The organism is Candidatus Competibacter phosphatis (assembly GCF_012939995.1).
Lineage (GTDB): Bacteria > Pseudomonadota > Gammaproteobacteria > Competibacterales > Competibacteraceae > Competibacter > Competibacter phosphatis.
The window spans coordinates 1-55,691 of record NZ_SPMZ01000011.1 but is presented as its reverse complement, the minus strand read 5'-3'; the positions used below and the strand labels follow the sequence as shown (position 1 = coordinate 55,691).

54 protein-coding genes, 1 tRNA gene and 5 pseudogenes (1 of these 60 running past the window's edge) are annotated in these 55,691 nt (G+C 60.3%); 21 read left to right on the top strand and 39 right to left on the bottom strand.

Annotation, left to right across the window (positions count from 1 at the left end; translation table 11 throughout):
• The 9 genes from E4P82_RS21730 to E4P82_RS03540 all read right to left on the bottom strand — a co-directional run.
• A protein-coding gene (locus E4P82_RS21730) for a putative bifunctional lysylphosphatidylglycerol flippase/synthetase (protein ID WP_246327342.1) crosses the window boundary here: on the bottom strand, positions 1-901 show its 5' portion. Its footprint begins 593 nt before the window's first position; the window shows 901 of its 1,494 coding nt (coding positions 1-901); its start codon is at positions 899-901; its stop codon lies beyond the left edge, outside the window.
• Positions 850-1,200 carry a hypothetical protein gene (locus tag E4P82_RS21725; RefSeq protein ID WP_246327341.1) on the bottom strand — a complete coding sequence of 117 codons (351 nt, stop codon included), beginning with the start codon at positions 1,198-1,200 and terminating at the stop codon, positions 850-852. The genes E4P82_RS21730 and E4P82_RS21725 overlap by 52 nt, the downstream gene beginning before the upstream one ends.
• Complete coding sequence (gene nudB / locus E4P82_RS03570; protein WP_246327340.1) at positions 1,197-1,670, bottom strand: dihydroneopterin triphosphate diphosphatase; 474 nt, start codon at positions 1,668-1,670, stop codon at positions 1,197-1,199. Before nudB ends, E4P82_RS21725 begins: the two co-directional genes overlap by 4 nt.
• Positions 1,667-3,436: an aspartate--tRNA ligase gene (aspS, locus tag E4P82_RS03565; RefSeq protein ID WP_169247610.1), complete on the bottom strand. Its 1,770-nt coding sequence runs from the start codon at positions 3,434-3,436 to the stop codon at positions 1,667-1,669. Before aspS ends, nudB begins: the two co-directional genes overlap by 4 nt.
• A 423-nt stretch (positions 3,437-3,859) precedes the next feature.
• The gene (locus tag E4P82_RS03560; RefSeq protein WP_169247609.1) at positions 3,860-4,402 is read right to left on the bottom strand and encodes a DUF8082 domain-containing protein; all 543 of its coding nucleotides are present in this window, start codon (positions 4,400-4,402) and stop codon (positions 3,860-3,862) included.
• A gap of 45 nt (positions 4,403-4,447) precedes the next feature.
• Entirely contained in the window at positions 4,448-5,038 is a 591-nt protein-coding gene (locus tag E4P82_RS22730) for a c-type heme family protein (RefSeq protein WP_169247608.1), read from the bottom strand.
• Positions 5,005-5,430, bottom strand: a complete 426-nt coding sequence (locus E4P82_RS03550) for a c-type heme family protein (protein WP_169247607.1) — start codon at positions 5,428-5,430, stop codon at positions 5,005-5,007. Before E4P82_RS03550 ends, E4P82_RS22730 begins: the two co-directional genes overlap by 34 nt.
• Before the next feature lie 842 nt (positions 5,431-6,272).
• A complete protein-coding gene (locus E4P82_RS03545) occupies positions 6,273-6,512 on the bottom strand; it encodes a hypothetical protein (RefSeq protein ID WP_169247606.1) in 240 nt (79 codons plus the stop codon).
• Positions 6,509-7,045, bottom strand: a complete 537-nt coding sequence (locus tag E4P82_RS03540) for a tlde1 domain-containing protein (RefSeq protein WP_169247605.1) — start codon at positions 7,043-7,045, stop codon at positions 6,509-6,511. The genes E4P82_RS03545 and E4P82_RS03540 overlap by 4 nt, the downstream gene beginning before the upstream one ends.
• Before the next feature lie 198 nt (positions 7,046-7,243).
• Between E4P82_RS03540 and hemF the strand changes: the two genes are divergently transcribed.
• Positions 7,244-8,182: an oxygen-dependent coproporphyrinogen oxidase gene (gene hemF, locus E4P82_RS03535; protein ID WP_169247604.1), complete on the top strand. Its 939-nt coding sequence runs from the start codon at positions 7,244-7,246 to the stop codon at positions 8,180-8,182.
• A gap of 22 nt (positions 8,183-8,204) precedes the next feature.
• Here the strand turns inward: hemF and E4P82_RS03530 are convergent, their stop codons facing one another.
• Positions 8,205-8,453, bottom strand: coding sequence for a DUF2789 family protein (locus tag E4P82_RS03530; protein ID WP_169247603.1), 249 nt, complete (start codon positions 8,451-8,453; stop codon positions 8,205-8,207).
• Between the two features lie 593 nt (positions 8,454-9,046).
• Here E4P82_RS03530 and E4P82_RS03525 point away from each other — a divergent pair.
• Complete coding sequence (locus tag E4P82_RS03525) at positions 9,047-10,405, top strand: hypothetical protein (protein ID WP_169247602.1); 1,359 nt, start codon at positions 9,047-9,049, stop codon at positions 10,403-10,405.
• Positions 10,406-10,518: 113 nt separating this feature from the next.
• Positions 10,519-11,091, top strand: a complete 573-nt coding sequence (locus E4P82_RS03520) for a hypothetical protein (protein ID WP_169247601.1) — start codon at positions 10,519-10,521, stop codon at positions 11,089-11,091.
• A 45-nt stretch (positions 11,092-11,136) separates the two neighbouring features.
• Here the strand turns inward: E4P82_RS03520 and E4P82_RS03515 are convergent, their stop codons facing one another.
• The 5 genes and pseudogenes from E4P82_RS03515 to E4P82_RS03500 all read right to left on the bottom strand — a co-directional run bounded on the left by E4P82_RS03515 (position 11,137) and on the right by E4P82_RS03500 (position 13,949).
• Positions 11,137-11,793, bottom strand: a complete 657-nt coding sequence (locus tag E4P82_RS03515; protein ID WP_169247600.1) for a response regulator — start codon at positions 11,791-11,793, stop codon at positions 11,137-11,139.
• Complete coding sequence (locus tag E4P82_RS23375) at positions 11,762-12,886, bottom strand: hybrid sensor histidine kinase/response regulator (protein ID WP_338140963.1); 1,125 nt, start codon at positions 12,884-12,886, stop codon at positions 11,762-11,764. The genes E4P82_RS03515 and E4P82_RS23375 overlap by 32 nt, the downstream gene beginning before the upstream one ends.
• 48 nt (positions 12,887-12,934) lie before the next feature.
• Positions 12,935-13,036 (bottom strand): annotated as a pseudogene (locus E4P82_RS23370) (PAS domain S-box protein); the annotation flags it as partial.
• Between the two features lie 141 nt (positions 13,037-13,177).
• Positions 13,178-13,522: a hypothetical protein gene (locus tag E4P82_RS03505; RefSeq protein WP_169247598.1), complete on the bottom strand. Its 345-nt coding sequence runs from the start codon at positions 13,520-13,522 to the stop codon at positions 13,178-13,180.
• A 76-nt stretch (positions 13,523-13,598) separates the two neighbouring features.
• Positions 13,599-13,949 carry a hypothetical protein gene (locus E4P82_RS03500; RefSeq protein ID WP_169247597.1) on the bottom strand — a complete coding sequence of 117 codons (351 nt, stop codon included), beginning with the start codon at positions 13,947-13,949 and terminating at the stop codon, positions 13,599-13,601.
• 259 nt (positions 13,950-14,208) lie between these two features.
• Between E4P82_RS03500 and E4P82_RS03495 the strand changes: the two genes are divergently transcribed.
• Complete coding sequence (locus tag E4P82_RS03495; RefSeq protein WP_169247596.1) at positions 14,209-14,394, top strand: hypothetical protein; 186 nt, start codon at positions 14,209-14,211, stop codon at positions 14,392-14,394.
• Between the two features lie 17 nt (positions 14,395-14,411).
• On the opposite strand, the gene E4P82_RS03490 is transcribed toward E4P82_RS03495, so the two are convergent.
• The 3 genes from E4P82_RS03490 to E4P82_RS03480 all read right to left on the bottom strand — a co-directional run bounded on the left by E4P82_RS03490 (position 14,412) and on the right by E4P82_RS03480 (position 16,832).
• Entirely contained in the window at positions 14,412-14,555 is a 144-nt protein-coding gene (locus E4P82_RS03490; protein ID WP_169247595.1) for a hypothetical protein, read from the bottom strand.
• A 130-nt stretch (positions 14,556-14,685) separates the two neighbouring features.
• Positions 14,686-16,122: an ATP-binding protein gene (locus E4P82_RS03485; protein ID WP_246327339.1), complete on the bottom strand. Its 1,437-nt coding sequence runs from the start codon at positions 16,120-16,122 to the stop codon at positions 14,686-14,688.
• Positions 16,122-16,832 carry a response regulator gene (locus E4P82_RS03480; protein ID WP_169247673.1) on the bottom strand — a complete coding sequence of 237 codons (711 nt, stop codon included), beginning with the start codon at positions 16,830-16,832 and terminating at the stop codon, positions 16,122-16,124. Before E4P82_RS03480 ends, E4P82_RS03485 begins: the two co-directional genes overlap by 1 nt.
• A gap of 137 nt (positions 16,833-16,969) precedes the next feature.
• Here E4P82_RS03480 and E4P82_RS03475 point away from each other — a divergent pair, with 137 nt between their 5' ends.
• Positions 16,970-17,533: a Uma2 family endonuclease gene (locus tag E4P82_RS03475; RefSeq protein ID WP_169247593.1), complete on the top strand. Its 564-nt coding sequence runs from the start codon at positions 16,970-16,972 to the stop codon at positions 17,531-17,533.
• 244 nt (positions 17,534-17,777) lie between these two features.
• Here the strand turns inward: E4P82_RS03475 and E4P82_RS03470 are convergent, their stop codons facing one another.
• Both E4P82_RS03470 and E4P82_RS03465 read right to left on the bottom strand, forming a co-directional pair.
• Positions 17,778-18,170, bottom strand: coding sequence for a DUF2924 domain-containing protein (locus E4P82_RS03470; protein WP_169247592.1), 393 nt, complete (start codon positions 18,168-18,170; stop codon positions 17,778-17,780).
• A gap of 448 nt (positions 18,171-18,618) precedes the next feature.
• Entirely contained in the window at positions 18,619-18,816 is a 198-nt protein-coding gene (locus E4P82_RS03465) for an integrase arm-type DNA-binding domain-containing protein (protein WP_246327349.1), read from the bottom strand.
• Between the two features lie 133 nt (positions 18,817-18,949).
• Here E4P82_RS03465 and E4P82_RS03460 point away from each other — a divergent pair, with 133 nt between their 5' ends.
• The 4 genes and pseudogenes from E4P82_RS03460 to E4P82_RS03450 all read left to right on the top strand — a co-directional run bounded on the left by E4P82_RS03460 (position 18,950) and on the right by E4P82_RS03450 (position 24,078).
• A complete protein-coding gene (locus E4P82_RS03460) occupies positions 18,950-19,561 on the top strand; it encodes a Spy/CpxP family protein refolding chaperone (protein ID WP_169247590.1) in 612 nt (203 codons plus the stop codon).
• A 186-nt stretch (positions 19,562-19,747) separates the two neighbouring features.
• Positions 19,748-20,347 (top strand): annotated as a pseudogene (locus E4P82_RS23500) (GlgB N-terminal domain-containing protein); the annotation flags it as partial.
• Between the two features lie 633 nt (positions 20,348-20,980).
• The gene (gene glgB, locus E4P82_RS23495) at positions 20,981-23,212 is read left to right on the top strand and encodes a 1,4-alpha-glucan branching protein GlgB (protein WP_420887061.1); all 2,232 of its coding nucleotides are present in this window, start codon (positions 20,981-20,983) and stop codon (positions 23,210-23,212) included.
• Between the two features lie 254 nt (positions 23,213-23,466).
• Positions 23,467-24,078 carry a class I SAM-dependent methyltransferase gene (locus tag E4P82_RS03450; RefSeq protein ID WP_169247588.1) on the top strand — a complete coding sequence of 204 codons (612 nt, stop codon included), beginning with the start codon at positions 23,467-23,469 and terminating at the stop codon, positions 24,076-24,078.
• Here the strand turns inward: E4P82_RS03450 and E4P82_RS03445 are convergent.
• The 4 genes from E4P82_RS03445 to E4P82_RS03430 form a co-directional block, all read right to left on the bottom strand.
• Entirely contained in the window at positions 24,075-24,716 is a 642-nt protein-coding gene (locus tag E4P82_RS03445) for a DNA-3-methyladenine glycosylase I (protein ID WP_169247587.1), read from the bottom strand. The two genes, E4P82_RS03450 and E4P82_RS03445, sit on opposite strands and share 4 nt — an antisense overlap.
• Complete coding sequence (locus E4P82_RS03440; RefSeq protein ID WP_169247586.1) at positions 24,716-25,354, bottom strand: hypothetical protein; 639 nt, start codon at positions 25,352-25,354, stop codon at positions 24,716-24,718. Before E4P82_RS03440 ends, E4P82_RS03445 begins: the two co-directional genes overlap by 1 nt.
• Before the next feature lie 132 nt (positions 25,355-25,486).
• A complete protein-coding gene (locus E4P82_RS03435) occupies positions 25,487-25,990 on the bottom strand; it encodes a hotdog family protein (RefSeq protein ID WP_246327338.1) in 504 nt (167 codons plus the stop codon).
• Between the two features lie 250 nt (positions 25,991-26,240).
• Positions 26,241-26,900: a hypothetical protein gene (locus E4P82_RS03430; RefSeq protein ID WP_169247585.1), complete on the bottom strand. Its 660-nt coding sequence runs from the start codon at positions 26,898-26,900 to the stop codon at positions 26,241-26,243.
• 488 nt (positions 26,901-27,388) lie between these two features.
• Here E4P82_RS03430 and E4P82_RS03425 point away from each other — a divergent pair, with 488 nt between their 5' ends.
• From E4P82_RS03425 to E4P82_RS03415, 3 genes are read left to right on the top strand one after another with little or no spacing between them, the layout of a single operon-like run.
• Positions 27,389-29,125 (top strand): 2-oxoacid:acceptor oxidoreductase subunit alpha, encoded by a 1,737-nt coding sequence (locus E4P82_RS03425; protein ID WP_211203012.1) that lies wholly within the window; start codon positions 27,389-27,391, stop codon positions 29,123-29,125.
• Positions 29,122-29,961 carry a 2-oxoacid:ferredoxin oxidoreductase subunit beta gene (locus tag E4P82_RS03420; protein ID WP_169247584.1) on the top strand — a complete coding sequence of 280 codons (840 nt, stop codon included), beginning with the start codon at positions 29,122-29,124 and terminating at the stop codon, positions 29,959-29,961. The genes E4P82_RS03425 and E4P82_RS03420 overlap by 4 nt, the downstream gene beginning before the upstream one ends.
• Entirely contained in the window at positions 29,958-30,470 is a 513-nt protein-coding gene (locus E4P82_RS03415; protein ID WP_169247583.1) for a ferritin-like domain-containing protein, read from the top strand. Before E4P82_RS03420 ends, E4P82_RS03415 begins: the two co-directional genes overlap by 4 nt.
• Positions 30,471-30,811: 341 nt before the next feature.
• Here E4P82_RS03415 and E4P82_RS03410 read toward each other — a convergent pair whose 3' ends face one another.
• The 3 genes from E4P82_RS03410 to ispB all read right to left on the bottom strand — a co-directional run bounded on the left by E4P82_RS03410 (position 30,812) and on the right by ispB (position 32,530).
• Entirely contained in the window at positions 30,812-31,282 is a 471-nt protein-coding gene (locus E4P82_RS03410; RefSeq protein WP_169247582.1) for a hypothetical protein, read from the bottom strand.
• A 188-nt stretch (positions 31,283-31,470) separates the two neighbouring features.
• Positions 31,471-31,547 (bottom strand) — tRNA-Pro (locus E4P82_RS03405).
• Between the two features lie 14 nt (positions 31,548-31,561).
• Positions 31,562-32,530 (bottom strand): octaprenyl diphosphate synthase, encoded by a 969-nt coding sequence (ispB, locus tag E4P82_RS03400; protein ID WP_169247581.1) that lies wholly within the window; start codon positions 32,528-32,530, stop codon positions 31,562-31,564.
• A gap of 172 nt (positions 32,531-32,702) precedes the next feature.
• On the opposite strand from ispB, the gene rplU reads away from it, so the two are divergent.
• From rplU to proB, 4 genes are all read left to right on the top strand, one after another.
• Positions 32,703-33,050: a 50S ribosomal protein L21 gene (gene rplU, locus E4P82_RS03395; RefSeq protein ID WP_169247580.1), complete on the top strand. Its 348-nt coding sequence runs from the start codon at positions 32,703-32,705 to the stop codon at positions 33,048-33,050.
• Positions 33,051-33,054: 4 nt separating this feature from the next.
• The gene (gene rpmA / locus E4P82_RS03390) at positions 33,055-33,315 is read left to right on the top strand and encodes a 50S ribosomal protein L27 (RefSeq protein ID WP_169247579.1); all 261 of its coding nucleotides are present in this window, start codon (positions 33,055-33,057) and stop codon (positions 33,313-33,315) included.
• A gap of 76 nt (positions 33,316-33,391) precedes the next feature.
• Positions 33,392-34,471 (top strand): Obg family GTPase CgtA, encoded by a 1,080-nt coding sequence (gene cgtA, locus E4P82_RS03385; protein WP_169247578.1) that lies wholly within the window; start codon positions 33,392-33,394, stop codon positions 34,469-34,471.
• Entirely contained in the window at positions 34,461-35,591 is a 1,131-nt protein-coding gene (gene proB, locus E4P82_RS03380) for a glutamate 5-kinase (protein WP_169247577.1), read from the top strand. The genes cgtA and proB overlap by 11 nt, the downstream gene beginning before the upstream one ends.
• Before the next feature lie 28 nt (positions 35,592-35,619).
• Here proB and E4P82_RS23060 read toward each other — a convergent pair whose 3' ends face one another.
• Both E4P82_RS23060 and E4P82_RS03370 read right to left on the bottom strand, forming a co-directional pair.
• Entirely contained in the window at positions 35,620-36,957 is a 1,338-nt protein-coding gene (locus E4P82_RS23060; RefSeq protein WP_169247576.1) for a TIGR00266 family protein, read from the bottom strand.
• A 4-nt stretch (positions 36,958-36,961) separates the two neighbouring features.
• Positions 36,962-37,687 (bottom strand): TIGR00266 family protein, encoded by a 726-nt coding sequence (locus E4P82_RS03370; protein WP_169247575.1) that lies wholly within the window; start codon positions 37,685-37,687, stop codon positions 36,962-36,964.
• Positions 37,688-37,830: 143 nt separating this feature from the next.
• Between E4P82_RS03370 and E4P82_RS03365 the strand changes: the two genes are divergently transcribed.
• Positions 37,831-38,292, top strand: a complete 462-nt coding sequence (locus tag E4P82_RS03365) for a DUF1499 domain-containing protein (RefSeq protein WP_246327337.1) — start codon at positions 37,831-37,833, stop codon at positions 38,290-38,292.
• A gap of 106 nt (positions 38,293-38,398) precedes the next feature.
• Here the strand turns inward: E4P82_RS03365 and E4P82_RS03360 are convergent, their stop codons facing one another.
• Together E4P82_RS03360 and rarD are read right to left on the bottom strand one after the other, a co-directional pair.
• Positions 38,399-41,329 carry a bifunctional diguanylate cyclase/phosphodiesterase gene (locus E4P82_RS03360; protein WP_169247574.1) on the bottom strand — a complete coding sequence of 977 codons (2,931 nt, stop codon included), beginning with the start codon at positions 41,327-41,329 and terminating at the stop codon, positions 38,399-38,401.
• Positions 41,326-42,297: an EamA family transporter RarD gene (rarD, locus tag E4P82_RS03355; RefSeq protein ID WP_169247573.1), complete on the bottom strand. Its 972-nt coding sequence runs from the start codon at positions 42,295-42,297 to the stop codon at positions 41,326-41,328. Before rarD ends, E4P82_RS03360 begins: the two co-directional genes overlap by 4 nt.
• Positions 42,298-42,700: 403 nt before the next feature.
• On the opposite strand from rarD, the gene E4P82_RS03350 reads away from it, so the two are divergent.
• Together E4P82_RS03350 and E4P82_RS03345 are read left to right on the top strand one after the other, a co-directional pair.
• Entirely contained in the window at positions 42,701-43,078 is a 378-nt protein-coding gene (locus E4P82_RS03350; protein WP_169247572.1) for a DUF2845 domain-containing protein, read from the top strand.
• 30 nt (positions 43,079-43,108) lie between these two features.
• A pseudogene (locus E4P82_RS03345) lies at positions 43,109-45,334 on the top strand (CHASE2 domain-containing protein).
• A 25-nt stretch (positions 45,335-45,359) separates the two neighbouring features.
• Here E4P82_RS03345 and E4P82_RS21440 read toward each other — a convergent pair.
• The 7 genes and pseudogenes from E4P82_RS21440 to E4P82_RS03305 form a co-directional block, all read right to left on the bottom strand.
• Positions 45,360-46,277 carry a FecR family protein gene (locus E4P82_RS21440; RefSeq protein WP_211203011.1) on the bottom strand — a complete coding sequence of 306 codons (918 nt, stop codon included), beginning with the start codon at positions 46,275-46,277 and terminating at the stop codon, positions 45,360-45,362.
• 217 nt (positions 46,278-46,494) lie between these two features.
• The gene (locus E4P82_RS03330; RefSeq protein WP_169247569.1) at positions 46,495-47,673 is read right to left on the bottom strand and encodes a DUF790 family protein; all 1,179 of its coding nucleotides are present in this window, start codon (positions 47,671-47,673) and stop codon (positions 46,495-46,497) included.
• A gap of 9 nt (positions 47,674-47,682) precedes the next feature.
• Positions 47,683-49,200 (bottom strand): DEAD/DEAH box helicase, encoded by a 1,518-nt coding sequence (locus E4P82_RS03325; protein WP_169247568.1) that lies wholly within the window; start codon positions 49,198-49,200, stop codon positions 47,683-47,685.
• Positions 49,197-50,351, bottom strand: coding sequence for an ATP-binding protein (locus tag E4P82_RS03320; protein ID WP_169247567.1), 1,155 nt, complete (start codon positions 50,349-50,351; stop codon positions 49,197-49,199). Before E4P82_RS03320 ends, E4P82_RS03325 begins: the two co-directional genes overlap by 4 nt.
• 37 nt (positions 50,352-50,388) lie before the next feature.
• The gene (trxA, locus tag E4P82_RS03315; RefSeq protein WP_169247566.1) at positions 50,389-51,252 is read right to left on the bottom strand and encodes a thioredoxin; all 864 of its coding nucleotides are present in this window, start codon (positions 51,250-51,252) and stop codon (positions 50,389-50,391) included.
• Between the two features lie 137 nt (positions 51,253-51,389).
• On the bottom strand, positions 51,390-51,713 hold the full coding sequence (fdxA, locus tag E4P82_RS03310; protein WP_169247565.1) for a ferredoxin FdxA: 324 nt from the start codon (positions 51,711-51,713) through the stop codon (positions 51,390-51,392).
• 95 nt (positions 51,714-51,808) lie between these two features.
• Positions 51,809-52,209: pseudogene (locus E4P82_RS03305) on the bottom strand (YajD family HNH nuclease).
• A 163-nt stretch (positions 52,210-52,372) separates the two neighbouring features.
• Between E4P82_RS03305 and E4P82_RS22715 the strand changes: the two are divergent.
• Together E4P82_RS22715 and E4P82_RS22710 are read left to right on the top strand one after the other, a co-directional pair.
• A pseudogene (locus E4P82_RS22715) lies at positions 52,373-53,287 on the top strand (FimV/HubP family polar landmark protein); the annotation flags it as partial.
• Positions 53,273-55,342 (top strand): HAD-IC family P-type ATPase, encoded by a 2,070-nt coding sequence (locus E4P82_RS22710; protein WP_281383642.1) that lies wholly within the window; start codon positions 53,273-53,275, stop codon positions 55,340-55,342. The pseudogene E4P82_RS22715 and the gene E4P82_RS22710, both read left to right, overlap by 15 nt.
• 135 nt (positions 55,343-55,477) lie before the next feature.
• Here E4P82_RS22710 and E4P82_RS21435 read toward each other — a convergent pair.
• Positions 55,478-55,691, bottom strand: a 214-nt coding sequence (locus tag E4P82_RS21435) for a hypothetical protein (protein ID WP_211203010.1), incomplete at its 5' end; no start/stop codon positions are given.

The following is a 55,691-nucleotide window of genomic DNA, read 5'->3' as shown; positions in this document are numbered from 1 at the left end:
GGAAAGCCACGGCCAGCAGCCAGGCGGCGTCCAGCCGGCGTTGCAGACCCCGCGCCAGCAGCAGCAGACCCATGCCGACCAGGCTGCTGATAAAATGGGAAATTTCCAGAACCGACAGCGGGATTCTATGGTGTAACCACACCAACCGCGCTTCCACCGCCGGAGTCGCGGCCGAGAACAGCAGCACCGCGCCGCTGATCAGCGCCAGCAGGGCGAACACATGCGGCAGCAGCACCGGCGCCCACGGTCCCACCGCGCGCGGTAGCCACAACACCCGTTCCCGGTAGTGCCGCAGCTCATGCAGACCCAGCACGATGGCGGCCAGCGCCAGCGGCAGCAGGTAATAAATCAGGCGGAAGGCGAGCAGCGCGCCGAGCAGATCGGCGGCCGGCAACTCGCGCTGGAGCATGAGCAGCACCAGCGATTCGAACACCCCCAGCCCGCCGGGGATATGGCTGAGCAAACCGGCGATCTGCGCCACCAGGAACACGCCGAGCAGATGGCCGAAACCAAGAGTCTCGGAGGCCGGTAGCAAGGTATACAACACCAGGCTGGCCATGACCCAGTCCAACGCGCCGACCGCCAACTGCGGCAAGGCCAGCCGGGGCCGTGTCATCGGTAGTTGCCAGTGCCCCAATCGCAAGGGTTGGCGACGCAGCACGCCGAGCAACAGGTAAGCCACCGGCGGGATCAGCAGTAGCAAACCCAGCAGCCGGCTGTCCATGTTCAGCCAGGGAATCGCGCTCAGATCCAGCGGAACCAACATCAGCACGCCGCCGCCGACCGTTAGGATGCCCAGCCACAGGGTCAGGGTGGTGAACAGGACGATCCGGGCAATATCCACCGCGCTCAGGCCCCAACTCGAATACAGGCGGAAGCGCAACGAGCTGGAGGTGAGCACCGACAATCCGACCGAGTTGCTGAAGGCATAACTGAGCAGGGCGGCGAAGCGACCTTGGACCAGGGCAGCGGTCGGCGGACGTAGCGCAGCGCCAGCCAGTCGTAGCCGGTGGTGACCAGATAACTCAGCGCCGTGCCCAGCAGGGCGGCGAACAATTGCGAGGACGGTAAGTGCCGAAGATAGGCGACAACATCCTGGTAGCGATATTCCGCCAATGCTTGATGCAATACCCATAGAGCGCCGGCGAACAGCATCAGCCCGATGAGCGGACCCGCGAGGCGGGCGAACAGCACTTTCATGGCAGGCGCAGGATAGCCTCTCGATTGGTGTAAGACGTGACTTGGGTCGCCGCCACCGCGCGGACCAGCCAGCGATATTCGCTGTGTTCGGCGGGATTCAAGGTGATGAGCGGACGTTCGGACAGACGGACCCGGAAGACGTGCTCGACGTTCTCGACGGCATCCGGGGCGTAGCGATGTCGCCAGGGCGGCAAGATCGGAAAGCGGTTGACCGTGCCGCAGGCCACGACTTCCGCGTCGTCGCCCAACCCGGTTTCCTCGCGCAGCTCCCGCCGGGCCGCCACCAGTGGGTCGGTTTCCTCCCAGCGCAGGCTGCCGGTCACCGACTGCCAGAAATCCGCCGGTTGGCGGCGGCGCAGCACCAGCACCTCGTCCATCGCGGTGTAGATCACCACCAGCACCGATTCCGGGCGCTTCAGTCGCCGCTCTTCCGGTGGGAGAGCGGTCGGGGCTGAGAGTGGTTTTTTCAAGGCGTGCGGCGCAGACGGATGTTGAGATCGCGCAACTGCGTCTCGGTGACCGGCGCCGGCGCCTGGGTCAGCAGACAGGCGGCACTCTGGGTCTTGGGAAAAGCCATCACGTCGCGGATGGAAGCAACCCCGGCCATCAGCATCACCAGTCGATCCAGGCCGAAGGCAAGACCGCCATGCGGCGGGCAGCCGAATTTCAACGCGTCCAGCAGAAAACCGAACTTGGCGCGCGCTTCCTCGGCGTCGATGCCGAGCAGTTCGAACACCATGTTCTGCATCTCCTGACGATGAATACGCACCGAACCGCCACCGATTTCACTACCGTTCAGCACCATGTCGTAAGCCCGGGACAGGCAGCGGCCGGGATTGGCTTGGACTTCGGCGGGATCATCGGTGCGCGGCGCGGTGAAGGGATGGTGCAAGGCATTCCAGCGTTGGTCGTGCTCGTCCCACTCGAACATCGGGAAATTGACGACCCACAAAGGCGCCCATTCGCCTTTGACCAGGCCCAGATCGTGGCCGAGCCTGATCCGCAAGGCGCCCAGTGCATCGTTGACCACCTTGGCCGAATCCGCGCCGAAGAACAGCAAATCGCCGTTCTCCGCGCCGGTACGGGTCAGGATCTTGGCCAGCACTTCGTCGGGCAGGAATTTCACGATCGGTGCTTGCAACCCCTCGCGGCCGGCGGCGACATCGTTGACCTTGATGTAGGCCAGTCCCTTCGCGCCATGGCGACCGACGAATTCGGTGTAGACGTCGATCTCGCGACGGGTCAGCTTGCCGCCGTCCGGGACCCGCAACGCCGCCACCCGGCCATTCGGATCGTTAGCGGGGTTGGCGAAAACCTTGAATTCCACACCGGCCATCAGATCCGACAGTTCGGTCAGTTCCAGCGGGATGCGCAAATCCGGCTTGTCGGAACCGTAGCGCTGTATCGCCGTTTCGTAGGGCATGCGCGGGAAAGGATTGGGCAGTTCCACCGCCAGCACTTCCGCGAACATCCGGCGGATCACGTCTTCCATCAGATCGGTGATCCCCTGCTCGTCCAGAAACGAGGTTTCGATATCGAGCTGGGTGAATTCCGGCTGGCGATCGGCGCGCAGATCCTCGTCGCGGAAGCAGCGCACCACCTGATAGTAGCGGTCGAAGCCGGCCATCATCAGCAATTGCTTGAACAACTGCGGCGATTGCGGCAGGGCGAAGAAGCTGCCGGGATGGGTGCGGCTGGGCACCAGGTAATCGCGGGCGCCTTCCGGGGTGGCCTTGGTCAGCATCGGGGTTTCGATGTCCAGGAAACCTCGTTCTTCCAGGAGCCGGCGCAGGGCGCCGATCACTCGGGCGCGCAGCCGCAAGCGCTCCTGCATCGCCGGCCGGCGCAGGTCGAGGTAGCGATAGCGCAGTCGTACTTCCTCGGAAGTATCGTCGTCGTCCAACTGGAACGGCAACGGCTCGGCACGGTTGACGATTTCCAGTTCGCGGGCCAGCACTTCGATCGCGCCGGTGGGCAGATTGGGATTTTCGGTGCCCTCGGGCCGGCGGCGCACCCGCCCGATCACCCGCAGCACGTATTCGTTGCGGACCCGCTCGGCGCTGGCGAAGGCGTCCGGCACGTCGGGATCGATCACCACCTGCACCAGACCCTCGCGATCGCGCAGATCGACGAAGATCACGCCGCCGTGATCGCGGCGGCGGTGCGCCCAACCGCAGAGGGTGACATCCTGATCGAGCAGGGTTTCGGTAACTTGGCCGCAATAGTGGCTGCGCATGGTGTTTGATTTCCGTCGTGCAAGGCAGGGAAGGCGGGATAGCCGCTGACAAGAGCGGAAATGGTACGGATTCAGGGCGATAGCCGCAACTGTGACCACGATGATTAGGTAGGGATTGGCCGGCACCCCGAAACCCTGTGGACCAACACCAGATGACGCTTGTGGCCAATGTCCCGAACGGTTGGCGACGTTACATTTTGTATCCAGCGTGAGCATTCACAACCCCTCTCCCGCTGGTGGGAAAGAGGTTGTGGGACGAGGGACGCGGTTGCAAAGGCTGATCCCCTCATCTTGATTGTTTTTCGTTCTTCACTCTGTGTTCTCTCACTTGGCAGGGGAGAGCGAAACAAGCGATCGGACATTATCGAAAACCCTGGCGATTATCGTCACCTCAGCCATCAAGGGCCTCGATTTTCCATTACCTCAGAAAACTTTTTGTCTGACCTGCTCCTGGAATTTAATGGCCTGTTGCTGGTCGGGAATTTCTCTGGCCAACAAGTCAATTGCCGAGTCCAAGTTCGAGGCTTGTCGTAGAACCTTGTTGCAAATCATGGGTGCCACCGGACCCATAAACTCATTCAGCATTTCTTTCAACACTGTGAGAATCCGCTGGGGAAGTATTTCAAGTAGTGTATTCTTTTCCGGTTCCGATTTTGTGGAAGAAGAAGCGGTACTGGTAAGAAAATTAACGATGTCGGCGGTTGCGGGTAAATTGGAATCGGCGGTAACACTGCTCCCTTTGATAAACTGGAACCAGTTGGGATTGAGTTGTCGGATCAGCGGTAATGCCTCCGCGCCCCGTTTGCTCATACAGAATAGCGCCACGATATTGCCATCCAGAAGACTGATCCGGGCCAATTGACGATTCTCTGTCAAAATATTTATTGTGCCCGAGAGCTTCTCCTGACAAACTCGTTGGAGTTCGGTGACTATAGTGGCTAGAGATATTGGTGATGAATTGTGCATACTCATAAACCTTGCATGAGAATTTGAGCAATTGATGCTGGGCAATCAGTAGTGCTGGTTTATTAACTTGCGGCGACCAAGTGATGCCTCTGTCAATAAACCAGCACTTTGACACGGATTATTATTTTTGATTGCTCCATGGCCCACTTTTAAACTGCGTCTCAATAGCTCGAAAGAGTTTGCTAGTTCACCAATTTCACTACCATCTCGCTCGATATGGATCTCGTGATCCAGATCTCCTTTGCTTAAAACTATCGAAGCCTCGGTAATGTTGTTAATCGGCAATAGAATGCTTTTCTTCACCAAGGCATTAATTATTATAAAGATCAAACCGAAAATCACGGTGATTATTCCCATCGCCACTAACCCGCGCTGCATCACCAAGGCGTTGATATCCACCAAAGGCACGCCCACTCCTATTGTGCCTACGATACTGTTGGGTTTGTAATTGTATCCGCTTGCCGTGCCATATTTACTGGTAACGGGCAAGGGGGCTTTGCCTGGATCGCCATGGCATGACATGCATTCCTGCTTGGCTGCACTGGGACGAGCAGAAAATAGGAATTGACGACCCTTGATCAACCCGGTTTCTGTAATTTCTTTCAGGTTTTCATTATTCCGAAATTTATCCAGCAATTTGACTTCGAGAGGCTCCGGCAGATTTTTTGGGGGTTCAGGGGATTATCGGAGGCTACCTTAATGTAGTAATCGGGTTGCTTTTCTCTGAAATAGCCAGCCATTATACTCGTGGTCAATATGCCAGAAATCGCGGGCGATTCAAACAAATTCGCTTGCAGCAGACCTGGGCGAACATCTTTGGCAATATATTCGCGTAATGATGAAAGAGAATCCTCCAGTAAGGATAGCTCTCTATTTGCTTCCGCATACACTTGGTACCGTGTGGCAAAATAAATAATCGGAACACTGGTTGCGACAGTTGCAATATATAGCCAAATTATCGATTTCCGAAAGCGCTTGATCAGGCTGTTTGTGATAATCGGTTTTGCGGGTTTTAGCTCTTCATTCATGATTATTCTCCAATTTTCTAGTAGTTAGAATTAAATTTCAATATGGGTTCCAGTCAATTTGTTGTTTTTAGTTTATCAGCAGACCAAAAAAAACCCGCGAAATTCCCCAATGGGGCGTAACCAGGAATGCGGGTTTAACTCTATACAGACGGTTTCGTAAACGCTTGGCGTCATTCAACCAGTTCTAGCGGCCAATCATCGTCGGATCGAATTCTCGATCACATCGATTTGAAACCCATTCAGAATCTCCACTTACCCTGCTTGGGGTGCTGGTTTTACCAGTCCACAATCCATATTGAGTCAATATTTCAAGGCGGACTTGATTTAAGCAATAACAGTGCCATATTTGTGGTTTGTTTGCCGATTCTCTTCCAGAGAGATCGCTCTCTAGCCGAAAACAAAAAATAAAATAAAAATAAAAATCAAAATTTTTTATATAAAGTGATATGCATCAAACGCAATGCAATTCAAAGCCTTGCCGGGTCATGCCACTGCGTCGACAAGCGGGCCAAATTGACACGATTAAGTGTCATATATTAAAAAAAATGATTGTAATTCCAATAAAAAATGCTCATGAAATTGACGAGGTGCGCCAACTGCTTCCGACAGTTGGCCTACTTGAAGCGAGTCTTTGGACTGGCGGACTGGAAAATACCCAGATCAGGAGGGCGTTCCCTTGAGTCGTGACAAAACCTCTAGACGATCGCCAACAAAATAAGCTGATGTAATATAACGATATTTTAAGAAGTTACGATGGGTTGGCTGGCTCGGAAGCCGGGAGCATGAGGTTGGGGGCGTGCCGCGTGCGGCGGCCGATCCGCCCCGCGATTCATCCAGCCCGATTAGCGGTGGGATTTGGGGAAAATCCCCCAGCGCAGCAGCGCGAGGAGCATCGCGGCGCCGATGGCATCGACCTTCAGCAATCCTGGCCAGGGACTGCTCCACTTATCCATATTGGTGGTTTGGCCGTAATGGGGCGGGCCGCTGCCGTAGGCTTCCGTCAGCAGCTCGTAGTGCAGCCAGCCAAGAGTGGCGACCAGCAGCACCGCCACGATGATGGAGAGCACACGCCGGAGATTCATACGATGCGGGTGTTGCCCGGTATTGGATAATCGCCCGGCGGTAGCGGATACAGGACTTCGAGATGGATCTGACAGGTTTGCGCCGATGTGCCCACTTCCCGGCGCAAATCCGCCACGAACCGGTCCATGTGGTTGGTCAGATCGATGCAGCCGGCGCTGCCGGGCGTGGTGCCGCCGTGGATGAAAAACCCGCCGCGTCCGAAAGTCTCGGTGGTGGTGAAGGGATGGATTGAAATCCGATACCGGCCCCAAGCATTGGCGAAACTGTCCGAGAGTCGGCAATTCAGCCAGTTGTCATCCAATTCGTCCGGCCGAATCCAGTAAATGCCCTGGGGGATCGGGCCTTCCCCGGAAACTCGTTGCCGCGCCGCGCTGTAATCGAAGCGGCCGTTGACCGGCCTGCCGGACACTGCCAGGTAGCTGTAGGTCTGGCTGCCGCCGCTCATGCGCAGTTGAGAACCTTCGAAGAACAGCCGCAACTGGCCGCAGTGCGGGAACGTCGGGTTGTATCGCTCGCTGCTGTAATCGCCCATGTGTCGTCATGCCCCCTTCGCCGCCAGTTCGGGTTCGCGCCGCGCCCGGTTCGTCGCTGCATCGGTTGGCGGATGTTGCGCATTCCAACCGTGCCGTCATTAAACTATCGTCGCCGTAGTGGCGAAGATCAAGAATCAGCCCGTGGCCTATTTTCAACCCCCTGACGGTGGGAAGCATTGAGATCCCGTGGAACCGCCATGTCCAAACCTTCCGATGTCGACGCCGTACTGAGTTACCTGCGCGAATTGCAGGATCGGCTGACTCGTGCCCTGGAATCGGCCGACGGCACCGCGACGTTCCGGGAAGATGCCTGGGAGCGTCCCACTGGCGGCGGTCTGGCCAGCGGTGGTCTGGCCGGCGGCGGTCGCACCCGCGTGCTGCGAGACGGCGCGTTGTTCGAACAGGCCGGCATCAACTTTTCCCATGTCACCGGCGCCCGCCTGCCGCCGGCGGCCACCGCCCAGCGGCCGGAACTGGCCGGGCGCGGTTTCGAAGCCATGGGCGTGTCGCTGGTGGTCCATCCGCGCAATCCCTACGTGCCCACCTCCCACGCCAACATCCGCTTCTTCACCGCCGCGCGGGACGATGCCGAACCGGTGTGGTGGTTCGGCGGCGGCTTCGATCTCACTCCGTACTACGGGTTCGAGGAAGACTGCGTTCACTGGCACCGCACCGCTCGCGCCGCCTGCGAGCCGTTCGGGCCGGAGGTCCATCCTCGGTTCAAGCGCTGGTGCGACGACTATTTCTTCCTCAAACATCGTAACGAACCGCGCGGCATCGGTGGACTGTTCTTCGACGATCTCAACGACTGGGGATTCGAACGGTGTTTTGCCTTTCTGCGCGGTGTCGGCGATCACTATCTACCGGCTTATCTGCCCATCGTGGCACGGCGGCGGGAGATGCGCTATGGAGAACGGGAGCGGGAGTTCCAGCTTTACCGGCGCGGGCGCTATGTCGAATTCAATCTGGTGTACGACCGAGGCACCTTGTTCGGCCTACAATCGGGCGGGCGCACCGAGTCGATTCTGATGTCGTTGCCGCCACGGGTACGTTGGGAATACGACTGGCGGCCCGAGCCGGATAGCCCGGAAGCGCGGTTGTCCACCTTCTTTCTACAACCGCGCGACTGGCTCTGAGGCATTTTACGGAGGATCGATTTCAGGACGCCTCCGGCGCGGGGCGGAGCAGGGCATCGAGTGCATCGACCTGTTCGGCCCAATCCGAATCCTCCTCGATCGCCTGCCGCAGGAACTCGGACTGGACCGGATGCCACCAGAGGGCTTGATGCAGCGGGACCTTGGGGTCGAGTGGCCGGTGCCAGTGAATGAAAGTCTTGATGGCGTTGGCGTCGGCGGGCAGACCCAGTTGCTCGAACAACGTGCTCAGATTGTGTGCCGTGGTGTCCATGCGGTTCTCCTCACGGGGTTGGGTGTGGACGGGTTCACCTGTACGAGTTAGGCGCGTGGTTCAGGGTGGGAGTTCCAGCCCTGTTTTCAGGCCACTTTGGGAACGGTCATCCAGGATCATGCTGAATCCGACAAGCTGGTGACCGCCTGCTGACGATTCCTGGCAAATGGCTGACGCTCCCTTCCCACCACATGTCGGCCAGTTGGTTTGTTGGCTTGCGCCAGCTTGCATTGTGACATGTTGGATGTGGCAGCCAACTTCTCTGGTTCAGATTATTGTCAACCAATTCAAGCCATTGAATGGGGATTATCGATGCTTTTTGTCTATTTCGTGATGCATGAAATGCTACATGTCTTATAGAGAATATACCTTATTTTCAGAATGGCAGTTTTTTAGCACAATATTATTTTTTAAGGAAGTAATGCTGGGGACCAACCCGGAATTATTTCCTTGAAACCTCTCGCGCCTTGGAATTGGATGGTGCAGGGGAGAGGGAACCATGTGCAACCGGCGAGCTTGGGTTAAGACCCCAGTTCGCCAGCCGGATAGGGTTCAAAGGAACCCCGTCCGGGCAGCAGATGGAGGTGAATATCATGAACGCAAGGAATTTATTTAAGGTGCTGGCTGTTGTACTGACGGCCAGCGTGGTGGCGTCACCGATAGTGTTCGCCAAGGGCAAACCGCCCACACCCGGCGGCGAGACCGGCGCCAACAATCTGTCATTCCCGTTAATCCTGTCGGATAACGCCTCACCGGCCGGCCTTCCACTGGATGGCGCATGGCGGTTCGCGGCGATTGATTCGACGCAGTGCATCGACGAGGAGGGCGTGCAACCCGGTACCCCGGTACCCTCCGAATATGTGTGCTACTACGGGCGCCAGGTCGTGGTCGTATCGGAGACCGGAGAGATCAAGTTCGTGGGTGTGCCAAAGGTCTGGTGGTTGCAGAAACGCACCGAGAATTTCTGGAAAACTCTGAGCGTCGGTCACGATGCCAGTACCCCGCTAGTGGTGAGCGCCGTGGATGTCGGCGATCTGCTGGAATCGAGCCCATCGATCCAGGCGCGGCAGATCCGTGTCGAGTTCAACCTATTGCAGAGTGTGTCAGAGGACGACCCGGAACTGGGTGATTACGTGGTGACCGACTGGACGAATGCGATTCCGACACCCTGCAGCGTGCCCGAAGCGGCCGGTGAAAGCCTCGGCTGCTTCGCGGCCCTGGGGATGAGCGGGGCGGTGCCCGGCACCGAGCAATCCGGCACCGAGATACAGGGTACGGATTTCGGCCCAGGAGAAGAGGAAGCGGCACTAATCACCGGCATGCAGAGCTCAGTTGGCCAATTCGGGGGAGGATTAGGCAACAATGCGAGGGGTAACTCTCCATCAATCAATATCTCTGAAGAGTCCGTACCTGTACCCGGCACGCAGACCCTGCTCGACCCGACCACGATTAGGATGACGACACCAGATGTCGGAGGAATTAACGCACTGGTGTACTCCCACTGCGCACGGCTGGTAATCCAGAAGATTCCAGATTCCGAAAGCCCTGTCTGGGATGAGACCACAGGCTTGTGGTCAGGCCCAAGCGTGGGTGACCCATTGGTCAACGTAGCCACCTACACCGGCGCCTGGACCACGGAAATCACCTCTAGTGGTAGCATCGTGTACGGCTACAACTGGAACGCCAAGACGGCCTCTACTGGTACCTACCGCCTAACCATGGTGCTGGACGGCAACGATGCCGAGGGGCCAGTGTGCAGTTCGACGCTGGCAACCAAATTCGAGACGCCGACCCAATCCACTGCCGGTACGCAGCTTGTGAATATGGGTGAGGCCAATACGTCCACGACCATCATCTATGCGGGTGACTCTGACCTTGGTGATGAGGGTGGGCTCGTTTACATCGATGTGCCACTGACCACTAAGGGCGGTGGCGGTGGTCCACGTCGGTAACCATCTCATAAGAGCCGATTTAAGGGCCTCGGCCCGGATCAGGAGGTTCATCGCCTCCCTCACCGGGCCGGCAAGGCCCTTTTAGCCAAGCTGCAAAGCTGAGGAGAAAGGCGATGAACAATCAGCGAATATTGTTGATGATGGCGATCTTGGTGAGCGCCTGCCTGGTCGGTGATCTGGGTCAGGCCCAAGTGGTTCGGGAAGACGGCGCGGATTCTATTGCCGGCGTGCTCGATACGGCGAAACCACAAGTATCCTGGACCTTCCGGAGCGCGGGGGATGAAATCTTGTTTGCCAGCCTGGACGCGGACATCTACCGAATCCAAAGCACACACGATCACGAACAGGTCGTCACTGCGGAAGAGCCAAGCGGTGGCTGCGGAGGTGAAGACGAGGGTGGACCGGGACTCTTCAAATTGAAAGTCCTCGACCCAACAGGCGCCGAGCTTTGTTCCGCCTCACGACCCGCACCGCCGCCGGGCTGGCAACGCGACCCACGTCTTGCGTGTGTGTTACCGACCTCCAAGGGACAGGTTCAATACACACTGGTCGTCGAACTAGCTAACCTGGATGGTGAGACACCAGCCCCGTACTATCCGTTTCTGTTAAACGTCAGCCTCCGGGGCATTGCCCCATCAGGCAGCAATATCCAGTCAGCCATTGCTCAAAGTGGCAATCACTTCTGAGGGTGACCCTAAAACCGGCCTCGCCCGATCCGGGGCCGGTAGTCCTCAGGGTTCCACCAACCCCTCTCGAATTGCCAGACGCGCCAGTTCCACCCGGTCGTGAATGGCCAGTTTCTCCATCAAATGCGTGCAATGCTGTTCCACCGTTTTCACACTGATGCCTACCGTCCGGGCGATCTCTTTCTTGGAAAGACCACGGGCGATATAGGCCAGCATCTCCAATTCCCGCTCGGTCAACAACCGGGTTCGGCTCTCCGGCGCATGCGCCAGACGGACGCCATCCCCGTTGATCACGATCCGCGCCAGCACCTCATCGGAAAAATAGACGGTTCCGGTCATCACCTGACGGATGGCTTGAATGACCACCTCCGGTGGTTCGTTTTTGGTGAGATAGCCCATCGCTTCCAAGGCCAGGGCCTGATCGATATAGCGATCGTGAAAAAACGCACTGAGAAAAACCAGGCGCGTCCCGGAACATTGACTCTTGATTGACCGCGCGCCCTCAAACGCTGACAGTCCCGGCATATCGATATCCAGCAACACCACATCCGGACTCGTGGCGACACAGCATCGCACTGCGTCCTGGGCATTGCTCTCGCAACTCAGGACCACCATGTCGGTTTCCTGAGTCAGCCGCTGCCGCAGCATGTCGCGCACCAGCGCATGATCGTCAACCAGGACGATCGAGATGGGTTTGATCATCGACGCGAGCCTCTTGATGAAGCAGACTGTAAACCAGTCGTGCCAGCGTGGCCATCTGGAACGGTTTGCGCAACAACAAGGTTTCCATATCGAGCTGGTCGGACAAATCCCGCGAATCGGTGCCCGTAATCAGAATGGCGGGCAGGCGCGCGCCCCGCGCCCGTAGTTGTCGCAGGCCATCGAGCCCGCTGCATCCCGGCAAATCCAGATCCGCGATCAGCAAGCGAAGGTGGTCGCGATGCGCCTGATAGCGGTCCAACAGCGCCAACCCGTCTTCCGCTTGAACCACTTCATAGCCCACATGACGCAAGGTCGCCGCCATGATTTCCCGAACGTAGCGATGATCTTCCGCCAGCAGAATCATTTCGCCGGCGCCGCTTTTCCAATTCCGCGAGGAGATGGCGTCATCTGGAATGGAATCCAGGGTCGCGGGGGGCAACAAGACCGTGAAGGTCGAACCTTGGCCGACCGTCGACCGGACCTCCACGCGCCCACCATGCTGGCTCACGATACTGTGGACCATGGCCAACCCCAGGCCAGTACCGTACTCGTCCGGCTTGGTGGTGAAAAACGGCTCGAAGATATGGGCCTGAACCTCGGGCGGCATCCCGACCCCGGTATCGCTGACCTCGATGCGGACCCAACCGGCCGTATCCGACCCGTCGCCTCGATCCGCCGGTGCCGGAGAGAGCGAGATGCGCAGGGTGCCGCCATCGGGCATGGCATCCCGGGCGTTGATCATCAGGTTCAGCAACACTTGTTGCAACTGAGTGACGTCGGCACTTACCTGGAAATTTTGAACGGAAGCTACATCGATTTCCAGCGTGATGGTGGCCGGCAATATCCGTCGAAACAAATCAGAAGAATTTTCAACAAGTTGGTGTAGTTCCACGGATTGCTGCTCGGTCTCCTGCCTGCGACTGAACGTCAATAATCCCTTGATCAACCCATTGGCCTGACCAATGACCTGGTCGATCCGCTTGAGGGATTCCAAAGCTGGATGGTGTTCGGGCAAAAGATCTTGACCCAACGCGTTATAGCCGGAAATCGCGGTTAAGGCATTCCTGAAATCATGGGCGATGCCATCGGCCACCTGACCGATAGCCTCGATTTTCTGCGAATGCAGTCTTTCTTCCTGAAAGCGCTTGCGTTCGGTAATATCGCGGGCAAAACATTGGTAGACCTCCTTGTCTCCAGCATCGATCAATCTTCCACTGATTTCGACTGGAAAAGGATGACCGTCCTTACGACGATAGAGACACTCGGAAACAGCACTTTTTGCTAGAGATTTTTTAAAATCTGCTCAATAGGGTTTTGATCATCACTAATTATTAAATCATTTAATGTCAATCCAAGTAATTCATTGCGATCATATCCCAATAAATCAGCAGCTTTTTTTGTTGACATCAAGCAGGTGATAGGTCGTTGGGTTGATAATTAGAATTGGGTCGTTGGCATATTCGAACAAATTATAATATTTTCTTTCCAGCTTGTTGGCTATTTCCTCAGCTTTCTGATGTTCGAGAATCTCCAGAGACAGAATGCTACCCCATTTCTGTAAACGATAAATAAGCATAATCCAGAATGATAAAGAGATCAGAAAAATGAAAAACGCCGCCCATAGTGATTGGAGTTCTTTGCTCTTTCCTTCTTGTAGTTGATCGATTAAACGATGCCTGGATTGGTCGATAAAATTATTCATGGCCTTTATAAATACTTGTTCTTGCATCTTATAATCTTCGTCGAACAGGCGTTTTAGCCCAATTATTGGTTGTCCAGATTGCATCTGTTTCAAAGCTGATTGCTCAATAGTTCTTAATATTTTTTTGAGCCGATTTTGCTTCCATCAATGGATCAATATTATTATCCTCAATACCAAACTTCGCGATTTTATTATCAACTAAAAGCGTATCAAGTTCGGCTGCAATTCGATGGTATTTCTCCAGTTGTTCGTTGTCTAAGTTCGGATCAATCACGGCGGCATGTGCGGCTGCGGTAATTTGTCTGGAAAGATCAATTACTTTATGCCAATGATAGTCTTCATTAATATAAATATGCTGTAAGTTATTAATGGTCAAGAAAGAATAATGAACATGCCATCCTAGCAAGGAAAACATTAAAACCGTTAATAAAACCGCTGATATCAACCAGCTCAATGGTGGTTTAATATTTGTTTTTTAAGTGATTGTGTTTTGAGATTTTCATATTGTTGGAAATTGCCGATTTGGAAATTAATTTATTATGCAGTAAGGAAAATACCCTATAGACATTTCTATTCCGTTTTGGGATATTTTCCTAAAAATAGCTTGATTAGGAGATTCATGATGAATAACAACATTATGAGATTTATCAAGATAATTTCAATCGCCATATTCACTCTTATTCTTGGAGTTGGCGTGATGGAAACCATGGTTGATGAAGCGCAGGCTGGTGGGTTCGGTAGGGGAGCAAGTGCTGGCGGTGCCGGTGCTGGCGGTGCCGGTGCTGGCGGTGCCGGTGCTGGCGGTGCCGCTGGTGGTGGTAGTAGCGGTGCCGCTGGTGGTGGTTCGGGCAGTGGTGTGGGTCCAGGCTCATCGGGTTGGGGTGGTTTCGGCACCGTGAGCCCGGGATCGCAAGGACTAACCGACCAGACGAAAGATCGGACTCGCATTCAGGAACCGGATAGGCTCCAGATCCAGGATCAGGATCGCCTGCATGACCCAGATCGAATCCAGGATCAAACCCGGCTGCACGATCAGGATCGCGACCCCGATCCAATTCATGACCAAGATCAGGATCAAGTCCGACTGCGTGACCGTGATGCGATCGTGGGATGGGGTGATAAATCCTGAATCAATAATGATAGGCGGCAAGGCTCCCGGTAGGTGACCGGGGGCTTTATTTATTGTCGGATCAACGTGGGAGTTCCAGCACCGCTTCCAGTCCGCCTTGCGGGTGATTGCGCAGCGTCAGGTCGCCGCCGTGGGCGCGGGCGATGTTGCGGGCGATGCTCAAGCCCAGACCGGCGCCGCCGGTGTCGCGACTGCGCGAGCTTTCCAGCCGGTAGAACGGCTCGAAAACCCGTTCCAGCTCCGTGTCGGGGATACCCGATCCATGATCGCGGATCGTCAACGTCAAGCGCTGTGGCGTGTCTCGTGCCGTGATGTCGGCGCGCTGACCGTATTTCAGGGCATTGTCCAGCAGGTTGGTCAGGCAGCGCTTTAAGGCCAGCGGCCGGCAACGTAAGGGTTGGCGGACCGTGCCGGCGATGCCTACCTCGTCGCCGACATCCTCCGCATCCTCCTGCAACGATTCCAGCAAGGCGTTGAGATCCACCGAGGCGATGGGTTCGCTGTTCTCGCCACCACGCAGGAAATCCAGCGACGCTTGCGCCATGTGCTGCATGTCGTCCAGATCGGCCTGGAATTTTTCCCGCAGCGGCGAATCGTCCAGCAGTTCGGCGCGCAGCCGCAAGCGGGTGATCGGGGTCTTGAGGTCATGGGACATCGCGGCGAGGATGCGATCGCGGTCCTCGATGTAGCGAATCAGCCGATCCTGCATGGTGTTGAAGGCGGCGGCGGCGCGGCGGACTTCCAACGGCCCGGATTCGGCCAGCGGCGGGCGGCGAATGTCGCGACCCAGTTCGGCGGCGGCGTTAGCCAGCACGGTCAGCGGTCGGGTCAAGGCACGTACCGCCAACGCCGCCAGCACCGCGACCGACACCAGCAATACCAGCAGAATCAGCAGCAGGCGTGTCGGCCAGGCGATGACCTCTTCCGGCAGCACTTGCTGGAAGGTGACCACGGTCTCGTCGTGCAAGCGCACCTGCACCACGAAATTGCGCAAACCCAACATCATCGCGTGCTGCCAGCGGCGCGGCGGGCGGTCTGCTTCTTCGGGTGGGGGCGGAGGACGATCGGCCCAGTCGCGCGGCGGCCGGTGCGGGGCACGCCAAGCTGGCCGGTCGGCGATGGGTGGCGGCCAGTCGTCGGCAATCTCGACCTGAAACGGTCGGTCCGGGCCGAGCTGGCGGCGCAGCAAGGCGCGGAACAGCGTGGTGTGGTAGCGCTCGTCGGTCGTCGCCTGCTCGGACCAGGGCAGATCGAGGCTGAGTCGGGTGGGTGGTAGATCCAGCGCCGTTACCAGGCGGCGGCGTTCGGCCTCGTCCAGCGTGTCCAGCAGGCCGACGATGGCGGCGATGCGCTGGGCGATGTGGCCGCCGATGGCGTGAGAGAGCGCCTGTTCGCGGTCTTGCAGCAGAATCCCGGCGCTCAACAGTTGAGCGAGCACTAGACCACCGGTCAGGAACAGCAGCAGCCGACCGAACAGGGATTGCGGCAACAGGCGCATCAAAACTCCCGGCTGACGTGGGCCGCCAGCAGATAGCCTTCGCTGCGAACGGTCTTGATGATGACTGCCTCGCGCGGGTCGTCGCGCAGCCGCCGGCGCAAGCGGCTGACCTGCACGTCGATGCTGCGGTCGAATGGCATGGCCTCGCGGCCCTGGGTCAGGTCCAGCAACTGATCGCGGTTCAGCACTCGCTGCGGATGCTCCAGAAACACTTGCAGCAGCCGGTATTCGCTGGTACCCAGCGGTACTCGCACCTCATCGGGCGCGATCAGTTGCCGGCTGGCCACGTCCAGGCTCCAGCCGGCGAAATGGAAGCGCTTGGGTTCGCCCGGTTCGCCGGGGGTGTTGCGGCTGCGCCGCAGTACGCCCTTGATGCGGGCCAGCAGTTCGCGGGGGTTGAACGGTTTGGACAGGTAATCGTCGGCGCCCATTTCCAGCCCGACGATGCGGTCGGTGTCGTCGCCGCGAGCGGTCAGCATGATGATCGGGATCTGCGAGCGGGCACGCAGATTGCGGCACAGCACCAGTCCGTCGTCGCCGGGCAGCATCAGATCGAGGACGATTAGATCGACCGGCGCCTGCTCCAGTGCCGCCCACAGCCCCCGGCCATCGGCCGCGCCGCTCACTCGGAAGCCGTTGCGGCTCAGGTAGTCGGCGAGCAGTTCGCGCAAGCCGGGATCGTCGTCCACGATGAGAAGGTGATCGCTCATGATATCGGCCGTGGTGGTCAGAGATGGCGGGATGGGATGCGGTTTGCCAAACTGCAGTTTCAGCGAGTCCGGGATTTGTCGGTTCGACAGCGCAAACACCGCCCGTACCGCGCACAAGGGGTTTACGAGGAAGGAATATGCCGAATACCGCGAAAAAACTCACGCTATACGATGATCTGTTGGCCCTGCCGGACCATGTGGTGGGCGAGATCATCGGCGGACAGCTCCACGTTCAACCCCGGCCGGCCGGGAAGCACACCTTGGCGCATTCGGAACTGATCGTTGAGTTGGGTGGCCCTTTCAACCGTGGTCGTGGCGGTCCGGGCGGGTGGTGGATCTTGACGGAGCCCGAAATCCATTTCATCCGCGACACCGAGGTGGCGGTGCCCGACCTAGCCGGTTGGCGCCGGGAGCGGATGCCAGCCCTGCCCGAGGATCATCGCTTCGAGATCGTGCCCGACTGGGTCTGCGAAATCCTTTCCCCCAGCACTGCCCGCAAGGATCGGGCATTGAAGCTGCCTCTTTATGCCCGCTTCGGCGTGGCGCATGCCTGGCTGGTGGACCCGGCGGCGCGCACCCTGGAAGCGTTCGAGCTGCGCGAGGGACTGTGGAGTCTGGTCGGAGTGTTCAAGGACGAGGATACGGTGGCCGCGCCGCCGTTTGCCGCCGTTCCGTTCGGGTTGGCTGTGCTATGGGGCTGACTCCGTGGGGCTGATATAAACCGAACTACTTGGGCAGTATTGTGTTTTATTATTTATTTATCAAACAGTTGGTTGCCTGTTAACAAATTTTGGATCAATTTGCGGGTAGCTCCTGGGTAGCTTCTGGGCGATTCTCGATCCTAGCTGCCTATTGTGAGATACAACTAACGCCCCACTTCGCCCGCAGCCCTGACGACGCGAAGCGGCGGCAGGGATGTCGGGTGGAAGTGATGGTTGGGCACCATTACCTCAAGTCTGCGGCGAGCTTCCATTTGACGCTCCCAGGAAGCAGGCACTCCCAGAAGCGCCAGCCGTTCACCGGATTGCCGGTAATAGCCACAGCTGCTGCAGAAGGGGACGTAAACCGCTTGCCGTTCATTACCAAGGCTCCGTTTTTAACCAAGGCGCTGTGCTGTTGGCCCTTGTATGTTGCTCGGAACTGAGTGCCGTGGGGAAATGAAACGCCCTTTGACACCCAGGCAACGCCTCCCGGCTCTACCGTCGCTGCTCCGTTTTTCTGCGTGGGCTTTGCGAGACCGAGGAGCTCCCGAAGAACATCGTTCTCTGTCATCTCTTCAGAACGACGGCGAGATGTAAGCTCTTTGAACACCTCAAAGTCAACGACAATGTTAGTCATAGCTATAACTCCTATCTTTACTATAGGAGAAATAGTAGTATTTATAGAAACCCTGTCAACAGGCGCCGATCACGGTGCCCAATAAATAATTATACGGTTCTGTATAGCTGACCTAGTAGTAGTGATATACAGCAGGTCATGAATCAAATGTCACATAAGCAGGTGGTGATTTTACGAGCGGGGCGCTTCTCGTACAGCATCGAAGTAACAGTACGTTGACGCTGGTTTACAACCCCCACCCAAAGTGCCGGCCGCGATAGTGGAACAGGGTTTTGGTGTACTCGGGATGACGGCGGCGGTTCTGTTCGGCTAGGTTGAACAGAAGTGCCGGACCTGGGCAGGCGCCAAAACGGGAGCAAGGCGCGCTCCCCGCTGTTTGGATCAGTGTGCCAGCGCAACGGGAGTTTTGAGGCGTCGCGCAGGCATGAGGTCGGGTTGGTGGCGCCGATCATTCAGGGTGGTGGCGGGCTTTGATCGGATCGATACCGCTGGCCAATGGTCCAAGCAGATTCTTGGCGCGGTGGCGGGCTTCTTCCAGGGTGATGGTCGTGAAATCCCCGACCTTGATGCGGCGACTTTGGTAACCGACGCCCTTCACCACGCGGTAGGTCTTTGTGGCCGTTCGGATAGACGCTTTTGTACTCAATGCCGATTTCAGCAATACCGGGTAATACCGTTCGGCGATACAAACCGTTACAAAAATCCCATTTCGGCAAAATGCCGGTTACATGGCGGTGGTGTAATGGTTCCCGAAGCAACCCAACAAGAGGAATTCGAACATGAAAACGCTACGCAAACGTTTACTGATCGCCGCCACGGTCGCCGGTATCGGTCTGACCACTGCTGCTTTTGCCGGTCCCTGGGGCGGTCATGGTCCGATGATGGGCGGTGGTCCCGATTGCCAGATGGGCGGCGGTCCGCGTGGAGGCGGTTTTGGCCAACGCCATGCCATGATGCAGCAGTACCACGCCGAGCGGATGGAATTGCTGGCCGCGCGGCTCAAGCTGAAGCCGGAGCAGGAGAGTGCTTGGAAAGCCTTCCTCGGCGCCCAGGACGCACGCCACGCCGCCATGTTCAAAACTCGGCAGGAGATGCGGATGCAGGATCGGGAAACCGCGCTAGCTCAATTCGAGGTGCGGGTGCAGATCATGGAACAGCGACTGGCCGGCATGAAGGCCGTGACCAAGGCCGCCGGCGATCTGTATGGGGTCCTCGACCCCGACCAGAAACAGGTCATGGACAAATTCTTCACCGAGCGGCCGATGTGGCGCGGGCGTGGACAAGGGCGCGGACAGGGACCAGCGGCGATGTCGGGTCAGCCAGCGGCGATGCCGGGTCAGCCAGCGGACGCGCCGGCCGGGCAAGCGGACGATAGTGACGACGACGAATAGCAAATTCCTTATCTCATTAACGACTTGTGAGGGGGCGGTGCTCATGCGGGCGCCGCCCTTTTTCGTTGTGGAATTCCGTCGGACATCCTTCGTCTTCGTTCTGCGTTAGACTTGCCGCGATTCGAATTAAAACCGTAAATTTGTTATGTTAATCGGCAAGGCGGGACAGCCAAAAAGGCGAGGGCTATGCTGGAAGAACACATCCAAAAGATCATTGAGTTGCGTCATGAAGCTCCCTATTCGATCTTGGGACCTCATTACGTCGAACGGGAACGAATGCTGACGATCCGCGCCTTTTTGCCGGGGACCGAGCGAGCCTACGTGCTGCCGGCGAACGGCTCCGTCCGGCGGGAAATGCAGCGCATACATCCAGATGGATTGTTCGTGGCCCGGATTCCGGGAGTCACGATGCTGGAGTACCGGCTCCTCGCCGTCGACGCCGCCGGTCAGTCCTCCACCTTCCACGACCCCTACGCCATTCACGAACCCTCTTTCACCCACGCCGACGGCCAAGCGCTGCAAACGGGAACACTGGAAAACCTGTTCGCCAAACTGGGCGCGCACCTGCGGGTGAAGGAAGGCGTGATGGGCGTCAACTTCACGGTCTGGGCGCCCCACGCCAGCCGGGTCAGCGTGGTCGGCACCTTCAATGAATGGGATGGTCGCCGCCATCCGCTGGAGCGGCACCAATCCGGGGTATGGGAACTATTCGTGCCGGATCTGGGCTTGGGCGAGCTGTACAAGTACGAGATTCGCAACGCCGAAGGCGCGGTGTTTCTCAAGACCGACCCGCTGGCTTTCCATACCGAGGTCTATCCCAAGACCGCCGCCTTTGCATACGACTGGCAGCGTTGCCACGACTGGAGCGATGCGCCCTGGATGGCACGAGCCATGGAAACGTCTGGCTGGGAGCTGCCGGTCGCCATTCACCGGGTCACGCTGCGTGAGTCCACCGCCGCTGACCCCGGACAGGTCGCCACCTATGGCCAGCTCGGGGACATCGTCCTGCCCTGGCTGTCGGAACGGAGTTTCAGCCATGTCGAACTGGCATTCTGGGCCGAAGGCGAGACGGTAGCCGGCTATTTCACTCCCAATCCCCGTTATGGTCGGCCCGAGGAGCTGATGGCTTTCATCGATGCCTGCCACCAGCGGGATATCGGGGTGATCCTGGACTGGATTCCGCCACGGATACCACTTGAGGGGCAGGAACTGAGCTGGTTCGACGGCACGCGGATTTACGACCGCGACGATGTCGGCGGCCGGTTGGCGTTCGACCTGAAGCGGCCCGAGGTCCGCAACTTCCTGCTGGCCAACGCGCTGTTCTGGCGTCAGGTTTACCATGTCGATGCGCTGCGGACCGACGCCCGCACCTTCGCCGAACGGCTGCAAGGGCAAGCGGCGGTGGATGGCTTGCGGTTCCTGCTGCGGGAAGACGCGCCGCAACCCACTTTGACGGCGACGGAGTGCGCCGACCTGATCGCGGGTTGCCATACCGATCCTCACGCCTTGCTGGGACCGCATCCGCTACCGGGGGAATCGGGTCTGAGCGTGGTGCGCGCCCTGTTGCCGGATGCCGAAGCGCCCTTCCTGCTGTGCGAGAATCAGCCACGGGTGTTGTACCCGCTGCATTGGGTCCACAACGGCGGTTTGTGCGAAACGCGGGTAATCGGTCAGCCGGAGTCGCTGCGCTATCGGCTGAGCGCGACCGAGCACGGCCGGACCTGGACTTTCGAGGACCCCTATGCCTTTGCGTACTCGATCTTCGGCGACCAGGACTGTCACTTGTTCGCCGAGGGTAATCACTACCGAATTTTCGAAAAATTCGGCGCGCACGTCCGGACGGTGAGAGGCGTCTCCGGGGTTAATTTCGCGGTCTGGGCGCCCAACGCCCGGCGGGTCAGCGTGGTCGGCACCTTCAATGAGTGGGATGGCCGCCGCCATCCGATGCGCCTGCGGCCAGGGTCGGGAATCTGGGAGTTGTTCGTGCCCGGTCTGGGCGAAGGCGATCTGTACAAGTTCGAGATTCTGCCCCGTAATGGTCCCTTGTTCCTGAAAACCGATCCCTATGCCTTCCACACCGAGACGCCACCCGGCACCGCCAGCGTGGTGTACGATCCGGCCGGCAAGCATCAGTGGCGCGATGGCGAGTGGATGCAACGGCGAGCGGGCGCCAAAGCTTGGGAACGACCGGTGGCCATTTACGAGGTCCACGCCGGTTCGTGGCGACACCGGCCGGACGGCGGCTTCCTATCCTACCGGGACTTGGCCGACCAACTGATTCCCTATGTGCTGGAGATGGGGTTCACCCACATCGAATTCCTGCCACTGGCCGAGCATCCCTACGGTCCGTCCTGGGGCTACCAGATATCCAACTTCTACGCGCCGACCGCGCGTTTCGGTAAGCCGGAAGATCTGATGGAGCTGATCGACCGCTGTCACCAGCACGGTATCGGGGTGATTCTCGATTGGGTCCCGGCGCATTTTCCCAAGGACGCCCATGCCATGGCCTGGTTCGACGGCACGCATCTATACGAGCACGCCGACCCGCGCCAGGGCGAACACCCCGATTGGGGTACGCTGATCTTCAATTACGGCCGCCATGAGATCGAGAATTTCCTAATCGCCAATGCGCTGTATTGTCTGGAGAATTTCCATTTCGACGGGCTGCGGGTCGATGCGGTGGCCTCGATGCTGTATCTGGATTACTCCAAGAAAGATTGGATTCCCAACAAGTACGGCGGCAACGAGAATCTGGAAGCCATCGAGTTCATCAAGCACACCAACGCCGTGGTCCACGCCCAGCATCCGGGCGTGATGATGATCGCCGAGGAATCGACCGCTTGGCCGAACGTGTCGCGGCCCACCGATCACGGCGGATTGGGCTTCGGCTTCAAGTGGAACATGGGCTGGATGCACGACGTGCTGTTCTACCTGCAAAAGGCGCCGGTGCATCGTCGCCATCATCACGACAAGCTGACCTTCGGCATCGTCTACGCCTTCAACGAGAACTTCATCCTGTCGCTGTCGCACGACGAAGTGGTGCATCTGAAAAAATCGCTGCTGGGCAAGATGCCCGGCACCGAGCGGGAGCAGTTCGCCAACCTGCGCCTGCTGTATGCCTTCATGTACGGTCATCCCGGCAAGAAGCTGCTGTTCATGGGCGGGGAATTCGGTCAGCCCAGCGAATGGAACCACGATGCCGAACTGGAGTGGGGGTTGCTGCGCAAGTTGCCGCATCAATGCCTGCAACGCTTCGTGGCCGATCTCAATAGGCTGTACCGCCAGGAACCGGCTTGCCATCAAGTCGATTTTCGTGGCGCCGGTTTCGAGTGGCTGGACGCCGGCGGTGCCGAGACCAACGTGCTGGCCTTTCTGCGCAAGGCCCGCGATCCGCGCGAGACCATGGTGTTCGTGCTGAACTTTTCCGACCAAGCGCGCAAGCACTATCGGATTGGGGTGCCGTTCCCGGTCGAATATCGGGAGTTGTTGAACAGTGATGCCCGCGAGTACGGCGGCTCCGGCGAGACGCTGGCCGGCAAGCGCATCATGGCCGAGGAGGTTTCCAGCCACGGTTATGCCTTCTCGCTGGTCCTGAATCTGCCGCCGCTCAGCGCGGTGGTGTTGAAGCCGGCGCCGTTGGTGCTGGAGTAAGATCGGCGCCCGGCAAGTTCGCGGGTCGGCATGCGGTCGGATGCGCCTGCGCTTTCCGTGAAAGACGCCTATCTGATTTTCCATCGGGACCGGCCGAAACCCGGCCCCGTCGTGGAAACTAATGACGGATGGTTGCGGTCATAGCTTTGTATTTCGAGTTTCTCCCTCGATCCTCTTGAGCCGGCACCCAGCCGGCTTTTTTTTTGGTCGATCACGGGAGCATGGGGGATAGTACGCACGATCAGGAGTGAACGATGGATTTCGACGAAAAAGCCCAAGAGTGGGACAACGATCCAGTCAAGTTGGAGCGAGCGGCCGCGGTGGCGGCGGCGATACGGAACCGGGTTCGGTTGTCGCCGGATCTGAGTGCCTTGGAATACGGCTGCGGGACGGGGTTGTTGAGCTTTGCCCTGTACCGCGAGTTAGGTTCCATCACGCTGGCGGATAGTTCGGCGGGGATGTTGGCGGTGTTGCGGGAGAAGATCGCGGCTAGCGGCACGGATCACTTGCGGCCGATGCGCCTGGATCTGACGGTCGATCCGTTGCCGGCCGAACGCTACGACCTGATCTACACCCTGATGACCTTGCACCATGTGTCCGATGTGGATCGGATTCTGCGGGATTTCCATGCGCTATTGCGGCCGGATGGAGCGCTGTGCATCGCCGATCTGGATCGCGAGGATGGTTCCTTCCATGGCGCCGGTTTCGACGGTCACCATGGCTTCGAGCGGGAAGCGTTGCGGGACCGGTTGGCGCGGGCCGGGTTTGGCGAGATCCAGTTCGACACCTGCTACATGATGCGCAAACCACAAGGCGAGGGTGCGCGGGAGTATCCGGTGTTCCTGGCGGTGGCCCGCAAGGCTTAGCCGGCCTGTCCCCCCAGTTCCGGGTGACGAAAGCAGTCGGTGGTGTGATCGTTGACCATGCCGGTGGCCTGCATGAAGGCATAGCAGATCGTCGGTCCCACGAACCCGAATCCCAACCGTTTCAGATCCCGGCTCATCGCCTCCGCTTCCGGCGTGCGCGCCGGTACCTCGGCCAGTGAACGCCAGCCGTTTTGCTTGGGTACGGAGTCGGCGTAGCGCCATAGGAAGGTTCCGAACCCGCCGTGCCGTTCCTGAATCGTCAGGAAGCCTTGGGCATTGCGGATCGCCGCCGCGATCTTGAGGCGGTTGCGCACGATGCCGGGATCGGCCAGCAGCCGGGCGATGTCCCGGTCGTCGTAGCGGGCGATCCGCTCCGGGTCGAAGCCGTCGAAGGCCCGGCGGTAGCCCTCGCGCTTGCGGAGGATGGTCAGCCAGTTGAGGCCGGCCTGCGCGCCTTCGAGCACCAGCATCTCGAACAGCCGGCGATCGTCGTGGAGCGGCACACCCCATTCATGGTCGTGATAGGCCAAGTACAGTGGATCGCTACCGCACCAGGCACAGCGCTCGCGAGCTTGGAACTCGGTCGGATACGGCGGGGAAGCCGGTCGCGAGCCGGACCCATCGGCTTGAGACGGCATCAAAAGCCCGCCCAGCGAAACACGGTGTCCACGATATTGACCAGTTCCTCGCGAACGCGCCGTTCGCCACCCCCACAGTAATCGCCCATCAGCCAATAGGCGTCTCGATAGGCTGCCTTCAAATCGTCCGCCGCCGCTTGCAAGTGGCTCGGGTTCTCTTTCCGTAAGACGCTGTTGATCCGCTTGGCATGGGCGGCCTTGGGCAGCAACACGCAGATTTGTTGCTCGTAGGGCGGGAATCGCTGTTGGACGCTTAGACGCTCCAGGTCTTGCGCCTCGACGATGTGATGTGCGTCCCAGCCGGCATAATCGACGCTGGCTTGCCGAAATCTTCTCAAGTCGGCATAAGTCCCGATCAGTTGGTTGGCGGCGGTGAGGAAGATTCGCTCGCCCCGTGCCTTGGTGTAGGGTTCGTGGCGGACGCCCGCCGCCATGAGCAGTTGCGGAATGGTATAGGCGGGCTGCTTTGCGGTCGGTTTTTGCGTGGCCGACTTCGGCGGGTGTTGTGGCGCATGGGGTTGCGCCCGATCCGTCAGGCCGAGGGCGCCGGGCGGAGAGCCGGTGCGGCTGCCGGATGGGGCGGCATCTGGCGCGGGCGTGGAAATGCCCGTGGGTCCGGGGGCTCGATGAATGGCCATGGGGAACTCCAGCAAAACGTCAGCATGAGAACGGATGGATCAAGCGGAGGCGGAGTGCCTTTTCAGTGTAGCAAAGCGGCTCGATGTTTCCCGCTGTCAACCACGCCCACTGGGTAAGGCTCCGATCCGGCCTCAGTCTTTTTTGGTGACCATCATGGTCGTCCGGTATTCGATCACTTGCTGATTGCGCTGGTTATAGGTTTTGTTTTGGTAGATGAACAAGAATCGCTCCGGGTTTTTGGTGGGCCGAAGATCGACTACTTCGGCATCGGCCTTGAGCGTGTCCCCAAACAGCACCGGAGCAGTGATCTTGACGTTGTCCACCCCGATATAGGCATAGATTTCATAGCCGTCTTGGGCCAATAGTTCGGTGATGTTGTCCGCCTGGTGAACCAGGCCGTCGGCGACGGCAAAAATGATTGGGCCAGCCAGAGATCGCTCCTTGAACCAGGTTCCCTTGGCATATTCGGAATTACTGTGAATCGCCATATTGAACCATGTGAGTTGATGTAGGATGGAGAAATCCCCGACATCCAGCGTCCTGCTGACCCGACAAGGAATTTTGGTGCCTGCTGTTACTTTTCCCATAAACGATGGTTCCTCTTCACTTAACAAACCACAAAAACCTTTAGGCATGTTGTCATAATCGGTAATAGCGCTGACCTTGCTGTTTTGACTCGCTCCAAGACGTCGTCTGTTTTTGGCGCCTCATGGAAAACTTGTTTTCGAACTCCATAAGCGCATCTAACAACAAGCTTAATTATTTCCTTTTCATTTATCTCATCTTTCTTAAGCGCTGCCTCAAGATTTTGACTAAAATTTATCTTCCCTGATTCTGAGGTTATGTTAAAGGTCTTTAGGTTGTTTGTGTATTCTATGGATATTTCTAATAATTTTTTTTAGCATCTGGCGTGCTTACCAGCTCCTGTATTAAAAACTCAAATTTGTCGGCATCACTCCTGGTTTTGCCATCAATATCAGAGAAAAGACTGTAAAATCCATTAAATGCAATCCAGGTCAGTATGAAGCTTTTGATTTCATCTTGCTCAAGATAGCTTCGCTCTATCCAATCAGCAATTCTCAACAATTCTGCTTGTTGGTCTTTTGATGTTTTCTTAAAGCCATCTTCCCAATAGGATTGGATATTGGCCAAGCTGTCTTCTCCGTCCAAGACAGTCCAGGAAGCGTCATGCGCCCAGCAAAGCGGTCTCTGCAAAATAACACCCGCCTTGATCAATGCTTGTCTGTTCGTTAATTCAGGATGTGTTTTTAATCTAATGGATAATGCGAAAAAATTCTTTTGGTAGATCATGCGCTTGAGCATTATTTCCCGAATTGCCTGAGCATCCAAGCGGGCGAGTGTTTCTTCGGCATACTCACTCCCTCTACCCTGAGGGTGTGCTTCATCAAATGATGAAGTCTCGTATGTTCGTTCAACGGTCATTGTCCCGTCTTTTTGGAGTTCAAATTGATAACCATTCAATATTTCAGACTCCCGCAAACTTGGCGCTATTATAAATGTTGCATGCCATATGAATTTGTGCATATCTTAATTCATTTGGAAAGACTGACAAGTAATTATCCGGTTTCGCCTATCCTGTGCCACGGCAATATGGATTAACTAGAGATGTGGCCTCTTAAATCGTACCCATCAGCGCTAACCCTACCATCGCTCATTGAGTTGACCATTGTCTAAGTTTAGATCACCGTCGTCGCGTTTCCAACCACTTTTTCCCATCCACTTTCCGCAACCGACACAATCCACGCGCTTTCTCCATTTATTCCGTTGAGTCCATTGTTTCGGAGTCTGAATCACGAGCTACTTTATCGACGGTCTCAGCGATCCAATTTTGTTCTATCCATATTCCCTTTCTGTATATTAAAAAATCATAATATTTATATTGAATTAGGATCAAATTCAGTTTCTCGGGGAGATAAGCACGTTTGATAAAAGTAGGGGTGCCATTGGCGTATTTATTGCTCCAACTTGGGCAAACCTTCATTTCTCCCTGAAACCACCCCTAGCGATGCACTATGAATGCACTTTCCTCTCAAGCACACGCCACTTCCATTGCCATCATGGGCAGCGGCGGGGCTGGCTCCATCACCACCGGCAGCTTGCTGCTAGAAGCAGCAGGTCAGGTGGGCTGGTACGGTTTGTTGACCCGTTCGGTGGGTCCGCAGATCCGTGGCGGCGAAGCACTGGCCATGGTGCGCCTGGCGCCCACTCCCGTAACCGGTCACGGCGACCGTTATGACGTGCTGGTGGCTTTGGATTGGCACAATGCCAGCCGCTTCATCGCCGAGGTGCCTCTGGACGACAAAAGCCTGATTCTCGCTGACGCCAATGGGGGTGACCCGCCGCCCGCGATCCTGGCGACGGGTGCTCACTTAGTCACCTTGCCGTTTACCGATTTGGCCGATGAGCTACCGGGCGCGCGACCCAACCTGCTGGCCTTGGGGATGCTGTCCGAACTGCTCGGCATATCGATGGACAGCACGACGCAAGCGGTAATCCGTACCCTGAGTGACAAGGGGTTATCCGCCGCCCATGCCACCGATGCGCTCGCCGCCGGCGGCCAATTGACCACCACTTTCCCTCACACCCAGCGCCTGGCTCCCCCCAAGCCACGCGACACAGGCAGGTATTGGCTCATTACCGGCAACCAAGCCGCCGCCTTGGGCGCTCTGCGCGGCGGGGTGCGCTTTGCCGCCGTGTATCCCATCACGCCGGCGACGGATTTGTCGGAGTGGATGGCGCCTCGCCTGCAAAAGCTGGGGGGACAACTGATTCAAGCCGAGGATGAAATCGCCTCCATGAACATGGTGTTGGGCGCCTCGTTCGGCGGCATTCCGTCCATGACCATCACCTCCGGCCCAGGCTTGGCGCTGATGACCGAAACACTGGGATTGGCGGTCGCGGCGGAAGTCCCCGCCGTGGTGGTCAACGTCATGCGCGGTGGTCCCTCCACGGGCATTCCGACCAAATCCGAGCAGTCCGATCTGAATATTGCCTTGTACGGTCTGCATGGCGATGCTCCCCATCTGGTGCTGGCCTCCCAATCGGTCGCCGATTGCCTGACCACGACCCAGTGGGCGGTGCAATTATCGGAAGCCTTGCAATGCCCCGCCATCGTATTGTCCGATCAGTTCATGGGGCAGGCGCTGACGATCTGCGAACGGCCCGCTCCGCTGCCCGACGCACCGCCACGGCGCATCGCCTCGGCGGGCAGCGATCGTTATGACCGTTATGCCTTGACCGAGGATGGCATCTCGCCGATGGCCATTCCCGGTACCCTGGGCCGCCAGCATACGGCCGATGGCTTGGAACACAATGCGCACGGCACGCCATCCAGCGGTGCCGCCGACCATTTGGCGCAACTCAACAAACGTTGCACCAAACTAGAGCAATACGACTATGGCGACGCCTGGGCGGAAATCGATGGCGAAGGCGAAACCGTGGTGCTGACCTGGGGGTCCACCGCCGCCGCGGTTCTGGAAGCAGCGACCCAAGCACGCGCCTCGGGTCTGGCCGTCAAGGTCATTGCCCTGCGCCTGTTGTCGCCGACGCAACCGGACAAAATGGCCCTGGCCATGCGGGGTGCCCGGCGAGCGCTAGTGGTGGAACAAAGCCATTCCGCGCAGTTCCATCATTTTCTCCGCGCTTATTACCCCTTGCCCGACCAAGTCGAAGTCATCAGTCGGCCAGGACCCTTGCCCATCCGTCCGGGCGAAGTGCTTAACCTCCTGCTGCACGGTAATCAATCATGAATAAAGCGGAACCTCTCATCGCCCGGTATTCCCACAAGGATTACAAATCCGCCGTCAAGCCGATCTGGTGTCCCGGTTGCGGCCATTTTGGGGTCGAATCCTCGCTGTTTCGGGCACTCGCCTACCTGGAATTGCCGCCGGAACAGGTGGCCGTCGTCTCCGGCATCGGTTGTTCATCGCGCATTCCCGCGTATACGCAGTGCTATGGGTTTCACGGCGTGCACGGCCGTGCCCCGGCGGTGGCGACCGGATTGAAGCTGGCTCGGCCCGAGTTGACGGTCATCGTCACCAGCGGCGACGGCGACGCGTTTTCCATCGGTGGCAACCACTTCATTCACGCCTGCCGGCGCAACGTGGACATGACCCTGCTGGTGATGGACAACGAGGTTTACGGCATGACCAAGGGCCAACCTTCGCCCACCACCCCGGCGGACTGGGACAGCAAGATCGCGCCGGGTGGCACCGGGGTCAATCCCTTCGCGCCGCTGGCGGTGGCGTTGGCGTCGGGTGCCAATTTTATCGCTCGTGGTTTTTCCGGCGATCCCAACGGTGTCGCCCGCCTGTTGGTGGAGGCGATCCAACATCCCGGTTTTTCCTTCGTGCAAGTGCTGAGTCCCTGCGTGACCTACCGCCCGGAAGAAAAATTCTGGAAGAAAATGGTGCATTCCAGTTCGGTGGAACCCACCCACGATCCCGCCGTGGCCGGCCATCGCCTGCTCAGCGACGATGGCTTCACCACTGGGGTCTTCTACATCGGCAACCGTCCCACTTACACCGCCACGGTCGGGACGTCCGACAACGATCTCAGTGCCATCGAAGAGGAGTTGGCGATATGAACCTGGTCATCAACACGCTCGATGAACTGCTTGCCCACGCCCATGAGTTGGAACGCGAAGCCGTGGAACGCTATGAGGATCTGGCGGGCCAAATGGAGGTGCACAACCAGCCCGAACTCGCCGAGCTGTTCCATAAGATGGCCGCCATCGAACAACAGCATGTGGTCAAGGTGGAAAGCTTGGCGGGCAGTCAACCGCGCCCGCTCGCGCCCTGGGATTACCAGTGGCAAACGCCCGAATCGCCGGAAAGCGTACCCGTGGGTCAAGGTCATTACCGGATGAATCCACACCAGGCCCTGACCCTGGTTTTGGCCTGCGAGGAGCGTGCCGAAGCCTTTTTCGCCGAGCTGGCCGAAAGCACCAGCGATCCGGCGGTACGGGAAATGGCTGTCCAGTTCGCGGCGGAGGAAAAACAACACGCGGAGCTGTTGAAGGAATGGCTGGCCCGTTACCCCGAACCGAAAGCGGACTGGTGGCAGGATCTGGACGATCCGATCGCGCAAGAGTGAACACGCCCGGCGTGCCCACGAAATCTGTTCCACATTAAACTGACCCCCATGGCTGCAAAAGGCGTCCATTTCCGGTGCCATCATTCAGACCGGTGATCCTTGTTGCCTTGGGGGTGAGTCCACCATACTCAACTTATCTCCCGAGGCGGTGGCCAGTCGTTCCATTGCCGACCCATCCCAACCGCCCATCCGTCGATTCCACGCCGATCGGATGGTTCGGTGGGATGGCGTCAGAGGGTGAAACGCCCGCCCCGGTCCAGGCATCCTGAGTCGGTTCGACGCCGTGGCCCGGAGTCGGTTGCGTTTTCGACGAGCATGTGACCGGCGTCCCTCGCGGGCGATCACTGGGCCGACGATTTGGCTCTTTTAAGGGTGACGTGGGTGTCGGTGTGGCTATTGCCATACCAATCCGTGGAAGTGGTGCTGTCGATCGTGGTGCTGTGGGGCTTCCCATCCGCGCCGATCCAGCTCGTGCGCCGGCGCGTGGTCTGCCGTTCGGGGCTTTCGCGCCAGGTCTCGACGGTGGTCACTGGGCGGGTGATTGCCTGATTGCGCCCCGGCGCGTAATAACTGGCATGCCGATCTTCTTCCACATACCTGCTGTGGTAGGTACCGTCCGGGGCATAGCCGCCCGCGCTGCGATAATCCCGCCGCACGGTGGGGTTGTATTCCGGGTAATAGCCGTACTCAGCGGGGCCGTCATCGTCCGGGTCATATTCGGGGCCGTGCGCCTGCGCGGTCACGGGTGTAAATCCCAGCATACCGGTCGATAGCACCAATGCGATGGTCCATGTCATAAGATTCGGTTTCATCGGTTCGCTCCAGGGTCGATCTGCTTGAACGGGGAACGATGTCGGCGCTCTACGCGTGCGAGCGACGCATCATCGCCATGAGGAAACATCTGATCGCACCATTAATGTAGGGAGAGCGGCCTTAATAAATACTGAATGTATCCTGGCCATGGACCAGAATCAGGATACCAGGAAAGCAGTTAACTATTTGGTCGGGGTGACAGGATTTGAACCTGCGACTTCTGCCTCCCGAAGGCAGCGCTCTACCAGGCTGAGCTACACCCCGATGGGGAAGGACTTTCAAGAGTGGCGGTTTACCGCAAAGTGGGCCAATCCAACCAGCGCATCCTTGGCGCTTGAATCGGCCAGCAGTGCCAAGCTGGCAATCGCCTGTTCGGCCTCCCGCTCGGCAAGACGCGAAGTATAATCCAGCGCCCCGGTGGACTCAATAGTGCGGGTAACGATCTCGATGTACTCCAACCCGCCATGCTCGATGGCCTCACGGATGATCCGGGCCTGCTCGGGCGTGCCGTGGCGCATGGCGTGAATCAGCGGCAGGGTCGGTTTGCCCTCGGCCAGGTCGTCGCCGATGTTCTTGCCCAGTTCGGCGCTGGAAGCGCTGTAATCCAGCACATCGTCGATCAGTTGAAACGCGGTTCCCAGATGCAGCCCGAAGCGAGCCAGCGCCCGTTCCTCCGCCTCCGGTCGACCGGCCAGCACCGCGCCCAGTTGTGCCGCCGCCTCGAACAGCTTGGCGGTCTTGCAGTGAATCACCGCCATATAGCGTTCTTCGCTGGTGTCGGGGTCATGGCAGTTGAGCAATTGCATGACCTCGCCCTCGGCGATGGTATTGGTGGTATCGGCCAGAATTTCCATGACCCGCATGTTGCCGATGTCGACCATCATTTGGAACGAACGGGAATACAAAAAGTCGCCCACCAACACGCTGGCCTGATTGCCCCAGATGGCGTTGGCCGTTTCCCGTCCGCGGCGCAGGCTGGATTCGTCCACCACATCGTCGTGCAGTAGGGTAGAGGTATGGATGAACTCGATGATGGCGGCGGCGCCGATATGCCGGTCGCCGGTGTAGCCACAGGCGCGCGCCGCCAGCAGCACGGTTGCCGGCCGCAGCCGTTTGCCGCCGCTGTCGATGATATAGCTGGCCAACTGGTTGATCAGCACCACGTCGGAATGGAGCTGCCGACGGATCAGGGCGTTGACGGCGCGCATGTCGTCCGCGACTGGCGCGCGGATCTGTTCGATATCCATGGAGAGAGGTAGGGTTGACCAGGACGCCCGCCATGCTACGGATTGGTTGCGGCAGGGTCAAGGCGAGGACCTAAGCGCCGCTGTCAACAGGAATTTGTTTGACCTTGCCAGGGGGTATCGCTAGAATTACGCCCCTTTAGTCGGGACGGATGAGCCGTCTGGAGATTTCGCTATGTACGCAGTCATTAAAACCGGAGGCAAACAATACCGGGTGGCCGAGGGCCAGACTCTCAAGGTCGAAAAACTCGAAATCGAGGAAGGCGCCTCCGTGGAATTCGATACGGTATTGATGATTGCCGACGGCGACCAGATCGCGGTCGGCGCACCCTATGTCGAGGGTGCCCGGGTGACGGCCACCGTCAAATCCCAGGGGCGCGGTCCCAAGGTCCGAATCGTCAAGTTCCGCCGCCGCAAGCACTACCGCAAGACCCAGGGCCACCGCCAGTCCTTCACGGAGCTGAGCATCAGCGGCATCAGTGGTCTCCAAGCGACCGCCTCGGCGGCATCGATCGAGAGCTGAAATCATGGCACACAAGAAAGCAGGCGGCAGCAGCCGTAACGGTCGCGACTCGCAAGCGCAGCGTTTGGGCGTCAAGCTGTTTGGCGGGCAACTGGCGCGCGCCGGCAATATCATCGTCCGGCAGCGAGGAACCCGGTTCTATCCGGGCCTGAACGTTGGTTGCGGCAAGGATCATACCCTGTTCGCCAAGGCCGACGGCCATGTGGTGTTCACGGTCAAGGGTCCCCACAATCGCAAGTACGTGAGTATCCAGCCGGCGCAATAGTGCCGCCAAGCTTCACCGAGCGTGTCGAAAGCCCCGTCCGGGGCTTTTGTTTTGTCCACGGTTCGCAAAGGACGCCATGAAATTCGTCGATGAGGTCATCATCCGGGTCGAGGCCGGCGACGGCGGCGACGGCTGCGTCAGCTTCCGGCGGGAGAAATACATTCCCTTCGGCGGTCCAGACGGCGGCGACGGCGGCGATGGCGGCAGCATCTACCTGCGGGCCGACGCCGAACTGAATACCCTGGCCGATTACCGTTTTACCCGGCGGTTTCGCGCCGAGCGCGGCCAGAACGGCCGGGGCGCCAATTGTACCGGGCGAAGCGGCGCCGATCTGATCGTGGTCGTGCCGGTCGGGACGATGGCTTATGACGCCGATACCGGTGAACTGATTGGCGATCTGGTCGAGCCGGATCAGCGCCTGTTGGTGGCGCGTGGCGGTTTTCACGGTCTCGGCAACACCCGCTACAAAAGCAGCACCAACCGCGCCCCGCGCCAATTCAAGCCCGGTACGCCGGGCGAGGCGCGCGAGTTACGGTTGGAGTTGAAGGTCATCGCCGACGTTGGGCTGCTGGGGATGCCGAACGCCGGCAAATCCACCCTGATTCGCGCGGTGTCCGCTGCTCGGCCCAAGGTGGCCGACTACCCCTTCACCACCTTGCACCCCAATCTGGGCGTGGTGCGGGTCGGACCGCTGCGCGGTTTCGTGATGGCCGACATTCCGGGATTGATCGAGGGCGCCGCCGAAGGCGCGGGTCTGGGCATTCAGTTCCTGCGCCATTTGTCCCGTACCCGGCTGTTGCTGCATCTGGTGGATGTCGCGCCCCATAGCGACAGCGGCGATCCGTTGCGGGATGTCGAGATTATTCTGAGCGAACTGACCAAGTACAGCGCCGAACTGACCGAACGCGAGCGTTGGCTGGTGTTGAACAAGCTGGATCTACTTCCACCCGAGGAGTGGGTGGCACGAGTGGCCGAGATCGTGGCGGCGCTGAGCTGGACCGGGCCGGTGTTCGGGATTTCCGCCGCCAACGGCGAGGGAACGGATGTCCTGATCGAAGCGGTCATGACGCGGCTGGAGGAGCGGCGACGGGCGGAAGCGGCGGCGCGGCTGGAAGGCGAGGCGGGCGATGAAGGCGAGGCGGGCGATGTTCGATAAATCGCGCGAACAGTTGGGCGGTGCCCGGCGCTGGGTGGTCAAGATCGGCAGCGCCATGATCACCAACGACGGTCAGGGATTGGACAATTTTTCCATCGACGCCTGGGTGGCGCAGATGGCGGAGTTGCATCGGGCTGGCCGGGAGCTGTTACTGGTGACCTCCGGCGCGGTGGCCGAGGGCATGCGGCGACTGGGCTGGAGCCAGCGGCCGACCGTGCTGTCCGACTTGCAGGCGGCGGCGGCGGTGGGACAGATGGGTTTGGTGCAGGCTTGGGAGGCGGCCTTCGAGCGTCACGGCATCCGCACCGCGCAGGTCCTGCTTACCCACGAGGATGCTTCCGACCGTCAGCGCTATCTCAACATCCGCAATACCTTGCGTACCCTGCTGCGGTTGCGGGTGGTACCGGTCATCAACGAAAACGACACGGTGGCCTTCGAGGAAATCCGCTTCGGCGACAACGACACCCTGGGTGCGCTGGTGGCCAACCTGGTGGAAGCGGAGCTGTATGTCATTCTCACCGACCAGCAAGGGCTGTACGACCGCAACCCGCGCCAGTTCGCGGAGGCTTGCCTGATCAGCGAGGGCCGGGCCGGCGACGCGGCGCTGGAAGCCATGGCCGGTGGCGGGGCGGGCAGTCTGGGGCGCGGCGGCATGCTGACCAAGCTGCACGCGGCGGCCCGGGCGGCGCGCTCCGGCGCTTTTACCTTGCTGGCCTGGGGGCGCGAACCGGAGGTGCTGCGGCGGGTGGCGGGCGGCGAGGCGCTCGGCACCCTGCTGCGGCCGAGTCAGAGCCCGGTGGCGGCGCGCAAGCAATGGCTGGCGGTGCAGTTGCAGGTGCGCGGGCGGCTGCATCTGGACGCCGGGGCGGTGCGAGCCTTGCGTACGGCCGGCAAGAGTCTGCTGCCGGTCGGCGTGACGGCGATCGAAGGGCGGTTCGAGCGCGGCGATCTGGTGTCCTGCCTGGACCCCGCCGGTGGCGAAGTGGCGCGCGGGTTGATGAACTACGATGTGACGCAGGCGTTGCTGCTGATCGGCAAGACTACTCGCCGCATCGAGGAGCTGCTCGGGCATGTGGATGACCCGGAACTGATCCACCGGGATAATTTGGTGCTGGTGTAGCGGGCGGGACGATTTCGACGCGGCGGCCTCATCCCGGCAGGAAGCGGGAAATCCACAGGCCGAACTGCCGGGGCTGCCGGGTCTGAACCAGCAGCCGGCCGGGACCGAAGAATCGGCAGACGATCTTCTCGCCGGAGGTGAAGGCGGCGATGAAGCCGGGATTGCCCATCTCCAGTTCGTAGCGCATGGACTGAGACCAGGCGACGAGGTGGCCGTTATCGACGATCTTTTGCTGGCCCGGCTGGAGGTCGAATTCATGGATCGCGCCGTAGGATTCCAGAAACACCAGCCCGCGACCTTCGGCCTTGAGAATGAAAAAGCCTTCCTGACTGAACAGCCCCCGCGCGATGTTCTGCACCTGGGTGCTGACCTGAACCTCTTCGCTGCACGCCAGAAAGCCGTCCTTTTGAATCACGTACCCATCGCCGGGTTGCAGGTCCAGCGCCACCACCTCGCTGGGCGAAGCCGGGGCGAAGAATACCGAGCCCGGCCCGCGCGCCGCCGTCAAGGTTTGCAGGAAGAAGCTTTCGCCGCTCATCAGCCGGCCGAGACCGGCTAGCAATCCGCCCTCCATCTTGCCCTCGACGTCGATGGTCGGCGCCATGGCCACCATGGCGTCGGACTGGGCTTTCAAGTGGCGACCGCGTGGCAGATCGACGCGGGCCAGCGTGTAGGCGCCGGGGTACAGAATCTCGTAATCGAGATCGGCGGCGGCGGAGTGGCGGATGATGCTGGCGGTGGGTAACACCCCGGTCGCGGGTGCCTTGCCGATGGATACCGGTGGGACTTTCGCGGTGGCGCGCGGTACCGGCGGTGGTGGAGCGGTGGGCGTTTCCTCGCGGATATCCACCCCGAAGTGGGTGGCCAAAGGCCCCAGGCCGCCAGTGAAGCCTTGGCCCACGGCGCGAAATTTCCATTGGTCGTTACGCCGATAGATTTCGCCGAGGATCAACGCCGCCTCGGTCATGCTGGTGGTGGGTGGGCTGAAACTCATCAGCTCGGTCCGCGCCGCATCGAAGATTCGGAGATCGATCCGACGGGCCTGGGCAAAAGAGCCCCGACCGTGCAGCGTCAGACAGATGGCTATTTTGGCGACATCGACGGGCAGGTCACCGAGTCGGATGTGAAATGCCTGGCGCTCCGGTCCGACACCCTGGTTCAGCGTCAGGGAACCGCAGGCCGAACATGGATTGTTGTAGAACACGAAGTCTGCGTCCCCACCGACTTGATCCCCCTTGCGCAGGAGAAAAGCGCTGGCGTCGGCCTCGTGGCCACCGGGGCGTTCGGGTTCCCAAGCGATGCCGATCCGAAGTTCCGCGCCGCTGGGCAGGGGTAGATTGGCGCCCGGTTGGAGTGATTTCGCCATTCGTTCAACCCCGGCGGTTGGACGGGAGCAGCGGGCGCACCCACGCGCCAAAAGCGGCCGGATTGCGGCTTTGGATGTAAATTTTACCGGGTCCCCTGAAGCGGCACACGATACCTTCGCCGGAAGTGAAGCTGGAAATCCAGCCCGAGCTGGCCTTTTCGATCGTGTAGCCGATCGATTCAGGCCAGGCGACCAGATGGCCGTTGTCGACGATCATTTCCTGGCCGGCGGGCACGTCGAGCTCGTGGATGGCGCCGTAGCTTTCGGCGAACAGCATGCCCCGGCCGCTGGCCTTGAGCACGAAGAAACCCTCGCCGCCAAAAAGCCCTCGGGTGAGGTTCTGAGCGGTGGTGGAGATGCTGACACCGTCGCTGGCCGCCAGGAAGCCGTCCTTTTGCAGGATGTAGGTTTGCTGGCCATTGAGGTGAATCGGCAACAGGTCGCCCGGTTGGGCCGGCGCGAGATGAGCCACGCCGGCGCCCCGGGATGCTCTCAGCGTTTGAAAGAACAGGCTTTCTCCGCTGAACATGCGTCCGACCCCGCCGAGCAGGCCGCCTTCCATTTTGCCTTCCACGTCGATGGTGGGGTCCATGGCCACCATGGCGTCGGACTGAGCCTTGAGGGTCTGGCCCAGTCGGAGATGGACCTCCAGCAGGGCGAAGGCGCCCCGATAGAGCACCCGGAAGGTGAGATCTTCGATCGTTTGCAGGTCTGACGACGGTGCGGTCATGGCGTTGTGCGGCGAATTTCGGTAAGGACTTAGCGATTAAAAATAGCTGAACCGGTTTCCCCAGACAACGAACCCACCAAAGAAAGTGGGCGTTCGCCTTTCGGCGCGGTCAATATGTGGAACGATCCAACGAGGAATCACTCATGCGAATGAAACAATGGCGAGGCGGATTGGCGGCCATCGCGATCCTGATTGCCGGCGGCTGTTCGGAAGGGCCATCACCCATGAGTTTAGGTGTGAACCAAGGCCAGTTGGCGCCATGTCCCGATTCACCCAACTGCGTGTCGTCGCAGGCGGCGGACGAGAATCGATGGGTTCACCCCTTGCGTTACCAAGGTGAGCGAGCGCGGGCGCGCGCCCAACTGTTGGCGGTGCTCGACGGCATGGATCGAGCCGAAATCGTCCAGGCCGATGAAAGCTACATCCATGCCCAGTTTCGTTCGGCGGTCTTCGGTTTCGTGGACGACGTGGAATTCCTGTTCGACTCGCCGGGCTTCATTCAGGTGCGCTCGGCCGCGCGGATCGGCTATTACGACTTCGGTGTGAATCGCGAGCGAGTGGAGCGCATTCGTGTCCGCTTCGCCGAGGCGATGGAGGAGTCCTAGCCCGGGTCGTGGTCTCAACCAACGGTGGGATGGGCGAGCGAGTGGCCGTGAGGTGCCGGGCGGAAACCGGCGAAATGAGGTTCGGCGGGGGAAAACCGGCGCCGGATCACCCCGACAAGCGCTTGTAATATTGGGCGAACGCTTCGGCGGGTAACGGTTTGCTGAAATAGTAACCCTGCGCGGCGTCGCAGCCGCGCTCGCGCAGAAAGTTCAATTGCTCGGCGCCCTCGACGCCTTCGGCCACCACGTTCAAGCGCAGGCTTTTGCCCATCTGAATGATGGCGGTGGCGATGGCGGTGTCGTCGGGATCGACGGGAATGTCCCGGACGAAGGACTGATCGATCTTGAGCCGGTTGACCGGAAAGCGCTTGAGATAGCTCAGACTGGAATAACCGATGCCGAAATCGTCCACGGCGAACTGCACTCCGCTTACCTGGAGCCGGTGCATGGTTTCGATCATCTTTTCGGTGTCGCGCATCAGCAGGCTTTCGGTAATCTCCAGTTCCAGCCACCGGGGTGCCAGACCAGCGGCTTGGAGGGCATCGATCACCTGATTTTCCAAATGCGGTTGCAGCCATTGTTTGGCGGACAGGTTGACGGCGACCGGCATGGTCGGCAATCCGGCGGTTTGCCAGCGGCGGTTTTGCACGCAAGCGGTCCGCAGGGTCCATTCGCCGATCGCATTGATCAATCCGGTTTCCTCGGCGATCGGAATGAAGGTGATCGGCGGTATCAGACCGCGTTTGGGGTGTTGCCAGCGGATCAGCGCCTCCGCGCCAATCAGTTGCCGGGTGTTGAGATCGATCTGCGGCTGGTAGTGCAGCACGAACTCCTCTCGTTCCAGGGCACGCCTCAGATCGTTGCCCAGCGTGAACAGTTCCGACACCTGGACGTTGAGTTCGGAGGTGAAAAAGACATAGCCGGCCCGGCCGGCTTCCTTGGCCTGATACATGGCGTTGTCGGCGAAACGGATCAGGGTCGGCGGGTCGGCGGCATCCACCGGATAGATGCTGATGCCGATGCTGGCGTTGACGTGCAGCAGATGCTCTTGCACGGCGAACGGCGCGCGCAATGCTTGCAGCAGGTGTTCGGCGACTCGACCGGCGATGGCCGGTTCAGAGATCTCCGGCAGCACCAGGATGAATTCATCGCCGCCCTGCCGGGCCAGGGTATCCCCTTGCCGGATGCAGGCGCGCAATCGCTCGGTGACCGCTTGCAGCAACTGGTCGCCGGTACCGTGGCCCAGCGAGTCGTTGATGGTCTTGAAACGGTCGAGGTCCAGGAACAGGATGCCGACGTAACCCTGCCGGCGGTGAGCGCCGTGAATGGCCTGACTGAGGCGGTCGATCAGCAGGGTACGATTGGGCAGTCCGGTCAGCGGATCGTGAGTGGCCAGGTGCTGGATGCGCTCGGTGGCGACCTTGCGCTGCGATTCGTGGTCGAACAGATCCAGCGCGAAGGACAGCTCTCCGGCCAGGCTGGCCAGCAGGCCGGTGATGTCGGCGTCGAAGAAATCGCGCTCGGCCGCGTAAGCGCACAGGCAGCCGACCGTCTGGCCGCCGCGCCGCAGCGGAAAAGCAGCCCCCGAGCGAATGCCCAAGGCCTGGATTGTCCGCCGCCATGCGGAGGGGTTGGAGTCGTCTTGGAAATCGTTGTGGAAATCGTTGTCGACCTCGGGAGTCCCCTGTCGCAGCGCTCGCCCGGCCGGACTCCAACTGGCCGGTTGGCTGGGCTCGCTGGAGATGGGGAAGTCAGTCAGATAATGCGGATAGTCGGGTGCCATTCCGGCGTGCGCCACCAATTGGAACCCATCGTTTTCCGGGTTGACGAAACCGATCCATACCACCTGCATCTGTTCCAGCTCAATGACGATTTGGCAGATCTGCTGAAACAGCTCTTGCGGTTCGGCATGGCGGACGATGGCGGCGCTGGTTCGACTCAGGGCGGCGTAGAAATGGCTCAGGCGAAGGATCCTGTGTTCCGCTAGCTTCTGCGGCGTCATGTCCCGGATGGCCGCAACGGTGATCTTGCGTCCTTTATAGAGGAAATGGCGGACGAACAAATCGGCGGGGAAAACCGAACCGTCCTTGCGCCGGTGGGGTTGATCGGTAAGGCGCTTGGAGGTTAGGCGCGACAATTCCCTGACATCGCCTTTGGTGGCGACGGATAGATCGGTATCGCGCATGCTCAGAAATTCTTTTTGGGTATAACCGTACAGTTTGCAGGCTGCCGGATTGACCGACAGGATGCGTCCGTCCTGAGTGTCCACCAGGAACAGGGCGTCGCCGACGGTCGCGAACACGCTGCGGTATTTCAGCTCGCTGGCATGTAGCGCTGCCTCGGTTTTCTTGCGCTGGGTGATGTCTTCCTTGATGGCGACGAAGTGGGTGATGATGCCTTGCTCGTCGCGGATCGGGGCGATGGTGGCGGATTCCCAATACAGCGCGCCATCCTTGCGCCGATTGTGAAATTCTCCGTGCCATTCGTCGCCGTTGGTGATGATTTGCCACAAATGCTTGTACTGCTCACGCGAGGTTTGGCCAGATTTGAGAATGCGCGGGTTGGCGCCGATGGCCTCGGCCTGGGAATAGCCGGTGGTTTCGCTGAACTTCGGATTGACGTATTCGATGGCGCCGTTGCGGTCGGTGATGATCACGGCGTTGGCGCTTTGTTCGAGCGCGCGCGAATACTGCCGCAACTTCTGTTCCGCCCGCCGTCGTTCCTGGATTTCCGCGTTGAGTTGTCGTTGTTGATCGAAAGAATCCCGGATCAGCAGGGCGATCCGACCGAATTCGGTGTCTTGCTCGCATAAGGGTGCCAGCGCGGCCGGATCACGCTGGCACAGGCTGCGAACGATCGTCCGTAGCGGCCGGTTCACCCATTGGAACAGAGCGGCGGCCAGCACGGCCAGCAGCAACAGGTTCAGGCCGAGAATCAGGGGGGATTGTCGGATGGCCAGGCCCGCTGCGGAGAGCGCCATCGCCAGGAACAGCAGCCAGAACACGCGGAACTGGATTTTGCCGTGAAATGGCTTCATGGACGAGGATCCCGACGTGGGGCGACGGCACGACGGACGAGCCAGAGGCTGCTCGGGCGATGGCTGGAATAGGCGTCGATGCTGTAGATCGCCAAGGCCAGCCAGATGCAGCCGAACACCATGAAGTGAATGCGGGTGAAAGGCTCGTGGTAAACCGCGACCGCCAGCAGGAATTGCAGGGTGGGCGTCAGATATTGAATCAGGCCGACGGTGGACAGGCGCAGGCGTTGGGTCGCCTGAAGAAACAGCAGCAAGGGAGCGACGGTGATCGGGCCGGCGGCCAGCAGCAGCCAATCGGTGTGCTCGCCCGGCATGCCCAGCGCGCCGATGCCGCGCGCCGCGAAGACCGTCAGAAACAATAGGGCGACGGGAGCCATCAACATGGTTTCCATGCACAGTCCCAACATGGCGGCATGCCCCGCTTTCTTGCGTAATAACCCATAACTTCCAAAGCTTAGCGCCAGAGTCATGGAAATCCAGGGAAACGCGCCATGGCCGAACGCCATCGCCAGTACGCCGATGCCGGCGATGGCGACCGCGCTCCATTGGCGCGAGTTCAGCCGCTCGCGCAGGAACAGCACGCCCAGTACGACGTTGACCAGTGGATTGATGTAATAGCCGAGGCTGGCTTCCAGGATTCGGCCGGTTTGCACCGCCCAGATATACAGCAGCCAGTTGGTGGAAATCAGCAGGGTGGTGAGCAAGTAGAAGCGCAGGTGACGCCCGTTGCGGAATGAGGCCAGCAAGGCCGATCCCTGTCTTCGAGCCAGAAGTAGCGCCAGCAGTAACACCGCCGAGCCGAGGATCCGGTGCGCCAGCACCTCCAGGGCCGGAACATGCCGCAATAGATTGAAATAAATGGGGAACAATCCCCAGAGCGTAAAGCAGCCCAGCGCGCTCGATACGCCCGCAAGGGTGCCATCGGAACAGTGGGCCGACACGGGTTGCGGGGGCGAAGGTGGCGGCATCCGTGTCTTTCTCAAGGAGGGGCCAGCCCGCCGGACATGCCGCCGCCACCTGCGGGTCCAGTCGGACCCATGATGATGGAAAGAGTCACAAAATCCATGCGTTTTCGCCAGTAACGAGGAGTTGAAAATAGGATATAGGATAAATAAGACCAAGATATTAAAGGCTATTTTGTAACTATTATAATTCTAATAGCACTGAAACGATGAATTTGGCCGACCTCGGGGCGATGAAACAACCCTGCGGGTTCTTGGCCAAAAGAGAATCGTCCGTCGAAATAGAGGCGTTGTGTCAAACTTATAGAATAAACGGCAAGCTTCAGTGACTGAAGCCGGGTGAGGGCGACAGCCGGGCGATGGCGTGAATCATTTCAGCTTGGTATCGGTTTTCTTCTGGAGAAAATTCATGCGTGGATTGAATCGTGTGGTCATGATATTCCCATTGATCTTGGTCGCCGCCACGGCGGTCGCCGACAGCATGCGCTGCGGTAGTTATATCGTCAGCGACGGCGATTCCCAGTCGCGTGTGCTGGATCTTTGCGGCGAGCCGCGACGAGCCTGGCAGGATGGTTTCATCGAACAGGTGGTCCGCCGCAACGATGGGTATTACGATCCATCCACGACGCCACAATCTTATCCACGCCTGCCCGGCTACGAAACTGAAACACGGCGGCTCATTCCGGTCTACAAGTGGGAGTACAATCTGGGACGGGGGACCTTTCTCAAAACCCTGGTGTTCCAGGGCGATACTCTGGCGCAGATTATCGACGGCCCCCGGCAGTGACGCGCCGCCGCCGCGCAAGATCCAAGGCCCATGATCGTGCACAACGTCGTCAAGCTGCTCCTCAGTGCCACCGTCACCGGCTTGTTCGTGTTGCACGCCGGTGGTTGGTGGTCGTTCTCCTTCCTGCAACAACTTGAAGACATTGCGTACGACGCGCGCCTGAACCTGACGCTGCCAGGCACGGTGGACCCGCGCATCGTGATCGTGGACATCGACGAGCGCAGCTTGCGGGCGGAAGGCCAGTGGCCCTGGCCGCGAGGTCGATTGGCGACGCTGGTCGAGCAACTGTTCGAACGCTACCAGGTGGCCGTGCTCGGTTTCGATGCAGTGTTCGCCGAGCCGGACTCGACCGATCTGGTTTTCAGGGCGCTCATTCGAGGTCCACTGGGCCAGGACGCTCAGCGGCGTACCGAATTGGAGCGGCTGCGCCGCGAACTGGACCCGGATCGCCGCTTTGCCGCCGCTCTATCCGGTCGTCCGGTGGTGCTCGGTTATTTTTTCAATACCCGAACGTCGCCCGATGCCGAAATTCAGTTTGGGCGTCTACCGAACCCGATCGCCTCGATTCGGGATTTGGAGACGAACGACACCGTTTTGGTCGAAGCGGTTGGTTACGGCGCCAATCTGCCATTGCTGCAGGACAATGCCCGCTCCGGTGGTTTTTTCAACAGCCCGCTGGTGGACCAGGACGGGGTTTTTCGCCGGGTACCGCTACTGATTCGCTATCGCGATTATCTCTATCCGCAGATCGCGTTGGCCGTGGTCCGCGCACTGATGGACGATCCACCCGTGGAACTGGTCATGGCGGCCGGCTATGGCGCGGACGCTCACGGCCGGCGTCTGGAAGCGCTGCGGTTCGGCGGTTTTACCGTGCCGGTCGACGATCTGGGCGCGGTGCTGGTGCCCTATCGCGGCCGCCAGGGCAGCTTTCCGTATGTATCGGCGGCCGAAGTCCTGGCGGGAACCGCCGACCCGCGCTTGTTGGAAGGGGCGATCGTGCTGGTGGGGACCACGGCCGCCGGTCTGCTGGACCTTCGTGCCACGCCGGTGCAGAACGTCTATCCCGGTGTCGAGGTCAACGCCAACCTGATCGCCGGCATCCTGGACCACAATTTCAGGAGCCGACCGGCTTACTCGGCCGGTCTGGAAATCGTGCAGTTGGGAATCGTCGGCCTGCTGGGCGCGCTAATCGGCTGGTTGACGCCGGTGTGGGCGTTGTTGTTGACCATGGCGGTCGCGGGGGCGTTGCTCGGCGTCAACGGCTATCTTTGGTTGGCGCACGCGCTGGTGGCACCGCTGGCCACCCCGCTGGCACTACTGCTGGTCCTGTACATGCTGCACACCAGTTACAGTTTTTTCATCGAGTCGCGGCGGGAACGGTGGATCACCCGCCTGTTCGGCCAGTACGTGCCGCACGAGATCGTCGCGGAAATGAGCCGGCGCGGCGAGCGCTATTCCCTGGAAGGAGAAAGCCGACGGATGACGGTGCTGTTCAGCGACATCGCCGGTTTCACCACCCTCTCCGAACGCTTCGAACCACGCCAGTTGACCCAGTTGATGCAGTGCTATCTGACGCCGCTGACCCGCATCATCCACGAGCATCGCGGCACCATCGACAAGTACATCGGCGATGCCATTATGGCATTCTGGGGCGCGCCGCTGGCCGATCCCGAACATGCCCGGCACGCGGTGGCGGCGGCGCTGGCGATGGCGCGCGGCTTGCGGGCGCTGGACGATGATTTTTCACGCACGGGGGCTGGCCGCCGCTGCGGGCCCGCACCGGCGTCAACAGCGGGATGATGAGCGTCGGCAACATGGGGGTCGGAATTCCGGGTGTCCTACACGGTGCTGGGCGATGCGGTCAACCTGGCGTCCCGCCTGGAGGGCGCCGCCAAACAGTACGGCGTGGAAATCGTCATCAGTGAATACACTCGCGAGCTGGTTCCCGAATACGCCTGTCGCGAGTTGGATCGGGTTCGGGTCAAGGGCCGGACCCAGCCGGTGGTGATGTTCGAGCCGCTGGGGTTGGCGAGCGATTTAGACGCGGAGCAAAACGCGGAACTGATCGAATACGAGGAGGCGTTGCGCGCCTACCGGCGGCAGGACTGGAACCCGGCGGAGGCCGGGTTCCAGCGGCTGCGCGAACGACAGCCGGACCACCGTTTGTATGCGCTGTATCTGGAGCGGTTGGCCACGCTACGCGCCGAGCCACCCCCCGTGGACTGGGACGGGGTGTTCAACCTGGAAACCAAATGAGCCGCTTGCGGGGCCGGAACCGCGTTTAGGGCGAGGCGTCCTGATCGTCCTGGTTCGCGTGGTGGATCAAGGCAGCCGCGCCACCCGCCACCGCCGCCGCCACCGCTGCCGTTGTAGTGCTGGAGATACCGCCAGCGGCGGCACCAGCACCGGCACCAGCACCGGCACCAGCACCAGCACCGGTACCCGCACCGGTACCCGCACCGACACCGGTGCCGGCCGTGGTGGAAGAAGTTGCCCCCGCGCCCGTCGTGGCCGTCGTCAACAGGGAACGGCAAGCACAGCCGGCGATAACGGCGGCCGGCGGTGCGGCGCCGCCGGCTTCCCGCGGCGGGGCGCATGGGGCGCGCAGTTCGGGTGCCGGTACCAACCGGGGCGGCGTATTGGCGTCGGCCACGAACACAATCTGGCTGGCGTTGGCGACCAGCGTCTTACCGGCGGCGGTTACCGCGACCGCGCCGCTGTGCACCATCAGGCACAGACTGCCCAGGGCGACCGTGAATTCGGTACCGCGAATGCCGAGAGTGGCCACGGGTGTATCGATTCGAATCGCTTCCGGGCTTTCCTTGGACATGGCTCCCGAGATGAAACGCATCCCACCCTTAAGTAGTTCCAAGCTGGAGCGGTTGTCCTGGGGCTTGTCCTTGGCGTAGCGGTAGTTCTTGATCCAGAACACTGAGCTGGGGTTGAGATTGACGGTTTGACCGTCCAGAAATTTCAACACCGCTCGGCCGTCGGCCCCGGTGACCACTCGCATGCCCAGCCGCAGTTCGGCGCCGGCCGACATGGGTGTGCCGTTGATTTCCACTCGCCCTTGCGCTTCGGCCAGGGTGCCGATCGCTTCGGGAGCGGCCCAGGCGACAGTGCTCAGAAGAAGAAGTCCGAGCAATGCGACCAGGTTCGTCAAGGGTGTGCGATAGCGCGGGGGGTAAGGTTTCGTCATGTTGTCCGCTCCAGGCCAGCTATACGGTACGCCGATCAAGTGTACCTCGCAGCATACCATCGATCTCGAAATATCCAGAAAGTCCTTCACGCCGACCCGCGGCCGTTTCGGAGCCCGCCATGCCGGGATCGGGCATGCGAGTCATGATGGCTTGGGCGCCGCCAGTCGCGGGTCGCCCGCGACTCGGTGGCCTGGGGCGAGACGCAATCAGCGGATTTCAGGGCAAGCGCTCCAGGCATTCCAGCACCGCGCGCGGCTCCAGTTTGCCCTTGAAGAACAGTACCGGACCGGGAACATCCCGAAAATCGTCGGCGCCGACGTTCAGCCGTTCCGAAACCGCCACGATGAGATCGGGCATGGCGGCTCGCCGCAGTTTATCGAGTTTACGGCGCAGATAATCGGGGTGCCAGAACCCCATGATCTCGACATGCGCGACCCGGCCATCGGGATGGCGCAGGGCAAAATCCGGTACGAATACCGTGCCCTTCAGATCGACGATTTCCACTTCCCGTTCCAGTATCCAGGGGGTGTCCAGCTTTTCCCAGCGGCGGGCGAAGTGTTCCTCCAGCAGACTATCGTAGGCCGGCGGCGCGGCGGTCAGTGGTTTGAGCGGCGATTGCGAGTCGACCCGGTAACTGATGTCCCGGTCGTCCCGCCGCAGCACCGCTTCCATTTCCCAGCGACTGACCCGCAGCAGCGCCGGCAGAAAGATGGCCATTTGCAGGCCGTACTTGCGGGTTTGTTTGAACAGGCTGGCGGGGCCGTCCACGTAGATTTGATAGCCGTCGTCGAGGTTGCCCTCGACCGCGTACATCAGCCCATGGAACTTGAGGTGCTGGAACAGGCGACGGTATTCGCCCGGCACGTTGCGGTGGGCGGTGAGGCGCAGGCACAGAGCCGAGTACAACAAGCCTTGCGCCTGGGCCAGGTTGTAGCGATCCACCAGTTGATCCGGGGCGAAATCCGGCAATGCGGTCAGCAGGTGATTTTCCGGCAGGTCGGCGTACAGCGCCTCGCGCAGGGTTTCCGCCTCCAACTGGTAGCGCGGGGCGATTGCTTCCAGCACTTCGCGGGCCTGGGTTTCGCCGTAACCGCCGCGTTCGGCCGCCAGGGTGAATACTTCCCGGCGCAGCGTTTCCGGTTCCAGTTCACCGGTGGCCAGAGTGAATTCGGCGGCGTTCAGCGCCAGATGGGCGAAGCCGCGCACGATACGGTAATCGGGCGAATCGCCCTCCAGCGCTCGTAATGCCGCCTGTAACTCGCCACGGGTGCGATGCTGGTGTTCACGGATCGTGGCCAGCACCCGTTCGGCCCAGACGCATTGTTCGGGCCGCAGAAAACGCGGGTAGATCTGTGCACCGCGCTTATGGGAGAAGAGCAGATCGGAGGGGAGCATCGCTTGTGGTTACGTCCCGTTGCCGCTTTTACCCTCGTCTCTTTCCATTTTGGGAGAGGGGGGGTGTGAATCGAACAGTGCCAGCGTGGCTTCGATTCGTTCCGCCTTGCGGGCGGCATCTGGCGGCGCGCGGCGGCGGTCGGCGACCCGTTCCTCACGGGTTTCGCGGGCGATGACTTCGTACAGCACCGCCCGTTTGCCATCGCCGCGCCGCAGGATGCGTCCCAGCCGCTGCACGAACTCCCGCGCCGAGGCGCTGCCGGACAGGATCACGCCGATGGAGGCGTCCGGCACGTCCACACCCTCGTTCAGCACGTTGCTGGTGACGATGGCGGTGAAGATGCCGCTCTTGAAATGGTCGAGGATCGCCTGCCGTTCCTTGACGGCGGTTTGATGGGTCAGACAGGGAATCAGGAAGCGCTGCGAGACTTCGTAGGCGGTGGCATTGTCTTCGGTGAAAATCACTGTCTTGGCGCCGGGATGATTGGCTAGGATCAGGCCCAATGCCCGCAGTTTGGCCGGGGTGGCGTGGGCGATGCGGCGGGTGTCGCGGTGGGCGCGCATGGCGCGACGGCCCTCGACGCTGCGGGCCGACAGCATGACGAAGCGATTCCAGCCTTCCAGCGAGCCCAGCGACAGCCGGTTGGCCTGCAAAAAGGCGTTGCGGTCGTCCAGTGCCTGTTGGTAGGCGGCGCGCTCGGTGGGGGACAGGTCCACATGGATCTGTCGTACCTGGTAGTCCGCCAGCACGTCGCCGGCCAGTTGCTCTGGGCGTTTGCGGTAGACGATGGGGCCGATCAGTTCGGGCAGGTCGGCGTCCTTGCCGTCGCCGCGCTCCGGGGTGGCGGTCAGTCCCAGTCGGTAGGGTGCCAGCGAGAATTCGGCGATGGCGCGGTAGAACTCCGAAGGTAGATGGTGTGCTTCGTCGAAGATCAGCAGGCCGAAGCGGTCGCCCAGTCGTTCGATGTGACGGGCGGCGGAATCGTAGGTGGCGATGGTGAGGGGTTGTGGCTCGTGATAGCCGCCGCCGATCAGGCCGATGTCCTGATCCGGGAACGCTGCCCGCAACAATGCGTACCATTGCTGCATCAAGTCCAGGGTCGGGACCATGATCAATCCGTCGCGCCGCGCCCAGCACAGCGCCAGCAGCCCGACCAGCGTTTTACCCGCTCCGGTCGGCAGCACCACCACCCCGCGCCCTTTCGCCGCCTGCCAGGTCGCGAGGGCTTCCCGTTGATGGGGATAGGGCGTCATCTCCAGCGCGCAGCTCAGTTCCCGGCGCTGATAGCGCGGCGCCTTGTTGCGAGCCAGTTCCCCCTTGAGGGGGCCGATGATGTCGCTGTAGCGATTGGCTGGCGCCCGGTAGGCATCCACGCGCGGGTCGTAGCAGAACCAGGTTTCCAACCCGGCCGGCAGTTCAGCCACGCCCTCCAGCAACAACGTGCCCCGGTCGAAGCGAAGCTGGCGTTTGGTGTCATCGCGGCCGGTACGGTAAAAACCGGCGGTATCCTTGGTGTGGTGGGTCATGACTTCTTCAATGATGGGGCAGGCACCAGGGCAATGGTTTCCAGTCGCCGCAATCGATTCCGAACGGTCGCGCCAAGTACTTGGGTCTCCAAGCGCTCGTCCTCGGCTCCGGCCAGGGCTAAAGCGGATCGATAGTGGGATCCGGCCTGCTCCAACTTGGATCGGGTTTCGGGGTCAGGTCGATCTAGCGAAGGGGAAGCCACATCGGTGTCTTCGCCATAATCGTCATCCAGCATCGGCAATCCCAGCGTCGCTCGCGCCTGGTTCAACGCGAGATCGCCCAGCAGCAGCGCGCTTTCCAAGCAGTCGGATTCGAGCGCGTGCCGGGCCAGCGATTCATCCACTACATCCCAGCAACCCATCAACGCTAGCGCCCGCAGCGCCTCCCGCCGCATGCCAAAGTCACGACCTCCGCCCGCCGCGCTCGCCAACAGCGCCAAGGCTGTTTCGACCGGCATGGTCGGGTCGGGAGCGGGCAGGGAATCGCTGGTGGCGCGCCGCGCCCGCCACGATAGCAATCGCGCCCGTTCGACCAGTTGTCGTTCCAGCATGGCGTTTGGGCGGAGTTCGACGAGCGCGTTGCTCGGTCGTTCCAATTCCGCCAGGTGGCGACGACGGAACGCGGTGCGGCACAACGCCCACAGATGGGTGGCGGGGGTCAGGCGGGGATACTCATCGCGCCAGCCGGCCCAGGCGCGGGAATGCCAGTCCCAGGCGGCGGTGAATTCGCCCCGGCGCGAGGCCAGTTCGCCTTCCAGATAATCCAGTGGCGCGGTCCATGGTCGGCGGATCTCGCTCAGATAGTGCCGCGCCTGATCCAGCAGCGCGCGGCAGAACCGTAACGGCTTGCGTTCCAGACCGATGTGGACGATGGTGGTCAGCGCACCGAACGCATCAGCCGGATCGGCGGTCGCGACTCGCTCGCCGACGACTTGCAACAGCGCGGCCAGCGCCAGATCGTTCTCGCCGGCCTGCCGCAGGCTGTAGCCTTCCCACAGCAGCGCCCGCGTCCGTTCACCGGGTAGTCCCAGCGCGCCGGCCAGCTCCGCCGCCTGACGCTCCAGTCGCGCGGCCTGGGTATAATCACCGGTTTCGCGGGCTTGCCGGGCATGATCGCGCAATCGCTCGAATGAGCGTCGGTCGGCGCTCATGGCCGGTGGGTCGTCACGGCCAGGGTTCGGGCCGATCTCAATGCAGCAACGAAAACATCCGCCGCCGGTAGGTGATGACCAGCGGATGTTCGTTGCCGAGCATCTCGAAGATCGCGATCAGTCCCTGGCGACCGGCTTCGTCCTCGAACTGAGGGTCGCGGCGCATGAGGTCCATGAACTGCTCCAGTGCCGATTCGTAAGCGCCGGCCAGCACGTAGCGGGCCGCCAGTTGTCGGCGGGCGGCGCTGTCGGCGGGATCGGCGCGCACCTTCGTTTCCAGCGCGGCCAGATCCGGCGCGCCCTGGGCCAGGTCGGCAAAGCGCAGCCGCGCCAGCAGGCCGCTGGCCGGTTGGCGATCGCGCTCCTCGGCCGGCAGGCTTTCCAGCAACGCGCGCGCGTCCTCGCCGCGATCCAGTTGCAGCAGCTTGTCCGCCAGCGCCACCTTCAGTTCGACGCTGTCCGGCTCTTGCCTGAGCGCCTCATGCAGTAGTTCGATCGCTTGTTTCTGACGGCCGCGCTGCCAAAGCAGGTCCACTTGTTCCATGATCAGTTCGCCCGGATGGGTCCGGTAGCGGTCGATGGCTTCCCGATAGGCCGATTCCGGCTGCACGCCCACCAGCTGATCCACGATCTGTCCCTGCCAAACCACCATCACCGTCGGCAGGCTGCGGACCTGGAAATGCCCGGCCAGTGCCTGTTCGGCGTCGGCGTTGATCTTGGCCAGAATGAAACCGCCTCGGTATTCCTGAGCCAGCTTGGTCAGAATCGGCGTGAGCGTCTTGCAGGGTTGGCACCAGTCGGCCCAAAAGTCCACCAATACCGGTGCCCGCTGGGAATTCTCCACCACGACTGCGGCAAAGTTATGTTGGGTGACTTCGAAAATGTAGGGCGATTCACTCATCGTTGGATTTCCGTAAGAACCATGTCGGGCTTCGGCGCGCAATCGGCCGAACGGCGGCGGCGAAGGGATTCAAGGCATGAACCGGAAGAACGGGCGCGTACCCGTCGTGCGACGGAAAGCCAGGATATGCATCCAGCTTAGCGTTCGAGATATTGCAGCTTGTCGGGCTTACCGTCCCAGTCCGCCGCATCGGGTGGCGCGTCCTTCTTTTCGGTGATCACCGGCCATTGTTTGGTCAGTTCGGCGTTGAGCGCCAGAAAATGTTCCTGGCCGGCCGGCAGGTCGTCCTCGGCGAAGATCGCCTGCGCCGGGCATTCGGGTTCGCACAGGGTGCAATCGATGCACTCGTCGGGATCGATGACCAGAAAATTTGGTCCCTCATGGAAGCAGTCCACCGGACAGACTTCCACGCAGTCGGTGTACTTGCACTTGATGCAGTTTTCGGTAACGACGAACGTCATGGGCAGTCCCCTGAAAAGGCCGGAAACACAGGGACGTTATCTTAACCGCGATTAACCGAGTTGGGCACTGGAAAATAGATCAATGGCGGGACCGGCTATTCCGTCTTTGCGTTCTGGCCGCCGCTCAGCATGGCCTTCAGATTCGCGAACGGGTGTGGGTCGCGCCGCCGCCCGCCGGGCGACCGGCGCCGTCGCTCCCGCCCCGAGCCAGCGCTTCTTCGCGGCGCTGGTGTTCGTTGTCGTGGCAATAGAGGCACAACAGTTCCCAGTTGCTGCCGTCCGGCGGGTTGTGGTCGTGGTCGTGGTCACGGTGGTGCACCGTCAATTCGTGCAGGTTCTGGCGGTTGAACTCGCGCGCGCAGCGCCCGCAGATCCATGGATAAAGTTTCAATGCCTGCTCGCGGTAATCGCGTTCGCGCTGTTCCCGGCCGCGCCGGGCGGCGGCCACGATCTGGTCCAGCTTGCCATCGTTGGATGAAGGGTTTCTGGGTTTCATGGGTCCGCCTCCGGGATTGAGAGTGAACGTGTAAAGGTGGGAAATTATGCCTCTTCAAGCCGTTTTCAGCAGCACTTTACCGGGTTGTCGCGCAACCGGAATAGTGGAAAGCGAAATGGGCGGCGCGCGTGCCGGAGCGGGGGCATGGAGACGATCATGACAAATGGCACAAGAATACTCGGGTCGAATCGTTCTAGAATCAGATCAAGCAATCCACCATAAGCAAGGGGGCTTGATGAACAAGCGTTTTACATTGTTCGCCATTTTCCTGCTGGGGATGGTGTCGTCCGCCCAAGCGTTGGACGCCTACGGCCCGGTGCGGCGCGGCGAGGATCTTTGGGACATCGCCAAGCACGTTTACCATGATCAGGACGTCAGTCGCGACCAGGTCATGCTGGCGCTGCTCAAGGCCAACCCGCAAGCGTTTGAGTATGCTTGCAATGCCAACTCACCCTTGAAAGTGGGCGAAAAGTTGCAAATTCCCGCGCTGGCGACGGTTAGCGCCTTGAGCCGCGCGGATGCCTTGCAAGAATTCGAACGGCAGTTACGGGAATGGGAAGACCATCGCCTGTCCAACGGCAAGTTCGTGTGCCCGCCCGCGAGCGATGTTGCCAAGCTTGCTCCCGCGCAAGCGGCACCGCCCGTGCCGGAAGTCACCGCACCCGAGGGAACGCCAACGCCCGTGCCGGAAGTCGCCGCGCCAGCGGTCAAGCCCGTGGCCAAGTCGACGGCCAAGCCGACACTGGAGCAGCGGATCGTCTGGGATCTGGACTGGGCCGCCATCCCGATTCTGCTGTTGCTGCTCGCCGGCATCGTCTGGTGGAAGTACCGGCTCAAACCCGCCGCGCCGGCGCCGGTCGCCGCGCCGTCGGCGCGCGAGATGGACTTCGCCGCGGAGACGGTGGACGCCGTGCTCGCTTACTTACAGGCGGATCGCGCCCAGGGCCTGAGCACCGCCGAGGCGGCCAATCGGGTGCGCGGTGTCGGCCCGAACGCCCTGGACGAGAAGCGCGTCACGCTGTTGCAGCGGATTCTGCCCTATTTCTGGGGGCCGATCCCCTGGATGATCGAAGCGGCGGCGCTGCTCTCGCTGCTCACCCGCGACTGGAACGATTTTCTGGTCATCACCACGCTGCTGCTGTTCAACGCCGTGATCGGTTTTCGTGAGGAAGCCAGCGCCGCCAACGCCCTGGCCGCGCTCAAGGGACAACTGGCGCTCAAGGCCCGCGCGTTGCGCGACGGCGAATGGCGGGAAATCGCAGCCCGCGACCTGGCGCCGGGCGACATCGTCCGTATCCGTTTGGGGGACATCATCCCGGCGGACGTGAAACTGATCGAAGGCGACTATCTGAGCGTGGATCAGGCCGCGCTGACCGGCGAATCGCTGCCGGTCGATAAAAAGACGGGCGAGGTGGCTTTTTCCGGCTCGATTGCCAAACAGGGCGAGATGGTCGCCGTGGTGACCGGCACCGGCGCCAACACCTTTTTCGGCCGCACCGCCAAGCTGGTGGAAACGGCCGGCGCCAAGTCGCATTTGCAGGAATCGGTCCTACAAATCGGCAACTTCCTGATTTTCTTCGCGCTGACGCTGATCGTGGTGTTGTCGGCGGTGGAGTTGTACTGGGGCACCTCGTTCATCCACCTGCTCAAGCTGGCGCTGATCCTGCTGGTGGCGTCGATTCCGGTGGCGATGCCGGCGGTACTGTCGGTCACCATGGCGCTGGGCGCCTTGAAACTCTCCAAACTCAAGGCCATCGTCTCGCGCATGGAAGCCATCGAGGAAATGGCGGGCGTCGATATCCTCTGCTCGGACAAGACCGGNACCATGAATCTGACCGAGCCGCAGGCCGGCTCCGACCTGTCGGCGGTACGCGCCAAGGCGGTACCCGAGGCCGATCATTACCGGCTGTATGGCCAGAAAATATTCATTACCTGGGGCGACCACGACCTGACCGATAACGTGGTGCATCTGGTGCTGGCGCGCACCCCGGATGCACCCGAGGGCGTCAAAGGCATCTCGTTGTTCCTGGTCCCCAAGTTTCTGGTCAATGCCGATAGTTCGCTCGGTCAACGCAACGATGTTCAGTGTGTGTCCATCGAGCACAAGCTGGGCATCCACGCCAGCCCCACCTGCGTGATGAGCTTCGGCGACCAGGACGGCGCCATTGGGTACCTGGTCGGCAAGGAGAACAAGGGACTCGCTCATATGTTCACCATGATGAACGAGGCCCGCCAGAAGGTCGGCATCCAGGGTCTGGGAGTCGCCGATCGTGCCTACCAGCAGGCGCGCGACTACGCCAAGGAGCGGGTCCAGGGCCGTCCCTTGGACCAGAAATCCGGCGATCGCGTCGCCATCATTCAACACCCGGACGTGCGGCGCATGCTGATGACCATGAAGTCCCAGGTCGAGGCCATGCGCGCTTTCGCCTATGTGATGGCCACCGATATGGATCTCGCCCACAAACACCCGGATGCCGCCGAGCGTCAGCGCCGCCAGGCGCGGGTGGATTTGTTGATCCCGGTGGTCAAGGGCTGGTGCACCGAACTGAGCGTGGAGATTGCTTCCACCGGAATCCAAGTCCACGGCGGCATGGGTTACGTCGAGGAGACCGGTGCCTGCCAATACCTGCGCGACGCGCGCGTCACCCCCATCTACGAGGGGACCACCGGCATCCAGGCCGCCGATCTGGTCGGTCGGAAACTCGCCATGGACCAGGGTGCAGCGATGGCGGACTTGATTCAGGAGATGCGCGGTATCGAAGCCGAACTCGCTCAGGCCGATAGCGCCGAACTGACCGTGATCGGTGCGTCCCTGACGGCGGGCGTCCAGGCTCTGGAGCAGGCGACTCAATGGGTGTTGCAAACCTTCAGCCATGACCCCAATGCCGCCGCCGTCGCTTCGGGCAATTATCTGATGCTGACCGGCTATGTCTGCGGCGGCTGGCAGATGGCGCGAGCCGCGCTGGTGGCCAAGTCGAAACTCGACGCCGGCGAAGATCCTGGATTCCATGGCGCCAAACTGGCCACCGCGCGCTTCTACGCCGAGCAGATCATGCCCCAGGCGGATGCTTTGCTCAAGATAGTGCGCAGCGGTGGCTCCAGTATCCTGGCGCTGTCGGCGGAGCAGTTCTGAGCGGCGGTATGAAAAGTCGCCATGCCGTTAATTGATTCAGCGTTCCGACGAACTTGGGGATTCCGCGTGAGGCGGGGCACCTCATTTTGAACGGTTGCGCGAAACCTCGGAAACGTGGGTCCGAATGGCCATGATTCAGATCATGGTCAGGCGGCTGGCCAAGGCGACCTGACTTTTCAGATCGCCTCCAACGATTCGTGATGACAGTGATAATGGCGCGGCCCGCATCCCGGCGATGCCTTGGAGCGCCCCAGTGGATGGGAGGAGGGTTGTGGCCCGCCGGGCGGTCGCGTGAACGTGGGGGTCGGTGATGATCGCGCGGACTTGTCCACAAAAGCTGTGGATAAAC

What these genes read in the sequence shown, in the direction of transcription:
- E4P82_RS03330 (WP_169247569.1), bottom strand. Translation starts at nt 47,673, where the DNA reads ATGCTCCCCTCCGATCTGCTCTTCTCCCATAAGCGCGGTGCACAGATC.
- E4P82_RS03445 (WP_169247587.1), bottom strand. Translation starts at nt 24,716, where the DNA reads ATGCCGTCTCAAGCCGATGGGTCCGGCTCGCGACCGGCTTCCCCGCCG.
- E4P82_RS03540 (WP_169247605.1), bottom strand. Translation starts at nt 7,045, where the DNA reads ATGGGCGATTACAGCAGCGAGCGATACAACCCGACGTTCCCGCACTGC.
- E4P82_RS03370 (WP_169247575.1), bottom strand. Translation starts at nt 37,687, where the DNA reads ATGACCGCACCGTCGTCAGACCTGCAAACGATCGAAGATCTCACCTTC.
- E4P82_RS03425 (WP_211203012.1), top strand. Translation starts at nt 27,389, where the DNA reads ATGAATGCACTTTCCTCTCAAGCACACGCCACTTCCATTGCCATCATG.
- E4P82_RS03470 (WP_169247592.1), bottom strand. Translation starts at nt 18,170, where the DNA reads ATGACTAACATTGTCGTTGACTTTGAGGTGTTCAAAGAGCTTACATCT.
- E4P82_RS03525 (WP_169247602.1), top strand. Translation starts at nt 9,047, where the DNA reads ATGAACGCAAGGAATTTATTTAAGGTGCTGGCTGTTGTACTGACGGCC.
- E4P82_RS03480 (WP_169247673.1), bottom strand. Translation starts at nt 16,832, where the DNA reads ATGAGCGATCACCTTCTCATCGTGGACGACGATCCCGGCTTGCGCGAA.
- proB (WP_169247577.1), top strand. Translation starts at nt 34,461, where the DNA reads ATGTTCGATAAATCGCGCGAACAGTTGGGCGGTGCCCGGCGCTGGGTG.
- E4P82_RS03360 (WP_169247574.1), bottom strand. Translation starts at nt 41,329, where the DNA reads ATGAAGCCATTTCACGGCAAAATCCAGTTCCGCGTGTTCTGGCTGCTG.
- E4P82_RS03475 (WP_169247593.1), top strand. Translation starts at nt 16,970, where the DNA reads ATGCCGAATACCGCGAAAAAACTCACGCTATACGATGATCTGTTGGCC.
- aspS (WP_169247610.1), bottom strand. Translation starts at nt 3,436, where the DNA reads ATGCGCAGCCACTATTGCGGCCAAGTTACCGAAACCCTGCTCGATCAG.
- E4P82_RS23060 (WP_169247576.1), bottom strand. Translation starts at nt 36,957, where the DNA reads ATGGCGAAATCACTCCAACCGGGCGCCAATCTACCCCTGCCCAGCGGC.
- E4P82_RS03505 (WP_169247598.1), bottom strand. Translation starts at nt 13,522, where the DNA reads ATGCAAGAACAAGTATTTATAAAGGCCATGAATAATTTTATCGACCAA.
- fdxA (WP_169247565.1), bottom strand. Translation starts at nt 51,713, where the DNA reads ATGACGTTCGTCGTTACCGAAAACTGCATCAAGTGCAAGTACACCGAC.
- hemF (WP_169247604.1), top strand. Translation starts at nt 7,244, where the DNA reads ATGTCCAAACCTTCCGATGTCGACGCCGTACTGAGTTACCTGCGCGAA.
- E4P82_RS03560 (WP_169247609.1), bottom strand. Translation starts at nt 4,402, where the DNA reads ATGCACAATTCATCACCAATATCTCTAGCCACTATAGTCACCGAACTC.
- rplU (WP_169247580.1), top strand. Translation starts at nt 32,703, where the DNA reads ATGTACGCAGTCATTAAAACCGGAGGCAAACAATACCGGGTGGCCGAG.
- E4P82_RS03490 (WP_169247595.1), bottom strand. Translation starts at nt 14,555, where the DNA reads ATGAATTGGATCGGGGTCGCGATCCTGATCGTGCAGCCGGGTTTGATC.
- E4P82_RS03550 (WP_169247607.1), bottom strand. Translation starts at nt 5,430, where the DNA reads ATGAATGAAGAGCTAAAACCCGCAAAACCGATTATCACAAACAGCCTG.
- ispB (WP_169247581.1), bottom strand. Translation starts at nt 32,530, where the DNA reads ATGGATATCGAACAGATCCGCGCGCCAGTCGCGGACGACATGCGCGCC.
- E4P82_RS03450 (WP_169247588.1), top strand. Translation starts at nt 23,467, where the DNA reads ATGGATTTCGACGAAAAAGCCCAAGAGTGGGACAACGATCCAGTCAAG.
- E4P82_RS03460 (WP_169247590.1), top strand. Translation starts at nt 18,950, where the DNA reads ATGAAAACGCTACGCAAACGTTTACTGATCGCCGCCACGGTCGCCGGT.
- E4P82_RS03515 (WP_169247600.1), bottom strand. Translation starts at nt 11,793, where the DNA reads ATGATCAAACCCATCTCGATCGTCCTGGTTGACGATCATGCGCTGGTG.
- rpmA (WP_169247579.1), top strand. Translation starts at nt 33,055, where the DNA reads ATGGCACACAAGAAAGCAGGCGGCAGCAGCCGTAACGGTCGCGACTCG.
- E4P82_RS03420 (WP_169247584.1), top strand. Translation starts at nt 29,122, where the DNA reads ATGAATAAAGCGGAACCTCTCATCGCCCGGTATTCCCACAAGGATTAC.
- E4P82_RS03430 (WP_169247585.1), bottom strand. Translation starts at nt 26,900, where the DNA reads ATGCACAAATTCATATGGCATGCAACATTTATAATAGCGCCAAGTTTG.
- E4P82_RS03410 (WP_169247582.1), bottom strand. Translation starts at nt 31,282, where the DNA reads ATGAAACCGAATCTTATGACATGGACCATCGCATTGGTGCTATCGACC.
- trxA (WP_169247566.1), bottom strand. Translation starts at nt 51,252, where the DNA reads ATGAGTGAATCGCCCTACATTTTCGAAGTCACCCAACATAACTTTGCC.
- E4P82_RS03325 (WP_169247568.1), bottom strand. Translation starts at nt 49,200, where the DNA reads ATGACCCACCACACCAAGGATACCGCCGGTTTTTACCGTACCGGCCGC.
- E4P82_RS03440 (WP_169247586.1), bottom strand. Translation starts at nt 25,354, where the DNA reads ATGGCCATTCATCGAGCCCCCGGACCCACGGGCATTTCCACGCCCGCG.
- E4P82_RS03520 (WP_169247601.1), top strand. Translation starts at nt 10,519, where the DNA reads ATGAACAATCAGCGAATATTGTTGATGATGGCGATCTTGGTGAGCGCC.
- rarD (WP_169247573.1), bottom strand. Translation starts at nt 42,297, where the DNA reads ATGCCGCCACCTTCGCCCCCGCAACCCGTGTCGGCCCACTGTTCCGAT.
- E4P82_RS03320 (WP_169247567.1), bottom strand. Translation starts at nt 50,351, where the DNA reads ATGAGCGCCGACCGACGCTCATTCGAGCGATTGCGCGATCATGCCCGG.
- E4P82_RS03495 (WP_169247596.1), top strand. Translation starts at nt 14,209, where the DNA reads ATGAAGCGCAGGCTGGTGGGTTCGGTAGGGGAGCAAGTGCTGGCGGTG.
- E4P82_RS03350 (WP_169247572.1), top strand. Translation starts at nt 42,701, where the DNA reads ATGCGTGGATTGAATCGTGTGGTCATGATATTCCCATTGATCTTGGTC.
- E4P82_RS03365 (WP_246327337.1), top strand. Translation starts at nt 37,831, where the DNA reads ATGCGAATGAAACAATGGCGAGGCGGATTGGCGGCCATCGCGATCCTG.
- cgtA (WP_169247578.1), top strand. Translation starts at nt 33,392, where the DNA reads ATGAAATTCGTCGATGAGGTCATCATCCGGGTCGAGGCCGGCGACGGC.
- E4P82_RS21725 (WP_246327341.1), bottom strand. Translation starts at nt 1,200, where the DNA reads ATGAAAGTGCTGTTCGCCCGCCTCGCGGGTCCGCTCATCGGGCTGATG.
- E4P82_RS03415 (WP_169247583.1), top strand. Translation starts at nt 29,958, where the DNA reads ATGAACCTGGTCATCAACACGCTCGATGAACTGCTTGCCCACGCCCAT.
- E4P82_RS03530 (WP_169247603.1), bottom strand. Translation starts at nt 8,453, where the DNA reads ATGGACACCACGGCACACAATCTGAGCACGTTGTTCGAGCAACTGGGT.
- E4P82_RS21440 (WP_211203011.1), bottom strand. Translation starts at nt 46,277, where the DNA reads ATGACGAAACCTTACCCCCCGCGCTATCGCACACCCTTGACGAACCTG.
- E4P82_RS03485 (WP_246327339.1), bottom strand. Translation starts at nt 16,122, where the DNA reads ATGCGCCTGTTGCCGCAATCCCTGTTCGGTCGGCTGCTGCTGTTCCTG.
- E4P82_RS03545 (WP_169247606.1), bottom strand. Translation starts at nt 6,512, where the DNA reads ATGAATCTCCGGCGTGTGCTCTCCATCATCGTGGCGGTGCTGCTGGTC.
- E4P82_RS03435 (WP_246327338.1), bottom strand. Translation starts at nt 25,990, where the DNA reads ATGCCTAAAGGTTTTTGTGGTTTGTTAAGTGAAGAGGAACCATCGTTT.